General features: G+C 67.6%; 52 protein-coding genes (2 of these 52 running past the window's edge). 22 read left to right on the forward strand and 30 right to left on the reverse strand.

Features of this window, described 5'->3' with window-relative positions:
• Positions 1-414: the start of a glucose-6-phosphate isomerase gene (gene pgi / locus BM393_RS14160; RefSeq protein ID WP_091727160.1), read on the reverse strand. The gene continues 1,215 nt to the left of window position 1, outside the view; 414 of the gene's 1,629 nt are visible here — the first part of the coding sequence; it begins with the start codon at positions 412-414; its stop codon lies off the left edge, out of view.
• The gene (gene tal / locus BM393_RS14165) at positions 411-1,361 is read right to left on the reverse strand and encodes a transaldolase (protein WP_091727162.1); all 951 of its coding nucleotides are present in this window, start codon (positions 1,359-1,361) and stop codon (positions 411-413) included. The genes pgi and tal overlap by 4 nt, the downstream gene beginning before the upstream one ends.
• A gap of 228 nt (positions 1,362-1,589) precedes the next feature.
• Between tal and zwf the strand changes: the two genes are divergently transcribed.
• Positions 1,590-3,035, forward strand: a complete 1,446-nt coding sequence (gene zwf / locus BM393_RS14170) for a glucose-6-phosphate dehydrogenase (RefSeq protein WP_091727164.1) — start codon at positions 1,590-1,592, stop codon at positions 3,033-3,035.
• Between the two features lie 10 nt (positions 3,036-3,045).
• Positions 3,046-3,906: a MurR/RpiR family transcriptional regulator gene (locus tag BM393_RS14175; protein WP_067065809.1), complete on the forward strand. Its 861-nt coding sequence runs from the start codon at positions 3,046-3,048 to the stop codon at positions 3,904-3,906.
• Positions 3,907-4,008: 102 nt separating this feature from the next.
• On the opposite strand, the gene BM393_RS14180 is transcribed toward BM393_RS14175, so the two are convergent.
• The 6 genes from BM393_RS14180 to BM393_RS14205 all read right to left on the reverse strand — a co-directional run bounded on the left by BM393_RS14180 (position 4,009) and on the right by BM393_RS14205 (position 8,303).
• Positions 4,009-4,323, reverse strand: coding sequence for an STAS domain-containing protein (locus BM393_RS14180; RefSeq protein WP_091727166.1), 315 nt, complete (start codon positions 4,321-4,323; stop codon positions 4,009-4,011).
• Between the two features lie 4 nt (positions 4,324-4,327).
• Positions 4,328-4,972, reverse strand: coding sequence for a phospholipid-binding protein MlaC (locus tag BM393_RS14185; protein WP_091727170.1), 645 nt, complete (start codon positions 4,970-4,972; stop codon positions 4,328-4,330).
• 104 nt (positions 4,973-5,076) lie between these two features.
• Positions 5,077-6,138 (reverse strand): VacJ family lipoprotein, encoded by a 1,062-nt coding sequence (locus BM393_RS14190; protein ID WP_091727174.1) that lies wholly within the window; start codon positions 6,136-6,138, stop codon positions 5,077-5,079.
• Entirely contained in the window at positions 6,135-6,623 is a 489-nt protein-coding gene (gene mlaD, locus BM393_RS14195; RefSeq protein WP_091727179.1) for an outer membrane lipid asymmetry maintenance protein MlaD, read from the reverse strand. Before mlaD ends, BM393_RS14190 begins: the two co-directional genes overlap by 4 nt.
• Before the next feature lie 61 nt (positions 6,624-6,684).
• Positions 6,685-7,464 (reverse strand): lipid asymmetry maintenance ABC transporter permease subunit MlaE, encoded by a 780-nt coding sequence (gene mlaE, locus BM393_RS14200; protein ID WP_091727184.1) that lies wholly within the window; start codon positions 7,462-7,464, stop codon positions 6,685-6,687.
• A complete protein-coding gene (locus BM393_RS14205) occupies positions 7,461-8,303 on the reverse strand; it encodes an ABC transporter ATP-binding protein (RefSeq protein ID WP_091727188.1) in 843 nt (280 codons plus the stop codon). The genes mlaE and BM393_RS14205 overlap by 4 nt, the downstream gene beginning before the upstream one ends.
• A gap of 379 nt (positions 8,304-8,682) precedes the next feature.
• Here BM393_RS14205 and BM393_RS26180 point away from each other — a divergent pair, with 379 nt between their 5' ends.
• Genes BM393_RS26180 through BM393_RS14235 form a run of 6 tightly spaced genes read left to right on the forward strand, consistent with a single transcriptional unit; the run spans position 8,683 to position 15,909 of the window.
• Complete coding sequence (locus BM393_RS26180) at positions 8,683-9,141, forward strand: type IV pilin protein (protein WP_091727192.1); 459 nt, start codon at positions 8,683-8,685, stop codon at positions 9,139-9,141.
• Positions 9,135-9,770, forward strand: coding sequence for a GspH/FimT family pseudopilin (locus tag BM393_RS14215; RefSeq protein ID WP_091727195.1), 636 nt, complete (start codon positions 9,135-9,137; stop codon positions 9,768-9,770). Before BM393_RS26180 ends, BM393_RS14215 begins: the two co-directional genes overlap by 7 nt.
• Positions 9,767-10,174: a prepilin-type N-terminal cleavage/methylation domain-containing protein gene (locus BM393_RS14220; protein WP_091727198.1), complete on the forward strand. Its 408-nt coding sequence runs from the start codon at positions 9,767-9,769 to the stop codon at positions 10,172-10,174. The genes BM393_RS14215 and BM393_RS14220 overlap by 4 nt, the downstream gene beginning before the upstream one ends.
• A gap of 41 nt (positions 10,175-10,215) precedes the next feature.
• Complete coding sequence (locus BM393_RS14225; protein ID WP_183482522.1) at positions 10,216-11,388, forward strand: PilW family protein; 1,173 nt, start codon at positions 10,216-10,218, stop codon at positions 11,386-11,388.
• Between the two features lie 44 nt (positions 11,389-11,432).
• Positions 11,433-12,038: a hypothetical protein gene (locus BM393_RS14230; protein ID WP_091727204.1), complete on the forward strand. Its 606-nt coding sequence runs from the start codon at positions 11,433-11,435 to the stop codon at positions 12,036-12,038.
• 13 nt (positions 12,039-12,051) lie between these two features.
• On the forward strand, positions 12,052-15,909 hold the full coding sequence (locus BM393_RS14235) for a pilus assembly protein (RefSeq protein WP_091727208.1): 3,858 nt from the start codon (positions 12,052-12,054) through the stop codon (positions 15,907-15,909).
• A 137-nt stretch (positions 15,910-16,046) separates the two neighbouring features.
• On the opposite strand, the gene BM393_RS14240 is transcribed toward BM393_RS14235, so the two are convergent.
• The 12 genes from BM393_RS14240 to BM393_RS14295 all read right to left on the reverse strand — a co-directional run bounded on the left by BM393_RS14240 (position 16,047) and on the right by BM393_RS14295 (position 33,829).
• Entirely contained in the window at positions 16,047-17,522 is a 1,476-nt protein-coding gene (locus BM393_RS14240; protein ID WP_091727211.1) for a glutamate synthase subunit beta, read from the reverse strand.
• A 50-nt stretch (positions 17,523-17,572) separates the two neighbouring features.
• Positions 17,573-22,393, reverse strand: a complete 4,821-nt coding sequence (locus BM393_RS14245) for a glutamate synthase-related protein (RefSeq protein ID WP_091727213.1) — start codon at positions 22,391-22,393, stop codon at positions 17,573-17,575.
• Between the two features lie 147 nt (positions 22,394-22,540).
• Positions 22,541-23,242, reverse strand: coding sequence for a transposase (locus tag BM393_RS14250; RefSeq protein WP_091727217.1), 702 nt, complete (start codon positions 23,240-23,242; stop codon positions 22,541-22,543).
• 87 nt (positions 23,243-23,329) lie between these two features.
• Positions 23,330-24,463 carry a deoxyguanosinetriphosphate triphosphohydrolase gene (locus BM393_RS14255; protein WP_091731527.1) on the reverse strand — a complete coding sequence of 378 codons (1,134 nt, stop codon included), beginning with the start codon at positions 24,461-24,463 and terminating at the stop codon, positions 23,330-23,332.
• 21 nt (positions 24,464-24,484) lie between these two features.
• Positions 24,485-25,630, reverse strand: coding sequence for a 3-dehydroquinate synthase (gene aroB, locus BM393_RS14260; RefSeq protein WP_091727220.1), 1,146 nt, complete (start codon positions 25,628-25,630; stop codon positions 24,485-24,487).
• Positions 25,611-26,216, reverse strand: coding sequence for a shikimate kinase (locus tag BM393_RS14265; RefSeq protein WP_091731530.1), 606 nt, complete (start codon positions 26,214-26,216; stop codon positions 25,611-25,613). The genes aroB and BM393_RS14265 overlap by 20 nt, the downstream gene beginning before the upstream one ends.
• Positions 26,213-28,492: a hypothetical protein gene (locus BM393_RS14270; protein WP_091727223.1), complete on the reverse strand. Its 2,280-nt coding sequence runs from the start codon at positions 28,490-28,492 to the stop codon at positions 26,213-26,215. The genes BM393_RS14265 and BM393_RS14270 overlap by 4 nt, the downstream gene beginning before the upstream one ends.
• 167 nt (positions 28,493-28,659) lie before the next feature.
• A complete protein-coding gene (pilQ, locus tag BM393_RS14275; RefSeq protein ID WP_091727228.1) occupies positions 28,660-30,852 on the reverse strand; it encodes a type IV pilus secretin PilQ in 2,193 nt (730 codons plus the stop codon).
• A 26-nt stretch (positions 30,853-30,878) separates the two neighbouring features.
• Positions 30,879-31,430: a pilus assembly protein PilP gene (locus BM393_RS14280; protein ID WP_091727231.1), complete on the reverse strand. Its 552-nt coding sequence runs from the start codon at positions 31,428-31,430 to the stop codon at positions 30,879-30,881.
• Entirely contained in the window at positions 31,430-32,137 is a 708-nt protein-coding gene (locus tag BM393_RS14285; RefSeq protein WP_091727236.1) for a type 4a pilus biogenesis protein PilO, read from the reverse strand. The genes BM393_RS14280 and BM393_RS14285 overlap by 1 nt, the downstream gene beginning before the upstream one ends.
• Positions 32,138-32,144: 7 nt before the next feature.
• Entirely contained in the window at positions 32,145-32,753 is a 609-nt protein-coding gene (locus tag BM393_RS14290) for a PilN domain-containing protein (protein WP_091727241.1), read from the reverse strand.
• Entirely contained in the window at positions 32,750-33,829 is a 1,080-nt protein-coding gene (locus BM393_RS14295; protein WP_091731533.1) for a pilus assembly protein PilM, read from the reverse strand. Before BM393_RS14295 ends, BM393_RS14290 begins: the two co-directional genes overlap by 4 nt.
• A 441-nt stretch (positions 33,830-34,270) precedes the next feature.
• On the opposite strand from BM393_RS14295, the gene BM393_RS14300 reads away from it, so the two are divergent.
• Complete coding sequence (locus tag BM393_RS14300; protein ID WP_091727244.1) at positions 34,271-36,712, forward strand: penicillin-binding protein 1A; 2,442 nt, start codon at positions 34,271-34,273, stop codon at positions 36,710-36,712.
• Between the two features lie 100 nt (positions 36,713-36,812).
• On the opposite strand, the gene cyaY is transcribed toward BM393_RS14300, so the two are convergent.
• Positions 36,813-37,160: an iron donor protein CyaY gene (gene cyaY / locus BM393_RS14305; protein ID WP_404932647.1), complete on the reverse strand. Its 348-nt coding sequence runs from the start codon at positions 37,158-37,160 to the stop codon at positions 36,813-36,815.
• Between the two features lie 36 nt (positions 37,161-37,196).
• On the opposite strand from cyaY, the gene BM393_RS25965 reads away from it, so the two are divergent.
• Positions 37,197-37,415, forward strand: a complete 219-nt coding sequence (locus BM393_RS25965) for an LPS translocon maturation chaperone LptM (RefSeq protein WP_141225336.1) — start codon at positions 37,197-37,199, stop codon at positions 37,413-37,415.
• A gap of 248 nt (positions 37,416-37,663) precedes the next feature.
• On the opposite strand, the gene BM393_RS14310 is transcribed toward BM393_RS25965, so the two are convergent.
• From BM393_RS14310 to BM393_RS14340, 7 genes are all read right to left on the reverse strand, one after another.
• Complete coding sequence (locus BM393_RS14310; protein ID WP_091731543.1) at positions 37,664-38,686, reverse strand: dipeptide ABC transporter ATP-binding protein; 1,023 nt, start codon at positions 38,684-38,686, stop codon at positions 37,664-37,666.
• A 26-nt stretch (positions 38,687-38,712) separates the two neighbouring features.
• The gene (locus BM393_RS14315; protein WP_091731539.1) at positions 38,713-39,708 is read right to left on the reverse strand and encodes an ABC transporter ATP-binding protein; all 996 of its coding nucleotides are present in this window, start codon (positions 39,706-39,708) and stop codon (positions 38,713-38,715) included.
• Positions 39,709-39,727: 19 nt separating this feature from the next.
• Positions 39,728-40,690 carry an ABC transporter permease gene (locus tag BM393_RS14320; RefSeq protein WP_091727247.1) on the reverse strand — a complete coding sequence of 321 codons (963 nt, stop codon included), beginning with the start codon at positions 40,688-40,690 and terminating at the stop codon, positions 39,728-39,730.
• Between the two features lie 58 nt (positions 40,691-40,748).
• Positions 40,749-41,981 (reverse strand): M20 aminoacylase family protein, encoded by a 1,233-nt coding sequence (locus BM393_RS14325; RefSeq protein ID WP_091727250.1) that lies wholly within the window; start codon positions 41,979-41,981, stop codon positions 40,749-40,751.
• A 1-nt stretch (position 41,982) separates the two neighbouring features.
• Entirely contained in the window at positions 41,983-42,960 is a 978-nt protein-coding gene (locus BM393_RS14330; protein ID WP_091727255.1) for an ABC transporter permease, read from the reverse strand.
• 246 nt (positions 42,961-43,206) lie between these two features.
• A complete protein-coding gene (locus tag BM393_RS14335) occupies positions 43,207-44,268 on the reverse strand; it encodes a porin (protein WP_091727259.1) in 1,062 nt (353 codons plus the stop codon).
• Between the two features lie 298 nt (positions 44,269-44,566).
• Positions 44,567-45,628, reverse strand: coding sequence for a porin (locus tag BM393_RS14340; protein ID WP_091727262.1), 1,062 nt, complete (start codon positions 45,626-45,628; stop codon positions 44,567-44,569).
• A gap of 314 nt (positions 45,629-45,942) precedes the next feature.
• On the opposite strand from BM393_RS14340, the gene coq7 reads away from it, so the two are divergent.
• Positions 45,943-46,560, forward strand: coding sequence for a 2-polyprenyl-3-methyl-6-methoxy-1,4-benzoquinone monooxygenase (gene coq7, locus BM393_RS14345; RefSeq protein ID WP_091727266.1), 618 nt, complete (start codon positions 45,943-45,945; stop codon positions 46,558-46,560).
• Between the two features lie 62 nt (positions 46,561-46,622).
• On the opposite strand, the gene BM393_RS14350 is transcribed toward coq7, so the two are convergent.
• The gene (locus BM393_RS14350; RefSeq protein WP_091727272.1) at positions 46,623-47,045 is read right to left on the reverse strand and encodes an OsmC family protein; all 423 of its coding nucleotides are present in this window, start codon (positions 47,043-47,045) and stop codon (positions 46,623-46,625) included.
• Positions 47,046-47,502: 457 nt separating this feature from the next.
• On the opposite strand from BM393_RS14350, the gene ilvA reads away from it, so the two are divergent.
• Entirely contained in the window at positions 47,503-49,089 is a 1,587-nt protein-coding gene (gene ilvA / locus BM393_RS14355; RefSeq protein ID WP_091727275.1) for a threonine ammonia-lyase, biosynthetic, read from the forward strand.
• A 158-nt stretch (positions 49,090-49,247) separates the two neighbouring features.
• Positions 49,248-50,366, forward strand: coding sequence for a nicotinate-nucleotide--dimethylbenzimidazole phosphoribosyltransferase (locus BM393_RS14360; RefSeq protein ID WP_091727278.1), 1,119 nt, complete (start codon positions 49,248-49,250; stop codon positions 50,364-50,366).
• Between the two features lie 25 nt (positions 50,367-50,391).
• On the opposite strand, the gene BM393_RS14365 is transcribed toward BM393_RS14360, so the two are convergent.
• Positions 50,392-51,009 carry a hypothetical protein gene (locus tag BM393_RS14365; protein WP_091727281.1) on the reverse strand — a complete coding sequence of 206 codons (618 nt, stop codon included), beginning with the start codon at positions 51,007-51,009 and terminating at the stop codon, positions 50,392-50,394.
• A gap of 61 nt (positions 51,010-51,070) precedes the next feature.
• Between BM393_RS14365 and gspG the strand changes: the two genes are divergently transcribed.
• The 9 genes from gspG to gspD all read left to right on the forward strand — a co-directional run.
• On the forward strand, positions 51,071-51,502 hold the full coding sequence (gene gspG, locus BM393_RS14370) for a type II secretion system major pseudopilin GspG (RefSeq protein WP_091727285.1): 432 nt from the start codon (positions 51,071-51,073) through the stop codon (positions 51,500-51,502).
• A gap of 64 nt (positions 51,503-51,566) precedes the next feature.
• Positions 51,567-52,049: a type II secretion system protein gene (locus tag BM393_RS14375; protein WP_091727289.1), complete on the forward strand. Its 483-nt coding sequence runs from the start codon at positions 51,567-51,569 to the stop codon at positions 52,047-52,049.
• A complete protein-coding gene (gspI, locus tag BM393_RS14380) occupies positions 52,046-52,453 on the forward strand; it encodes a type II secretion system minor pseudopilin GspI (RefSeq protein WP_091727292.1) in 408 nt (135 codons plus the stop codon). Before BM393_RS14375 ends, gspI begins: the two co-directional genes overlap by 4 nt.
• Positions 52,453-53,130, forward strand: coding sequence for a prepilin-type N-terminal cleavage/methylation domain-containing protein (locus BM393_RS14385; RefSeq protein ID WP_091727295.1), 678 nt, complete (start codon positions 52,453-52,455; stop codon positions 53,128-53,130). The genes gspI and BM393_RS14385 overlap by 1 nt, the downstream gene beginning before the upstream one ends.
• Complete coding sequence (gene gspK / locus BM393_RS14390; protein ID WP_091727298.1) at positions 53,127-54,131, forward strand: type II secretion system minor pseudopilin GspK; 1,005 nt, start codon at positions 53,127-53,129, stop codon at positions 54,129-54,131. Before BM393_RS14385 ends, gspK begins: the two co-directional genes overlap by 4 nt.
• Positions 54,132-54,295: 164 nt before the next feature.
• Positions 54,296-55,519, forward strand: a complete 1,224-nt coding sequence (gene gspL / locus BM393_RS14395; protein WP_091727302.1) for a type II secretion system protein GspL — start codon at positions 54,296-54,298, stop codon at positions 55,517-55,519.
• Positions 55,516-56,013: a type II secretion system protein GspM gene (gspM, locus tag BM393_RS14400; protein WP_091727306.1), complete on the forward strand. Its 498-nt coding sequence runs from the start codon at positions 55,516-55,518 to the stop codon at positions 56,011-56,013. The genes gspL and gspM overlap by 4 nt, the downstream gene beginning before the upstream one ends.
• Before the next feature lie 3 nt (positions 56,014-56,016).
• A complete protein-coding gene (gene gspN, locus BM393_RS14405; protein WP_091727310.1) occupies positions 56,017-56,877 on the forward strand; it encodes a type II secretion system protein N in 861 nt (286 codons plus the stop codon).
• 2 nt (positions 56,878-56,879) lie between these two features.
• Positions 56,880-56,919, forward strand: the 5' end (the start) of a protein-coding gene (gene gspD, locus BM393_RS14410; RefSeq protein WP_254783450.1) for a type II secretion system secretin GspD. 2,231 nt of this gene lie beyond the right edge of the window; only the first 40 of its 2,271 coding nucleotides appear in the window; it begins with the start codon at positions 56,880-56,882; its stop codon lies off the right edge, out of view.

Below are 56,919 nucleotides of genomic sequence, written 5' to 3' on the forward strand. Positions count from 1 at the left end.
GGTGATGCCGCTGCTGGCCTGGTCACGCACCCGATCGGCGAAGGCGAGCATGCGATCGAGCGAGGCCTGCACCTCGTCCGAGAACGGCCCCTGGCCGGCCGGCGCGCGCAGCGCCGTGTGCAGCACCGCGCGACCCTCGGTCGCATTGATGGGGTCGCCGTTGAAGAGCGCCTCGCGCTGCGACTCGAGCTTCACGTCCCGGGCCAGCTGCAGCAGCAGTTCCAGCGTGCGGGCGTCGATGCGGTTCTTCGACAGGTCCGCGAACACCTCCGGCGCCTGCAGCGACCAGGCCACAAAGCGGCCAGGGTCGGCCGCGAAGGCCTGGCGCACGTCGAACGCGCGGCCGGATTGCTGGAAATGGCTTTGCAGGGCTGCCCAGGTCGGGCTGCGGTCGCAACGCGGGGACTCGGTCATCGCAGGCTTTCGATCATCTGGTCCAGCTTGCCGGCGTCGGCGGCAAACAGGCGGATGCCTTCGGCCAGCTTCTCGGTGGCCATGGCGTCCTGGTTGAGGGCGAAGCGGAACGCCGCTTCGTTGAAGGAGACCTTGGGCAAATCCAGCGCCTTGGCCGCGTCCGCGTCCAGCGCGTGCGTCAGCGGGGCCTCGCTGGCCTGCAGCTGGGCCAGCAGGTCGGGGCTGATGGTCAGCAGGTCGCAGCCGGCCAGCGCCTGGATCTGGCCGACGTTGCGGAAGCTCGCGCCCATGACCTCGGTCTTGATGCCCTGCTTCTTGAAGTAGTTGTAGATCGCCGTCACCGACTTCACGCCGGGATCGTTCGCGCCGGCGTTGGCCGCTTCGTCCCAGTTCGCGCCGGCGGACTTCTTGTACCAGTCGTAGATCCGGCCGACGAAGGGCGAGATCAGCTGGATGCCGTTCTCGCCGCAGGCCACCGCCTGGCAGAAGGAGAACAGCAGCGTCAGGTTGGTGCGGATGCCTTCGAGCTCGAGCTCGCGCGCGGCCTGGATGCCTTCCCAGGTCGAGGCGATCTTGATCAGCACGCGCTCGCGGCCGATGCCGGCGTCCTCGTACATCTGGATCAGGCGGCGCGCGCGGGCCAGCGTCGCGACGGTGTCGAAGCTCAGGCGCGCGTCCACCTCGGTCGACACACGGCCCGGCACGACCTTCAGGATCTCCAGGCCGAAGGCGACCAGCACCTTGTCGACCACCAGGTCCAGCGCGTCGGTCTTGTTGGCGGCGACGGTGTCCTCGAGCAGGTGGGCATAGTCGGGCGACTGCACCGCCTTGAGGATCAGCGACGGATTGGTCGTCGCGTCACGCGGAGTGAACTGGGCCAGTTGCTTGAAGTTGCCGGTATCGGCGACGACGGTGGTGAAAGCCTTGAGTTGTTCGAGCTGGTTCATGTGCGTGGACGCCTGGGAGGGTCGGGAACGGGACGGAGCGCGTCGGGGTATGCGCTTTGCCCCTCGACGCAGACGGGGAAACCCCCTATTAGAACTGCTTGTGGTCCGCTGCCCGGAGGCTCCGCGCACGTTGACCGGCCCAAGAAACTGGGGCATCATAATTCCGGTAACTCCGTTACATCAAGACATCGCCAACAACTCTTACGCCCGGATGCGGGCGCCGCGCTCATGTCCTTCGATCTCGTCTTTTTTGGTGGCACCGGTGACCTGACCTGGCGCAAGCTGATGCCCGCGCTCTTCCAGGCGTTCCGGCACGGCAAGCTGCCCGAGGGCGGCCGCATCCTGGCCGTCGCGCGCGACGACCAGTCCGACGAGCGCTACCGCGAGTGGCTCAAGGAGCGCTTCCAGGAAGTCGAGGCCGGCAAGCGGCCCAACGACGAGGAGTTCGCCCGCTTCTCCGAGCTGGTGCATTACCGCCGCATGGACCTCTCGCAGCCGGACCATTACGCGCGCCTCAAGGAGTGGCTGGGCGAGCGCAATGCCGACACCGTGGTCTTCTACCTGGCCACCAGCCCGCACCTGTTCACCCAGATCTGCCAGCAACTCGGCGCCGCCGGCCTGAACGGCGACAAGGTGCGCGTCGTGCTGGAAAAGCCGCTGGGCCACGACCTGGCGAGCGCGCAAGAGATCAACCGCGTGGTGCGCTCGGTGTTCGCCGAGACGCAGGCCTTCCGCATCGATCACTACCTGGGCAAGCCCTCGGTGCAGAACCTGATGGCGCTGCGCTTCGGCAACGCGCTGTTCGAGCCGCTGTGGCGCCGCGAGAGCATCGCCAACATCCAGATCACGCTGGCCGAAGGCCTGGGCGTCGGCACCCGCGGGCCGTTCTACGACGGCACCGGCGCGCTGCGCGACATGATCCAGAACCACGCGCTGCAGCTGCTGACGATGATCGCGATGGAGGCGCCCTCCTCCAACGACGCCGACGCCATCCGCGACGAGAAGCTCAAGGTGCTGCGCGCGCTCAAGCCCTTCACCGCCGAGAGCGTCGCACGCGACGTGGTACGCGGCCAGTACCGCGCCGGCAATGTCGATGGCAGGCAGGTGCCGGGCTACCTCGACGAGGGCAAGATCCCCGCCGACAGCCACACCGAGACCTTCGTCGCGCTCAAGACCGAGATCCAGAACTGGCGCTGGGCCGGCGTGCCCTTCTACCTGCGCACCGGTAAGCGCCTGGCGGCGCGCGACGCGCAGATCGTCATCAACTTCCGTCCGGTGCCGCATCCGATCTTCCCGGGCGGCAGCTGCCCCAACCGGCTGATCATCAAGCTGCAGCCCGAGGACGGCCTGGAGCTGCAGCTGATGGCCAACAAGGGCGGCTCCAGCAACGAGGCGCTGAGCCCGGTCTCGCTGGACCTGGACTTCGACAAGGCCTTCGCCCACACCCGCGTGGGCGCCTACGAGCGGCTGCTGCTGGACGCGATCGCGGGGCGCCTGAACCTGTTCGTGCGCAGCGACGAGCAGGAGCAGGCCTGGCGCTGGGTCGAGCCCATCCTCAACTTCTGGAAGCAGGACAGCACCGGCCCGCGCACCTACGTCGCCGGCAGCTGGGGCCCGCCGGCCTCGAGCGCGCTGGTGGCGCGCGACGGCCATTCATGGATCGAGGAATGCTGACGCGATGAGCATGCTCGAACGCATCAAGGCCGCGCTGCCGGCACTGCCGCCGGCGGAGCAGCGGGTCGCCAAGCTGCTGCTGGCGGATCCGCGCTCGTTCGCGAACCTGCCGGTCAGCGAGCTCGCCGACCGCTCGCACGTGAGCAAGCCCACCGTCGTGCGCTTCTGCCGCAGCGTGGGCTACGACGGGCTGGCCGACTTCAAGCTGAAGCTGGCCGGCAGCGTCAACGAGGGCGTGCCCTTCGTGCACCGCGCCGTCGACGAGGACGACAAGCCCGGTGACCTGATCGTCAAGGTGGTGGACAACGCGGTGGCGGCGCTGCTCCATTACCGCAACGACGCGGCGAGCCATGCCTTCGAGCGCGCCATCACGGCGCTGTCGGAGGCGGCGCGCCAGCACCGCCGCATCGAGTTCTATGGCGTCGGCAACTCCGGCATCGTGGCGCAGGACGCGCAGCACAAGTTCTTCCGCCTGGGGGTGAACACCTTCGCGTGCAGTGACGGCCACGTCCAGCTGATGAGCGCGACCATGCTGGACAGCGGCGACTGCGCGGTGATCATCTCCAACTCGGGCCGCAGCCGCGACCTGATGGACGCCGCCGAGATCGCCCGCAAGAAGGGCGCGACGACCATCATCATCACCGCCAGTGGCTCCCCGCTGGCGCAGATGGGACAGCTGCCCGGTCAGGTGCTGCTGGCCGTCGACCACCCCGAGGACTACGACCGCTACAGCCCGATGGTGTCGCGGCTGCTGCACCTGATCGTGGTGGACGTGCTGACCACCGGCGTCGCGCTGCGCCTGGGCGAGAACCTGCGGCCGATGCTGCAGGAGATCAAGCGCAACCTGCGGACCAAGCGCTACGCGCAGTAGGCGGCCGGTCCGCACCCGGCGCCCGGCGCCCGGCGCCGAAAGCGGCCACCCAGAAAGCCGACGGGCCGCTGATCGCGGCCCGTCGTCATTGGTGCTGGCTCGTCATGCCATCTCGGCGGGCGCCGCGACGTCAGGCCAGAACAGATGCTCCAGCGCGTACACCCGGGCCAGTTCACGCAACTCGCGCGGCGCCTGCTGCAGCGTCAGCTGCCAGCCGTCCTGGCCGCACAGGCGCAGCGCGCTGAGCAGCAGGCTGAGCGCGGCGGAGTCGAAGTCGTTCAGGCCGCTCGCGTCCAGCGTGATGCCGCGACCGGCCGCATTGCCGACCTGCGCCAGTTCGGCGCGCAGCGCGCCCTCGAGCCGCGCCCATTCCTCGGGCGCGTTGTCCAGGCGCAGCCGCGACGGCAGCTTGAGCATCGCCTCAGCCCTTCTTGGCGGCGGAGGCGGCCGGCGCGGGGCGGGCGTTGCGCTCGGCCAGCGACTTGATCAGGCCGTCGATGCCCTTGGCATTGATCTCCTGCGCGAAGCTGTTGCGGTACTGGTCGGCCAACCAGATGCCCAGCACGTTCACGTCATAGATCTTCCAGCCGCCGTCGGTCTTCTCGACGCGGTAGTCGAGCTGGATGGGATCGCCCTTGCCCCGGATCTCGGTGCGCACGACCACCTCGGTGTCCTCCGGCGCGGCGCGCATCGGCTTCATCGCGATGGTCTGGTCCTTCACCTGGGTCAGCGCGCCGGCATAGGTGCGCACCAGCAGGGTCTTGAACTCGTCCTGCAGGCGCTGCTTCTGCTCGGGCGTAGCCTGGCGCCAGAAGCGGCCCACGGCCGAGGAGGTGATGCGCTGGAAATCCACGTGCGGCATCACCTTGGTGTTGACCAGCTCCATGACCTTGTTGACGTCGCCAGCCTGGATCGCCTTGTCGCTCTTGACGGCGTCCAGCGTCTCGATGGACAGCTGGCGGATCAGTTGATCCGGCGTCGAGTTGTCCGCGGCGAACGAGGCCAGCGGGCTCAGCGCGGCGATCGACACGATCGCGTTCAGCAGCAGTCGTTTGGTGGCATTCATGCTTGTCCTTTCTCTCTCTTCATGACACGGACCGGCCCACAACGTGGCAGGTCCGGTGCCGGTTCACCGGCCACCCCCGCGGGCGTTACCGGTTGTTGCCAGGATCAGCGGTCGCCCTGCGGGTTGACCGGCTTCTCGTCCGGGGTGATGACTTCGTAGTCGTCGTCATCGTCTTCCTGCTGTTCCTTGTGGGACTTGATGTTGCGACGCTGCAGGTAGGCGTCGCGGACGAAGGTGTACTTGTCCAGCGCGATGCCATCCAGCATGTCGGTCACCCGCAGCAGGTTGGCACGGGTGTTGATCACCTGCAGCGCGGTGATCGCGAACTTGTATTCGCCGTCATCGAAGAGATAGGCCGGCGAATAGTAGGCGTTGACCGGCAGCGCCACCGAGTCCCGCAGCGAGGACGGGCCCAGCAGCGGCCACACGATGTAGGGCCCGGTCTTGACGCCCCAGTAGCCGAGCGTGCGACCGAGGTCCTCGGAGGTCTTCTCCAGGCCCGCCGGCGTGGCGATGTCGATCAGGCCGGCGATGCCGAACACCGAGTTCACCGCGACACGCATCGTCTGCGACGCGCCGTTCTTGAAGCGCCCCTGCAGGAACAGGTTGACCGCCGACCAGGCGTCCGAGAAGTTGCCGAAGAAGTTGTCGACCGCCTGGCGCGCGGGTTGCGGCACGAGATCCGAATAGGCCGTGGCGACCGGGCGCAGCACGTGCTCGTCCAGCTTCTCGTTGAAGTTGAAGACCTTGCGGTTCCAGCTTTCCCAGGGATCCAGGCGGTTGCGCACGCGCGGACCCGGCGCCGGCGCATCCGCCGCGGCTGCGGCCGCACCGGCCTGCCCCGCCGCAGCCGGCTCGGCGGCCGAACCCGACGGGGCCGAGGCGGCTTGATCCTGGCCTTGCGCCGATGCTTCGTCCGCGGCGCTCACCGCCGCCTTGTCCGCGGCATCGACGTCGGCGGCGGCTTGTCTCAGTTCGGCCGGCACGGGGGCCGACAGGGCCAGCGGCGTCGCCAGCGTCACGTCCAGTGGCGGCGCGATCGCCGGGTCGGCCTGGAACTGGGCCATCGCGGGCGCCGCGGCGCCCAGGAGCGCCGCGCTCAGCAGCGCGGCCGCGAGGTCGGTCCGTCGCGCTCCGAGCGCGGGACCGGTCGTGGTGGTGGTCATTGTTTCTCTCCCGAGGCCGGCGCCGCGGAGGCATCGGCCGCCTTGTTATAGAGGAACTGGCCGATCAGGTTCTCCAGCACCACCGCCGACTGCGTCTGCGTGATGATGTCGCCCGCGGCGAGGTTCTTTTCTTCCGCACCCGGCTCCAGTCCGATGTACTGCTCGCCCAGCAGGCCGGAGGTGAGGATCTTGGCCGAGCTGTCCTTGGGGAACGCGACGCCCTGGTTCATGTTCAGGATCACGCGGGCCTGGAAGCTCTTGTCGTCGAAGGCGATGCTGCCCACGCGGCCGACCACGACGCCGGCGCTCTTGACCGCCGCGCCCGGCTTGAGGCCGCCGATGTTGTCGAACTTGGCGGTGACGGTGTAGGTGTCCTGGAAGTTGAGCGTCAGCAGGTTGCCCGCCTTCAGGGCCAGGAACAGCAGGGCCGCGCCGCCCAGCAGCACGAAGAACCCGACCAGCGCGTCATAACGAGAGGATTGCATCAGGCAACTCCAGAAGAACTCTTGATTTCAGTTGTCGGTTCGATGGTCCGCGCGCCGCGCGTCAGATCGAGAACATCATGGCGGTCAGGATGAAGTCCAGGCCCAGCACAGCCAGCGAGGACAACACCACGGTGCGCGTCGTCGCCTGCGACACGCCTTCGGGGGTGGGTTTGCAGGCATATCCCTGCAGCAGCGCGACGAAACTGACGGTCACGCCAAACACGACGCTCTTCACGAAGCCGTTGCCGACGTCCTTGAACACGTCGACGCCGCCTTGCATCTGCGACCAGAACGAACCGGCATCGATGCCGATCAGCGGCACGGCGACCAGCCAGCCGCCGATGATGCCGACGGCCGAGAACACCGCCGCCAGCAAGGGCATCGCGATGAAGCCGGCCCAGAAGCGCGGCGCCAGCACGCGCTGCACCGGGTCGACCGCCATCATCTCCATGGCGCTGAGCTGCTCACCGGCCTTCATCAGGCCGATCTCGGCGGTCAGCGAGGTGCCGGCCCGGCCGGCGAACAGCAGGGCCGCCACCACCGGTCCCAGTTCGCGCACCAGGCTGAGGGCGACCAGCAGGCCGACGGCCTCGGCCGAGCCGTAACGCTGCAGGGTGTAGTAGCCCTGCAGCGCCAGCACGAAACCGACGAACAGCCCGGACACGCCGATGATGGACAGCGAGCGGTTGCCGAGGAAATAGATCTGCTCGCGCACCAGCGCGAAGCGGCGCAGGCACGCGCCCAGGTGCAGCAGCAGGGCGCCGAGCAGCCGCGCCGACCGGCCCCAGTCGCCGAGCTTCAGGCGCAGGCCGCGCCCGATGGAGGTCGCGAGGCCGATCATGCGGAGATCTCCTGGGGCAGCCCGAAGTCTTCGCGCACCGGCTTGGCGGGCTGATGGAAGCGCACCGGACCGTCGGACTCGGCATTGACGAACTGGTGCACCAGCGGATCCTGGCTGTGACGCAGCTCCTCCGGCGTGCCCTGGGCGACGACGCCGCCGTTGGCGACCATCACCACGTGGTCGGCGATGCCGAAGGTTTCATGGATGTCGTGCGAGACGATGACGCTGGTCAGGCCGAGCGCGTCGTTCAGGTCGCGGATCAGGCGGGCGGTGACGCCCAGCGAGATCGGATCCAGGCCCGCGAAGGGCTCGTCGTAGAGCACCAGGTCGGGATCCAGCGCGATGGCACGCGCCAGCGCGACCCGGCGCGCCATGCCGCCGGAGACCTCGTTGGGCATCAGGTCACGGGCGCCGCGCAGGCCGACCGCGTTGAGCTTCATCAGGACCAGGTCGCGGATCATCGGCTCGGGCAGGCGGGCGTGCTCGCGCAACGGGAAGGCGACGTTCTCGAACACGCTGAGGTCGGTGAACAGAGCGCCGAACTGGAACAGCATGCCCATGCGCCGGCGCTGGGCGTAGAGCTGGGTCTGGTCCATCGGCGCCAGGTCCTGCCCGTCGAACAGCACTTGCCCGGACTGCGGGCGCAGTTGTCGGGTCAACAGCCGCAGCAGCGTCGTCTTGCCGCCGCCGGAGGATCCGATCAGCGCCATCACCTTGCCGCGCGGCAGGGTGACGTTGACGTCCTTCAGGATGACCCGGTCGCCATAACCGACAGTCACGCCCTTCACCTCGATCAGCGGGCGGGCGTCAGGGGAGGAAGAGGGATCGGTGAATGCCATTTCTTGGAATAGATCCGGGACGATGCCGGGCGGCAGGCGTCCGGGAGCCGGGATCATAGGGTAAAGCCCGAATTGATGCCGGAGGACACCTGGGGCGGGGTGGCGATATGCGACAGCCCGATGAAGGGGGATTGACGCCGGGATCGAGGGCTTCGCGACGCGTAACCGCTGGTCACAATGGGCCCGCGTGCGTGGCTTGCCGGTGGGCGGGGCCGGTGCGCGAGACGCCCGGCGACGCTTGCACAAGGCGTCGACGGGCGCCAAACCGTGACGGACGTCACAGTCCAAGGCCGCCGCGAGACGGGCGGAATCCGAGGCACGACGAGCGGCCTCGCCTTCCAGGGGCGGCTGCCGATAATTTCAGCAAACAGGAGCGCTTATGTTCGGGAACTTTTCGTCGCCGGCTCGCCGGTCCACGTCGCGTGGCTTCACGCTGATCGAGTTGATGATCGTGGTGGCGATCGTGGGCATCCTGGCGGCGATCGCGCTGCCGAGCTACCGGTCGTACTACATGCGCGGCGCCCTCGCCGACGCGGCCACCGGCCTGACGATGATGCGGGCCGACATGGAAGCCTACTACCAGAACTTCCGCACCTATGCGGCCAGCGGTTCGGCCACGCCGCCGTGCTCGACGCCTCGCAAGAACGGCAAGTTCACGATCGGCTGCGACGCGCCAGGCGCCAGCTCCTACACGCTGAAGGCCACCAGCACCGAAACGCTGCTGAAGGATTTCGTCTTCACCGTCGACCAGGCGGACAAGCGCCAGACCACCGGCGCGCCCACGGGCTGGAACACCTGCACCAGCCGGTGGGTGATGGTGAAGGGTGAAGCATGCTGAGGACGAAGGGCCGCGCGTCACGCGGGTTCTCGTTGATCGAGCTGATGATCGTCCTGGCGATCATCGGCCTGACGACGGCCCTGGCCGCGCCGACGATGAGATCCTGGGCCACCAACGCCCAGATCCGGACCGCTGGCAGCGGGTTGTCCACCAGCCTGCGCAACGCGCAGGCCCAGGCCATCAACTCCTACCAGCCGGTGGTCTTCTACCGCACCGACGATTCCAGCTGCGCGCTCAACTCGACCGCGTCCGCCACGGGCCGATTCTGGGTGGTCCAGCTGATCGCGAACCCGTTGATCACCCAACCCGCGCCCACGCAGCCGCTCCAGTGCGGTTCGGTGACGGATGCGACCTCCAACATCACCATCACCGGACCGACGGCAGTCTGCTTCGGCCCCAACGGGCGGCCCGTGATGCTCAACGCCCCGGTGGCCGGCGCCTCCTGCAACGTCAATGCCGATGGCAACTCGATCTACTGGATCGACTCCAGTTCGACAGCCGCCAATCAGAAGAAGCTGTCCGTCTGGGTGACCCTGGGCGGGACGGTGCGTCTGTGCGACCGCGAGCGTCTGCTGTCGGACTCCGAACCCGACGGCTGTGAAGCCGTCAACAAGGCGGCCACCGAATGAACACCTTCTCACCAAGTCGCGCGCGGCGCCCTTCCCGGGCGCGCGCCCGAGGCATGACGCTGATCGAATTGATGGTCGCGATGCTGGTCATGACGATCGGCATCGTGGGCCTGGTCGCGCTGATGGCCCGTGCCTCGCAGGCCAGTTCCGGCGCCGATGAAAACCAGCGTGCGGCCACCCTGGCCTCGGAAATGGCCAACGACATGTGGCTCTACAACACGAGCCTGCCGCCCACCATCGCTGCATGGCAGGCGCGCGTCTCGGCCTCCGGCCTCGTCGGCGCGAAGGGCGATGTTGCCGATGCGCCGGTCGGGACGCTCGCGAACACCAAGCGCATCACGATCACGTGGAAGACGCCTGCCGGCGATGCGCGTACGTACTACACCGACGTGCGATTGAACTGACCATGACGATGCATCGCCGTCCCCTCCTCCGCCGTGGCGCCATGCGCGCGGCCTTCGGCTTCACCCTGGTCGAGCTGCTGATCTCGATGACGATCGGCCTGGTGCTCATGGCCGCGCTCGGCATCATGATGAACGCCTTCGACAAGTCGAAGCGCCAGAGCGCCACCACTTCCGACCTGGCCCAGAACAGCGGCTACCTGTCCTACGACCTGGACCGCCAGCTGCGCAGCATCGGTTCCGGCCTGTTCCAGAACCAGGCCCTGAGCTTCGGCTGCCCGCTCGATGTCGCGCGCAATGGCGCGCCGATCCTGCCGCGCCAGTCGGCTTTCCCCGCCCCGTTCCAGAACGTTCCGGGGGCCGTGGCGGCGATGCCCATCGTTGTCTATGCGGGACTCGGATTCGACGCGAAGTTCGGCAACGGTCCGTCCGACGTCATCCAGATCATGACCACCTCCGCGGGCATGAGCGAAGCGCCCCAGGAAGTGGTCACCGGCACCGTGCAGGTGAACGCCTTCAACATGAACAACACGCTGGGCCTTCGCGGCGGCGACCTGCTGATGCTCACCGAGCTCTCGCGCCGCTGCCTGATCACCCAGGTGGCGCCGAACTTCGTCGGCTCCGCCGCCCCGGGCGTGCCGCTCGACGGCCCCTACTACGCGGCCGCGGTCGGGACCAACAACCTGGTCAGCTACGGCGTGTCCAGTCCCTTGAGCGTGACCAACCTCGGCAACATCAATGGCAACCAGCCCCATTTCCAGCTGATCGGCATCAATGACAAGCGGCAACTGGTCGCCTACGACATGCTGCAGATGAACAACATCCCCAATGCCGACCTCCCGGTGCCGCTGGCCGACAACGTGATCGACTTCCGCGTGCGCTTCGGGGTGGCGCCCGCGGGCAACGGCGTGATCACGAGCTGGGTCAATCCGTCCGCCGCTCCCTACAACGCCGCCGGACTGACCGCGACCCCGGCACTGGGCGCCGACATCGTGGCCGTGAGCATCTCGATGCTGGTGCGCGGGGACCGGATCGAGCGCGACAAGGAATACGTCTCGCCCGGAACCTTCACCATGTTCTCCGCCTTGCCGGCGGCGATGCAGACGACGATCAAGCTCCCCGAGGCCGAGCAGCTTCGCCATTACCGCCTCATCGAACTGACGGTGCCGGTGCGCAACGCCATCCTGACGGCTCCCGCGCGTCCGGTGCCGCCTTGAGCGGACCGTCCCCGTCCGCCGCCGTCCCCATCCCGAGGCCTCCCATGCGTTCCACCGCCCCGACCCTCCCCAAGCGCCAGCGCGGCGTGATCATGGTGATCGCGCTGATCACCCTCGCCGTGCTTCTGATCGGCGCCGCCGCCGCGATGAAATCGATGAACGTGACGCTGGCCAGCGTCGGTTACTTCGGCTTCAAGCGCGAGATGACCAACCAGAGCGAACGCGCCATCCGCCTCGCCAGCACGGCCCTGTCCCCTGGCGGCGCCCTGGCGCTGACCTCGGCGCGCTGGACCAGCAACGCGGCACAGAACTACAGCGCGACGATGCTCCCGAGCGACGCTTCCGGCATTCCGCTGGCGCTGCTGGACACGACCACCGGCGGCGGGCTGTCCGGCCTGGGCAGCTCGGCCAACGAGATCAAGCTGGCCAGCGACAACGTCACCGTCCATTACCTGATCGACCGGCTGTGCTTGAACACCGGCGCCTTCGATCCGGCCAACTGCCAGATGCTGGGCCGGGCCAACAACTTCGGGGCCAAGCCCGGCAATCCGAAGCCGCAGCCCCAACCGACCTATCGCATCACCGTGCGCGTCACCGGCCCGCACAACGCGTACTCGTTCTATCAGAGTACGTTCACCACCTTGAACTGATCAGAGGCCCTCGATGTTCCCCTCTCGTCTTTCCTTGCGCCTGAGCGGCGCCGCGGCCTTGTTGGCCGCGATGTCGATCGCCAATGCGCAGACCGTGCTGGCCGACAAACCGGTGTTCGCCTCCGTCGCGGTGCCGGGCAACCTGGCCCTGGCACTGTCGGTGGAATATCCGACCGCCGTGAGCAACGCCCACACCGACGCGACCTACAACCCGGCGTCGACCTACCTCGGGTACTTCGACCCCAACAAGTGTTACGACTACAGGAAGTCCACGACCGCGATCCCGGTGGACCACTTCGCGCCGACGGCCAAGGCCGCGAGCCACGTCTGCAGCAAGAAGTGGAGCGGCAACTTCCTGAACTACGCCACCATGCAGACCATCGACCCGTTCCGGTGGGCGCTGACCGGTGGGTCGCGGGTGGTCGACACGACGACGGCCACCGTCCTGCAGAAGGCCTATGCCAGCGGCCAGGGCAACACCGGCAACTTCCCCGACCGCTCCATCACCTCGCAGACCATCGTCGCCGGCGCCACGCCACTGGTGGATCAGAACGGCAACGCCTGGAACGGCCTGAAGATGCGTATCCAGGGCCTTGGCGTGAGCATGCGCATCTCCAACAGCGGAGACAACAACAGCGGCAACCCCACGGCCTTCGATCCCACGTCGTCCTCGTGGAACGGCGGCGTCTCGTATCTGGTCGACATCCGCGTCCGCGTCTGCGACAACACGCTGAGCTCGGCGAACAACAGCTACCTGGAACAGAACTGCAAGCCTTACGCCAACAACACGATCTACAAGCCGGAGGGTCTGATTCAGGACTACGCCAGCCAGATCCGGTTCAGCGCGTTCGGCTATCTCAATGACGCCACCCTGGGCCGCGATGGCGGCGTTCTGCGCTCGCGCCAGAAGTACGTCGGTCCGACCAAACCGGTGCCGGGCGGCGATCCCGTCGCGAACGCGCAGCGCGAATGGGATCCGAACACCGGCATCATGGTGGACAACCCCAACGTCGACGCGAGCGCGAACATCAACGACGTGGCGGACATGGCCGCCTACTACGGGGTCAACGTCAGTTACAGCGGGGTGATGAACTACCTGAACAAGTTCGGCGCCTCGGGTTCGTACAAGACCTACGACCCGGTCAGCGAACTCTATTACGCCGCGTTGCGCTACTACCGCAATCTCGGCAACGTCGCCAGCTACTCCGCTCCCAGCAGCAAGACCACGCGGGCCGCGCAGGCCGACGGTTTCCCGGTGATCTCCAACTGGGGCGACCCGATGGAGTATTCCTGCCAGAAGAACTTCATCCTGGGCATCGGCGACGTCAACACCCACGCGGACCGCAACCTGCCGGGCGCGACCGGCTCCTCAGAGCCGACCAAGCCGACCGAAGTGACCGACGACAAGGCCTTCGATGCCGTCGAATGGACCAACCGCGTGGGCAAGCTCAGCGGCGTCAATGCCTCGCTGGGCAATGTCCAGGGCTATAACGGCTGCTGCAACAACAACGGCGCGCTGATCGCGGGCATGGCGTACTGGGCCAACTCGACCGACATCCGCCCGGACGCGGAATCGGACAAGAACTCGGCCGGCATGCAGACCGTGCAGACGTACTGGCTGGACGTGCTCGAGTTCGGCGCCTACAAGTCCAACAACCAGTACTACCTGGCCACGCGCTACGGTGGCGCCAACCTGCCGACGGACTTCAACCCGCTGACCCGCACGACGGACCTGACGCAAGGCTGGTGGCACACCGGCGACAGCAGCGACACCGTCGGCGGTCAACTGCGCCCCGACACCTACTTCACGGCCGCCAAGGCGGACCAGATGGTGAGCGGCCTGTCCAACGCATTCGCGAGCATCGCCTCGCGGATGAAGGCGTACTCGACCGCCTTCAGCACCGCCTCGCAGCAGATCACGGCCGCCGGCGTGGCCAGCTACGCCACTCAGTACGACGCCAAGCAGTGGACCGGCGAGGTCATTGCCAGCACGCTCAGCGCCGCCAACGGCAGCACCGCCACCACGCAGGTCGAGGCCTGGCGCTTCTCCACCAAGCTGGCGGCTCAACTCGCCGGCACGGGCTGGAAGGACGACCGTCGAGTGGTGACCTACAACACCGACACCAAGAGGGCGGTGCGCTTCCAGAAGACCTCCAGCGTGGGCTCCGCTCAGCAGGCCGGCCTGGTCACCAGCTACAACACCACCGACACCACCGACGAGTATGTGAACTACCTGCGCGGGGACCAGTCGAACGAGGGCACCGGCAAGTACCGCACCCGCTCGTCGCTGGTAGGCGACATCGTCAACTCCAAGGTCACCGTGGTCGCTCAACCGTCGATGAACCTGTCGGAAGGTGCCAACCCTGGCTACGCGGCGTACAAGGCGGCTGTCGCCACCAAGAAGCGTCCGAACTACCTGGTGGTGGGCACGAACGCGGGCATGGTGCACGTGATCGATGGCTCGCTGACCGGAAGCACCGCCGGCCGCGAGATCTTCGCCTACATTCCGGGCGCGCTGTTCGCCGGCCCCAGCAACCCGGCCACACCGGGCACCGACGGCCTGGCCATCCTGGGCAATCCCAACTTCAACCACCGCTTCTTCGTCGACGCCCGTCCGACGGCGATGGATGTGGACTTCGGCTATGTCGATGGCCAGCGCGGTGCCGCCGATTGGCACACGATCGTCGTCGGCGGCCTGGGCAAGGGCGGGCGCAGCGTCTACGCGCTGGACCTGACCGACCTGTCGGACGTCACCAGCGAAGACGATGCGGTGCGCAAGGTGCTGTGGGAGTTCACCGCGCCGGACATGGGCATGCTGTTCGGCGAACCCGTGATCACCAAGACGGCCACGCACGGCTGGGTGGTGCTGGTTCCGACCGGCCACAACAATGCTTCCGGCAAGGCCCGCATCTACGTGCTCAACCCGAAGACCGGCGCGATCATCACGACGATCAGCGCGGACGCGCTGTCCGACGACGCCTCTGCCGGCGATCCAGCCGGTCTGAACCAGCTGACGCCGTTCTATCCCGACCTGTCGACGCTGGTGGTCGAGTCGGTCTACGGCGGCGACCTGCGCGGCAATGTCTGGCGTGCGGACCTGCGCTCCGGCAGCAATGGCTATCCCAACCTGGTGAAGGTGGCTCGCGCGGTCGGTCCGAACAACACGCCGCAGCCGATCACCACGGCGGTCGTGCCCATCGGCGATACCAACACCTACCGTCGGTTCCTGGCCTTCGGCACCGGCAAGATGCTCAATGCCAACGACATCAACAGCACGCAGCTGCAGCGTCTGTACGGCGTCGTCGACGGCACGGTCGCCAAGTTCAGCAATTCGGGCGACGCGCCGACCAACAACGTGTTCCCGATCACCTCGGCCAACCTGGTGCAGCTCACGGACCTGACGCAGAAGGCGAGCATCGACTACAAGGTGAAATCGGGCTGGTACTTCGATCTGCCTTCGGGCTACCGCGTGCTGAATGACCCGACCTACTACCTGAGCTTCGCCGCCTTCTCCGCGACGCTGCCGTCGACGGCCGATGCCTGCAACCCCGGTGGTGTCAGCCGTGTCTACCTGATCGATCTTTCCAGCGGTCAGACGCAGTTCGCCAACAACGCGGCCTACCTGGATCCGGGCTTCGCCGTCACGGACATGCTGTTCGTGAAGACGGACGAGGGCGTGGACCTGGTCCTCAGCGGGTCGACTCCCTCGTCGCCCAAGACGACCTGCGATGCGAAGGATCCGACGTGCAACGTCTGCCCCCCGGGCGATCCGCTGTGCCGAAGCAAGCCCAACCAGGGCTCGGCGGTCGGCGCCAAGATCCTGAACTGGCGCGAAATCCCGCTGCGCAACAGCACGAACGGCGCGCTCTGATCGCCCGCTCCACAACCGAAGCCCGGCGGCACCCGCCGGGCTTTTTTTCGTCTTGCCAGCCGCTCGCTACGGCTCCGTGGGCATGAAAAAACCCGCTGTCTCACGACAGCGGGTTTTCGCTTTCTGGATCCGGCTGATCAACGCGGCAACGCGCTGTCCCCCATCAGGAACTCATCGACCGAGCGTGCCGCCTGCCGGCCTTCGCGGATGGCCCAGACCACCAGCGACTGGCCGCGGCGCATGTCGCCGGCCACGAACACCTTCGCCGCGTTCGTCTTGTAGCCGCCGTTGAAATCGGTGGTCGCCTTGGCGTTGCCGCGGGCATCCTTGGTGACGCCAAAGGCATCGATGATCGACGCGACCGGGCTGACGAAACCCATCGCCAGCAGCACCAGGTCCGCCTTCAGGACCTGCTCGCTGCCCGGAACCTCGACCATCTTGCCGTTGGACCACTCCACGCGCACCGTCTTCACGCCGGTGACCTTGCCCTTCTCACCGAGGAATTCCTTGGTCGCGATCGCGAATTCGCGCTCGCAGCCTTCCTCGTGGCTGGACGAGGTGCGCAGCTTGATCGGCCAGTAGGGCCAGGTCAGCGGCCGGTCCTCGACCTCCGGCGGCTGCGGCATCAGCTCGAACTGGGTGACGCTCTTGGCGCCGTGACGGTTGCTGGTGCCGACGCAGTCGCTGCCGGTGTCGCCACCGCCGATCACGATGACGTGCTTGCCGTCGGCGCGCAGCTGGTTCTTCAGCTTGTCGCCAGCGTTGACCTTGTTCTGCTGCGGCAGGAACTCCATCGCGAAATGCACGCCGGCCAGGTCGCGGCCCGGCACCGGCAAGTCGCGCGATTGCTCGGCGCCACCGGCGAGCAACACGGCATCGAACTTCTCGGTCAGTTCATCGGCGGTGACCACATCCTTGGCCCAGTTGGTGACCTTGGATCCCTCGGGCAGGTGGGCCACCATGACTCCGGTGCGGAACACCACGCCCTCCGCTTCCATCTGCTGGACGCGACGGTCGATGTGGCTCTTCTCCATCTTGAAGTCGGGGATGCCGTAGCGCAGCAGGCCGCCGACACGATCGTTCTTCTCGAACACGGTGACGCTGTGGCCCGCGCGCGCCAACTGCTGCGCCGCGGCCAAGCCGGCCGGGCCGGAACCCACGACCGCCACCGTCTTGCCGGTCTTGACCTTCGCAGGTCTGGGCGGTACCCAGCCCTCGGCCCAGGCGCGGTCGATGATCGCGTGCTCGATCGACTTGATGCCCACCGCGTCGTCATTGACGTTGAGCGTGCAGGCGGCCTCGCAGGGGGCGGGGCAGATGCGGCCGGTGAACTCGGGGAAGTTGTTGGTCGAGTGCAGCACCGCGATGGCGCTCTTCCAGTCAGCATCGCCTCCCCGGTACACCAGGTCGTTGAAGTCCGGAATGATGTTGTTGACCGGGCAGCCGCTGTTGCAGAACGGCGTTCCGCAGTCCATGCATCTGGCGCCCTGCTGCTTCGCCTGCTCGACGTTCAGGCCGATGACGAATTCCTTGTAGTTCTTGAGACGCGCCTCGACGGGCTCATAGCCCTCTTCCAGACGTTCGTACTCCATGAAGCCGGTGACTTTTCCCATGGCGGCTCGCTCCTGAATTCCTGAATCTCTTGCGACTTCGATGCGACGGATCAGACCTTGGCCTTGGCGGCGGGCGCCTTGGCGTGGGCGATCGTGGCGGCGGCTTCCTTGGCGGCACCCAGCTCGCCCAGCGCGCGGCGGTACTCCGTCGGGAACACCTTCACGAACTTGGCGCGCGACTCGGCCCAGTGGTCCAGGATGTCGCGGGCGCGCTGGCTGCCGGTCCAGCGGTGGTGATCCTCGATCAGCTTCTTGAGGATCGCCTCGTCGGTGCGGGCCTCGCCATCGCCGAGCTTGTGCCAGATCGCCCTGTCCATCGTGGCTTCCTGCTCGTGCGCGGGCAGCAGCTTGTCCAGCGAGACCATCGCCGTGTTGCAGCGCTTGGCGAACTGGCCATCCTCGTCGTAGACGTACGCGACGCCACCGCTCATGCCGGCGGCGAAGTTGCGACCGGTCTTGCCGAGAACGGCGACGGTGCCGCCGGTCATGTACTCGCAGCCGTGGTCGCCCGTGCCCTCGACGACCGCGGTTGCGCCGGACAGCCGCACCGCGAAGCGCTCGCCCGCGACGCCGCGGAAGAAGGCCTCGCCCTTGGTCGCGCCGTACAGCACGGTGTTGCCGACGATGATGTTCTTCGTCGCGTCACCCCGGAAGTCGATCGACGGGCGCACCACCACGCGGCCGCCGGACAGGCCCTTGCCGGTGTAGTCGTTGGCGTCGCCGATCAGGTAGAAGGTGATGCCCGGCGCCAGGAAGGCACCGAAGCTCTGGCCACCCGTGCCTTCCATCTGGATGAAGATGGTCTGGTCCTCCAGCCCTTCCGGACGACGGCGGATCAGTTCGCCCGACAGCATCGCGCCCACCGTCCGGCGAACGTTGGTCACTTCCTGCATGAAGCGCACCTTCTCGCCTTTCTCGAAGGCGGGCAGGCACTTCTCGATCAGCTTGACGTCCAGCGCGCGGTCCAGGCCGTGGTCCTGGTGATCGTTGTGCAGGCGGGCCACGTCGGCCGGCAGTTCCGGGCGATAGAAGACGCGGGTGAAGTCCAGGCCCTTGGCCTTCCAGTGGCTGATGCCCTTCTTCGTGTCGAGCAGGTCGGCGCGGCCGATCAGCTCATCGAACTTGCGGATGCCCAGCTGCGCCATGATTTGGCGCGCTTCCTCGGCCACGAAGAAGAAGTAGTTGACGACATGCTCGGGCTTGCCGCTGAACTTCTTGCGCAGCACCGGATCCTGCGTCGCGACGCCGACCGGGCAGGTATTCAGGTGGCACTTGCGCATCATGATGCAGCCCTCGACCACCAGCGGCGCGGTCGCGAAGCCGAACTCGTCGGCGCCCAGCAGCGCGCCGATGACGACGTCGCGGCCGGTCTTCATCTGGCCGTCGGCCTGCACGCGGACGCGGCCGCGCAGGCGGTTCAGCACCAGCGTCTGCTGCGCTTCGGCCAGGCCCAGTTCCCACGGCGTGCCGGCATGCTTGATCGACGACCACGGCGACGCGCCGGTGCCGCCGTCATGGCCGGCGATCACGATGTGGTCGGCCTTGGCCTTGGCCACGCCCGCCGCGATCGTGCCCACGCCGACTTCCGAGACCAGCTTGACCGAGACGTCGGCGCGCTGGTTGACGTTCTTCAGGTCGTGGATCAGCTGCGCCAGGTCCTCGATCGAATAGATGTCGTGGTGCGGCGGCGGCGAGATCAGGCCCACGCCCGGCACCGAATGGCGCAGGAAGCCGATGTAGTCGGTGACCTTGCCGCCGGGCAGTTGACCGCCCTCGCCGGGCTTGGCGCCCTGGGCCATCTTGATCTGAATCTGGTCGGCGCTGACCAGGTACTCGGTCGTGACGCCGAAGCGGCCCGACGCGACCTGCTTGATGCGCGAGCGCATCGAGTCGCCGTCCTGCAGTTCGTAATCGACCTCGACGACCTTGCTGCCGACGACGTCCGACATCTTCGTGCCGGCCGTGATCTTGATGCCCTTGAGCTCATTGCGATACCGCGCCGGGTCTTCGCCGCCCTCGCCGGTGTTGCTCTTGCCGCCGATGCGGTTCATCGCGACGGCCAGCGTCGCGTGCGCCTCGGTCGAGATCGAGCCCAGCGACATCGCACCGGTGGCGAAGCGCTTGACGATCTCGGCGGCCGGCTCGACCTCCTCCAGCGGGATCGCCTGGGTCGGGTCGAACTTGAACTCGAACAGGCCGCGCAGCGTCATGTGGCGGCGGCTCTGGTCGTTGATCAGCTGGGCGTATTCCTTGTACGTGTCGAACTTGCCCGATCGCGTGCTGTGCTGCAGCTTGGCGATCGCGTCGGGGGTCCACATGTGCTCCTCGCCGCGGGTGCGCCACGCGTATTCGCCGCCGGCGTCCAGCATGTGCTCCAGCACCGGGTCGTCGCCGAACGCGGCGCGATGCAGCCGCAGCGCTTCCTCGGCGACTTCGAACACGCCGATGCCGCCGACCTGCGTCGGCGTGCCGCGGAAGTACTTCGCGACGAAGTCGGACTTCAGGCCGATGGCCTCGAAGATCTGCGCGCCGCAATAGGACATGTAGGTCGAGATGCCCATCTTGGACATGATCTTCGACAGCCCCTTGCCCACCGCCTTGATGTAGTTGTAGATCGCCTTGTCGGCCGACAGCGCCGCCGGCAGCTCCGCGCTCATCGCCTGCAGCGTCTCCAGGGCGAGGTAGGGATGGACCGCTTCGGCGCCGAAGCCCGCGAGCACCGCGAAATGGTGGACCTCGCGTGCCGTGCCGGTCTCGACGACCAGGCCGCAGGTGGTGCGCAGGCCTTCGCGGACCAGGTGGTGATGCACCGCCGACAGCGCCAGCAGCGCCGGGATGGCGACCCGGTTCGCGCTCAGGTGACGGTCCGTGATGATGAGGATGTTGTGGCCGCCCTTGATGGCGTCCACGGTTTCAGCGCACAGCGAGGCCAGCTGCGCCTCCACGCCCTCGCGGCCCCAGTCCAGCGGGTAGGTGATGTCGAGCTCGTAAGGCTTGAACTTGCCGTTGGTGTGGTGCTCGATCGCACGCAGACGAGCCATCGATGCGAAGTCCAGCACCGGCTGCGTCACCTCCAGGCGCATCGGCGGGTTCACCGCGTTGATGTCCAGCAGGTTGGGCTTGGGACCGATGAAGCTGTTCAGCGACATCACGATCGCTTCGCGGATCGGGTCGATCGGCGGGTTGGTGACCTGCGCGAACAGCTGCTTGAAGTAGTTGTAGAGCGGCTTGTTCTTGTCGGACAGCACGGCCAGCGGGCTGTCGTTGCCCATCGAGCCGATGCCTTCCTCGCCGTTCGCGGCCATCGGCGCGAGCAGGAACTTCACGTCTTCCTGGGTGAAGCCGAAGGCCTGCTGGCGGTCCAGCAGCGAAGCGGGGAACACCGGCGCGGCCGCTTCCGGCGCGGGGATCTCGTCGAGCTTGACCCGCACGTTCTCGATCCACTGGCGGTAGGGACGCGCGTTCGCGTACTGCGTCTTCAGTTCCTCGTCGTCGATGATGCGGCCCTGCTCCAGATCGATCAGGAACATCTTGCCGGGCTGCAGGCGCCACTTCTGGACCACCCGCGATTCCGGGATGGGGAGCACGCCGGATTCGGAGGCCAGCACGACGAGGTCGTCATCGGTGACCCAGTAGCGGGCCGGACGCAGGCCGTTGCGGTCCAGCGCGGCGCAGACCTGGCGACCGTCGGTGAAGACCATGGCGGCGGGGCCGTCCCACGGCTCCATCATCGCGGCGTGGTACTCGTAGAACGCGCGACGGCGTTCGTCCATCCACTCGTGCTGCTCCCAGGCCTCGGGAATCATCATCATCGCGGCGTGCGCGAGCGGGTAACCCGACATCGTCAGCAGCTCGATGGCGTTGTCGAAGGTGGCCGTGTCGGACTGGTGTTCGAAGCTGATCGGGTACAGCTTCTTCAGGTCGTCACCCAGCACCGGCGACTTCATGACGCCTTCGCGGGCGCGCATCCAGTTGAAGTTGCCCTTGACGGTGTTGATCTCGCCGTTGTGGGCCACCATCCGGTACGGGTGGGCCAGCGGCCACTCGGGGAAGGTGTTGGTCGAGAAGCGCTGGTGCACCAGCGCGATCGCGGAAACCACGCGCGGGTCGGCCAGGTCGCGGTAGTACTTGCCCACCTGGTCGGCCAGCAGCAGACCCTTGTAGATGACGGTGCGGCAGCTCATCGACGGCACGTAGTACTCGCGGCTGTGCGTCAGATGGAGCGCCTGGATCGCGCTGGAGGCCGTCTTGCGGATCACGTACAGCTTCCGCTCGAGCGCGTCGGGGACGATGATGTCCGGGCCACGGCCGATGAAGATCTGGCGAATGATCGGTTCCTTCTCGCGCACGGTCGGCGACATCGGCATGTCGCGGTCCACCGGCACATCCCGCCAGCCCAGCAGCACCTGGCCCTCTGCCTTGATCGCACGGGCAAGTTCCTGCTCGCAAGCGAGGCGCGAGGCGTGCTCCTTGGGCAGGAAGATCATGCCGACGCCGTACTCGCCCGGCGGGGGCAGCGTGACGCCCTGCTGGGCCATCTCGGCGCGATAGAACTCGTCGGGGATCTGGATCAGGATGCCGGCGCCATCACCCATCAGCTTGTCCGCACCGACGGCACCGCGATGGTCCAGGTTCTCCAGGATCTTCAGGCCCTGCTGGACGATGTGGTGGGCCTTCTGACCCTTGATGTGGGCCACGAAGCCCAGGCCGCAGGCGTCCTTCTCGTTGGCGCCGTTGTACAGGCCATGGGCGGCCAGCTCGCGGATCTCGGTCGCGGACGGGCCGGCTGTCGGCAACGTGGCGGAAACCGCGTCGGCGGTCGTGGCGGGGGACGACGATTGCGCTGCGCGCGGATCTTGAGCTGCCGACATCGGTGGCCTCCTGAACTCTCGAAAACGAAACCCGCGCAGGTTAAGGCGCGTGCCGGCATGGCACAAGCACAACTAAATGGGGTCAGTCTCGAATTAAAGGATGCGTTGCGGGCGCGAGCCTATTAAATGGGGACAGATAGGCAATGATCATGTTGCCTCGTCCGGCTTCACCTTGCGAGGCCGACCGCGGGGGCGCGGACTCATCGGGCGCTCGCTCAATTCGCCCAGCAGTTGCAGGAAGCGTGCCGATCCGAGCGGCCACCCTTTCAGCGCGGAGTCGATCAGCTTCTGGCGCTCGGTTTCGGTTTCGCCCTCCTCCAACCACCGACGCCAAGCCAGTTCGCGCTCGAATGGGGTATTGCCCAGGGCCCAGAAGCCGGGCGGGTCGCTGATCAGAGGGTCGCGCCGGTGGCCGAGATGGTGCGCAGCGGAGGACCACGGGTAGTCGCCGGGATCGCCCAGCCCCGCGCGCCCCGGGTTCAGTTCAATGCTGCGCATGACTGTGAGCAGGTGGGTGTCCGCCTCCAGCGGCGCCGCGCGGAAACGGCCTTCCCACAAGGTGCCCACACGGCGGTGGCGGAGGTTGAAGGCGCTCACGTAACGTCGCCCGAGCGCCTGCATCATGCGGCTCAGGCCGTCCGTCGTGGAGGGCGTGGCCAACAGGTGCAGGTGATTCGGCATCACGACGTAGGCGTGGATTGCCACCTTGTGCGTCGCGGCGCTGTCCTGGAGCGCCGCGAGCAAGGCCTTGCGGTCTTCGTCGTCGACGACGATCGGCTGCAGGTTGTGGCCGCGATGGATCAGGTGATGCAGATGGCCGGCGAGCGCCAGCCGAGGGAGTCTTGCCATGGTGGGAACGGAAGTCTGTCCCCAATTATGGCGCCGGCTGTCGATCGAGCATTCGCAGCCGCCCGAGGCGGCATTCGCCGACGTGGATCAGGCCGCGATGAGGCGCTTGCCGGTGAGCCGCTCATGCTCCCTGAGCGCGAACCGGTCGGTCATGCCGGCGATGTAGTCGGCGCAGGCGCGCGCGTGGTCCTCGCCATCCGCGAAATCCGCCGGCAGCCGGCCGGGCTCGGTGAGGTAGATCTGGAACAGCTCTCGCAGCACCTGCTCCGCGCGGTCGCGCTGCGCCTGGACCGCCGGATGGCGATAGAGGTTCTTGAAGAGGAAGCGCTTGAGCTCGGTGCTGGCCTGACGCATGTCGGGGCTGAAGCGCACCAGCGGGCCCTTGGTGCGGGCGTCCTCGGCGTCGGCCGGCGCGGCGGCCTCGATGGCGCTGCGCGTGGCGTCGATGACGTCGTAGACCTGCTGGGACAGCATCCGGCGGATGGTCTCGGCGAGCAGTCGCTTGCCGGTCAGGTCCGGATAAGCCGACAGCGTCTCCCGCAGATAGCGATGTACCAGCGCCACCTCTTCGAGCTGCTCCAGGGTCACCAGCCCCGAGCGCACGCCGTCGTCGACATCGTGCGCGTTGTAGGCGACTTCGTCGGCCAGGTTGCAGAGTTGCGCCTCCAGGCTCGGCTGGCCGCCATGGAGGAAGCGCGCGGCGACACCGCCAGGTTCACGCTGCTCGATCCGTTCCGCGTCGCGGCGGCTGCAATGCTTGAGGATGCCCTCGCGGCTCTCGAAGCTGAGGTTCAGCCCGTCGAAAGCGGGATACCGCTGCTCCAGCTTGTCGACCACGCGCAGCGACTGCAGGTTGTGCTCGAAGCCGCCATGCGCCTTCATGCAGTCGTTCAGCACGTCCTGGCCCGCGTGACCGAAGGGCGTGTGGCCCAGGTCGTGCGCCAGGGCGATGGTCTCGATGAGGTCCTCGTCCAGGCCCAGGCTGCGCCCGATCGAACGCCCCAGCTGCGCCACCTCGAGCGAATGGGTCAGCCGGGTGCGGAACAGGTCGCCTTCATGGTTGAGGAAGACCTGCGTCTTGTAGACCAGCCGACGGAAGGCGGTGCTGTGGACGATGCGGTCGCGATCGCGCTGGAATTCGCTGCGGGTGGGCGCCGGCGCCTCGGGATGACGGCGACCGCGGCTGCGCGCGGGATCGGAGGCATAGGGCGCGCGCAGCATCGTCATCGTGGGTTGAGCTTCTCAGCGTTGTCCGGGCTCGGTGTGGGCCTCGATCACCTCGGCCACCAGCGCATCAGGTGCGCCCCGCAGGCCGGCGTTACCCAGGGACTCGATGACGACGAAACGGATCTCGCCGCCCTCGTTCTTCTTGTCGACGCGCATCAGCTCGAGCCAGCGCTCGATCGGCATCCGCGGCGCCTTCACCGGCAGCCGGGCGCGCTCGAGCAGGCGCGTCATCCGGTCGACGAATGCTGGCGGCATCAAGCCCAGTCGTGCCGACAACTCGGACGCCAGCACCATGCCGCAGCCCACCCCTTCGCCGTGGAGCCACTCGCCGTAGCCGAGGCCGGTCTCGATCGCGTGGCCGAAGGTGTGGCCGAAGTTCAGGATCGCGCGCAGGCCGCTCTCGCGCTCATCCTGGCCGACGACCCAGGCCTTGATCTCGCAGCTGCGCCTGACCGCGTGAGCCAGCGCTGACTTGTCGCGTGCGAGCAGGTCGTCGAGGTGGCGCTCGATCCAGTCGAGGAAGGTCGCATCGGCGATCGGTCCGTACTTGATGACCTCCGCCAGCCCGGCGGACAACTCGCGATCGGGCAGGGTATCCAGCGTGTCGAGATCGGCCACGACGCGCACCGGCTGGTAGAACGCACCGACCATGTTCTTGCCGCGCGGGTGGTTGATCGCGGTCTTGCCGCCCACCGACGAATCGACCTGCGCCAGCAAGGTGGTCGGCACCTGCACGAAGGGCACGCCGCGCATGTAGATGGCAGCCGCGAAGCCGGTCAGGTCGCCGATCACGCCGCCGCCCAGCGCGTACAGCACCGTCTTGCGATCGGCCGCGCCGGCGAGCAGGTGATCGATGACCCGGTCCAGCGAGGCCCAGTTCTTGTGCTGCTCCCCATCCGGCAGGATGACCGACTCGACCTGCTTGTAATGCGGCGCCAGCTGGCGCTTCAGGCGTTCGAGGTAGAGCGGCGCGACGGTGTCATTGGTGACGATCAGCGCGACGGCCGCGCGCGGCAGGCCGGACCAGGTCGACGCGTCGTCGAAGAGTCCGGGGCCGATCTGGATGTCGTAGCGGCGATCGCCGAGATCGATGGCGACCGTGGTCGCGCCGGCGGCCGACGCCGCCGCGGAAGACGTGGAATCAGGAAGCGGAGCGGTCATTCCCGGAAGTGTACGGGGCCTCGCTCGCCCCCACGGTCGCCGCCACCCGGGCCGGATCGATCAGACCCGCGAGTTCCAGCTGCATCAGGATCATGTTGGCCAGCCCATGCACCGAGGGGCGGCTCGACTCGAGCACGAAGTGCGCGCAGCGGCGGTAGAGGGGATCGCGCTGGCCATAGAGGTCGCGCAGCTTCGCCAGCGGATTGGACACTTGCAGCAGCGGCCGCTGGGTGTCGTGCTTCAGCCGCCGGAAGAGTTCTTCAGGCGACGAGCGAAGGTACACGACTGTCGAATGCGCCTTGAGCCGTTCGCGATTGATCTCGCGCAGCACCGCGCCGCCGCCGGTGGCCAGGATCATTTCGCGGTCCGTTCCCGCGCCCTCGAGCAAGCGCGCGATCACACGCGATTCGAGGTCCCGAAACGACGCTTCGCCCTGACGGGCGAAGTAGTCCTTGATCGACTCGCCGCCGAGATCCTTTTCGATCTCGGCGTCGGAGTCGACGAAAGGCATGTCGAGCTGTCTGGCCAGCAGTCGGCCGACGGTGGATTTGCCACCGCCGGGCATGCCGACCAGGCTCAACGTCAGTTGCACGCTGCTGGAGTTCCGGGGACAGCGGCCTTGGCCACGTTCTGTGCAAACGTCACCCCAGTACCGCTGGGCGAGGTAACCGTGATGTACACAGTGCCGGACGCAGTGGTGTCCGCGAACTTGACATCGATCGATGCGCCCGTGGGATAGGACGTGCTCGGCGTGGTGGCACCGGCCTGGACCGTGACCGTCAGACCATCGCTGCCGGTCGCCGTGACCTTGCTGCCTGCCGGCATCGGGTTGAAGGCCACCGGATTGTTGTCGCTGACAAAGAAGAACAGCGACAGGCTCGACGCGCCGCCCGAATAGACGACGCCCGTACCCACCGGAGCCACCTGACGGAGGTTGGGGCGAGCCGCTTCGTCCTGGGAATAGCCCAGCCAGGTCGAGCGTTGCACGACGTTATTCGCGTCGCGGTAGTAGCCGTACAGACCACTGCCCTTGGGCTCCTCTCCAAAAGCGCCGAAGTCGATCAGCTCACGCTTGTCCGGGCAGGTACCGCGCAGGTTGTCCGGCGCCTTCAGACCCCAGACGATGCCAGCCGTCGAAGACGAGAAGACCGTCTCCACCGCACGACGGACATAAGCCTTGCCCTGGCCCGCATCGCAGGTGTTCGGCACATACGGCGTGTAGGCGGAGAAGCTGAACAGCGAGGTAGCCGGCTGCGTCAGCACGTTGTTCGGATCATTCGTGCAGACGTTGGTCCCGGTGCTGTCGTTCTGCTTGATGAACTGATCGGTGTTGCTGTAGTGGTTGTTGTACAGGCGGTCCAGGAACACCGAGCCGAGGTTCTGGAACTGCTCGCCGGCATCGTAGACGTTGTTACCGTTCTGGTCGATGAAGGACTCTTCACCCAGCGCATACGCCAGCACCGTGACGCGGCCGTCCGCCGGGCGCGGTTCCGACGAAACAAAGTTCGACGTGGCGCGGGAGATTCCGCTGGCATCCTTGGCCGTGAACACCGTGTTCACCACCTGGCCAGCTTCCGACACGAAGTTGATTGCCGTTCCGTCCGGCACCGGGTTGCCCAGGCGGTCGGACGCGATGATCGAATAGGTGTTCGCCGTGCCGTCACGGCTGCCGCCTTCGATGTTGATCGTCCCCTGAGCCAGCGAGAAGTTCAGCTGCGAAGGCAGGCCGACCGCGATGGACAGCGCGCTGGACACGGTGGAGATCGACGTGCCCTTGAGCGTCGCGGACACCCGCACCGGCGTCGGCACCGTGCCGGAATTGACCCGGACCACCACATCGCCGTTGTTGTCGGTGTTCTTGGTGACCGTCGTCTGCGTTGCACCATCCAGCGTCAGCCCGCCGGACCAGATGTTGGCGGTCAGGTCGATCGGCTGGTTCGGCACGCCGTTGCCGCTGGCGTCCACCAGTCGGAACGACACATTCGCAAACTCGGTATAGCCCGATCCCTTCAGGTAGATCGTCTGCGTCGCGTTGCTGGTGGACTGGATGCTTTGGGCCGAGGGCTTGCCCAGATTCAGCGACAAGGACTGCGTGGCCGCACTGCCGGCGATGGTCGCTTGATAGGTATCGGTGTTCTGGAAGCTGCCGCAGCTGTTGTCGCGGAAGCGGAAGGTCGCCACGCCGGTGCTCGTCGTCACGCTGCTGGCAGGCGTCAAGGTGCCGCGGCCGGCGATGACGCACGCCGACGTCAACGACACATTCACCGGCGTACCGATCGCGGACGAGGACAGCGCCACGGTCAGCGTGGTTTCACCGTTGGGCGGGAGCGCAGGCAAAGCCAGGTCCGACGTCAGCGAGGTGATCGTGACGTTGGTAGCCGTCAGCTGGAAGCCGGCGGTCGCCGTCACATTGGCGGCATTGACGCTCGCCGTCGCGGTGATCGTGTCGGCGCCGGTGTTGGTGGCGCTGGCCGGAGACAGGGTCACCGTCGCGTCGCCGCTGTCATTGGTCAGTGCCGAGGCCGGCTCGAACTTGCCCAGATTGCCGGCGGTGGTGAACGTCACGACCGTGCCCGGAATCGGAGCGCCAGTGGCGGTCCGCAGCGAAGCGGTCACCGTGGCCGGCGCGTTCGCGGTCACCGTCGACGAGGACAAGGCCAAGGTCATCGTCGGCGTGGTGACCGGCGTGGTGCCACCGCCGCCCGTGCCGCCGCCGCCCACCACCGGGGTACCGGCATCACCGCCGCCACCACCACCGCCGCAAGCGGCCAGCACGGCCACCATCGTGGCCGTCAGCATCAGGCGGGCGGCGCCGCGCGTCATCCCGTTGCCGGCGCCGGCCACTTGTTCGATTCGCTTCATGTCTTGCTACTCCTGCGTCCGCAGCATTTGTTCTGGCTGCGGCATCCTCTCTGATATGCGCTCGCGCCGCCGGCCCTTTCCGGCTCTTGTGGCGGCATTTCTCACGCGAACGCCCTTTGGTTCATGACGGCCGTTGCAGCGAAGCGGCGCCCGAGGCGCCGCCGCGATCAGCGCGTGGCCGTGACGCGATCGCTCACCACCTTCGGCGTGATGAAGATCAGCAGTTCCGTCTTCGTCGAGCTGCGCGACTTGTTCTTGAACAGGTTGCCCAGCAGCGGGATATCGCCCAGGTACGGGACCTTGTTCTCGGTCTCGAGGTCTTCCTGCGTGTAGATGCCGCCGATCACCACCGTGCCGCCGTTCTCGACCAGCACCAGCGTCTGCACATGCTTGTTGTTGATCGCGTAGCCTTGCGGCGTCAGCGTACCGCGGCTGTCCTTGTTCACGTCGACGGTCAGGATCACGTTCCCTTCCGGCGTGATCTGCGGCGTGACTTCCAGCTTCAGCACAGCCTTCTTGAAACTGATCGAAGTCGCGCCACTGGACGTTGACTGCTGGTACGGGATTTCCTCGCCCTGCTCGATCAGCGCCTTGGTCTGGTCCGCCGTCACGACGCGCGGGCTCGACACCACCTTGCCGCGGCCATCGGCCTCCAGCGCGGAGATTTCCAGGTTCAGGAAGCGGTTTGCCGTGGCGCTGAACAGCGACAGCGCGAAGTTGGCCGCCGTCGCACCACCGAAGGCGTCACCGGAGACGTTCGCCGGCAGGTTGACAAACTGCGAGTCGTTGTAGTTGTAGCTCGCCTGCTGGTTGGTCTGCGAACCGACCGCGGAGTAGTTGCCGCCAATCGTCACGTAGTTGCTGCCACCGACGTTGTATCCCGGGATGCCGCCCTGGCGGCCCCGCAGGTCGGAGGCGCCCAGCTTCACACCCAGCGCGCGGCCGAACTTGTCGTCGGCCTCGACGATGCGGGCCTCGATCAGCACCTGACGCACCGGCACGTCGATCTTGGCGATCAGCGCCTGGATCTCTTCCAGCTTGGACGGGATGTCGCTGACGAACAGCTGGTTCGTGCGGGTCTCCCAGATCACGCTGCCGCGCGGCGACAGGATGCGCGACGTGTTCGTGCTGCTACCGCCCTGGTTGTTCTGCCCGGTCAGGCCCTTGGCCACTTCCTCGGCCTTGGTGTAGTTCATCTGGAAGGACTGCGTACGCAGCGGTTCCAGCTGGGCCACGGCCTGCTTGGCCTCGAGCTCGGCCTTCTCCTTGTTGGCCAGCTCTTCCTTCGGGGCGATCCACAGCACGTTGCCTGACTTGCGCAGTCCCAGGCCCTTGGCCTGCAGGATGATGTCCAGCGCCTGGTCCCAAGGCACGTCCTTGAGTCGCAGGGTCACGTTGCCGGTGACGGTGTCGCTGGTCACCACGTTGAAGTTGGTGAAGTCGGCGATGACCTGCAGCAGCGCGCGCACATCGATGTTCTGGAAGTTCAGGCTCAGCTTGTCGCCGCTGTAGCCCGGACCTTGCGTCAGCTTGTTCGGGTCGACCTTCTGCGGCCGCACTTCCAGCACGAACTGGTTGTCGCTCTGGTAGGCGCTGTGCTCCCACACGCCCTTGGGCGTGACGACCAGTCGCACGCGGTCACCCTGCTGGGTTGCCGTCACCGTCTGCACCGGCGTGCCGAAGTCGGTCACATCCAGCTTGCGGCGCAGGCGTTCCGGCAGCGCGCTGCGCAGGAACTCGACCACCAGGTTCTGGCCTTGCTGCTGGATGTCCACGCCGACCTGGCTGCTCGGCAGGTTCACGACGACGCGGCCCGCGCCATCATTGCCGCGACGGAAGTCGATGTCCTGCAGGGCCTGCGTGGTCGAGTTCTGGCTCGGCGCGAAATGCACCGGCTCGGTGGTCGCCGTGGCGGGGCCCGCGGCGGCGGCCGTCGCGGCCGACGGCGCTGCGTCCAGGAAGATCAGCAGCGAGTTGTCCTGCAGCTGCGCGCGGTAGGTGCTCGCCTGACGCAGGTTCAGCACGACGCGGCTGCGATCGCCGGCTTGCGCCACATTGGCGGAACGCATGTTGCCGGAGTTGATCTCGACCGCATTGCGGCCCATGCCGTTGGAAACGCCCGGCAGGTCCAGCGCGATGCGCGGCGGCGCTTGCACGGCGAAGCCACGCGGCAGTTCGGTCAGGGGTTTCGCGAGCTCGATGCGCACGATGTCGGCGCCGCCCTGCTGGGTCGAACTGATCGACCGGATCATGTTCTGGGCCCAGGCCTGCACCGGCATCAGCACCGCCAGGCTCATCGCGCAGGCCAGTGCTTGCCAGCGCTTGGCGCGCCCGGCTCGTTCCCTCGTCTGGACGCTCATCGAAGCGTTCTCCACAACAGTGTTCTTCATCGTCCCTGCTCCTGAAGCTGGAGAGTACTGGTGCGTTCAATCCATTCGCCCGCAGCGTCCTGGACGACTTCTCGCAACGTGATTTCGGTCTCGCTGATCTTGGTGATGCGGCCGAAGTTCTGGCCCAGGTAGTCACCGACCCGGGCTTGATACAACAGGTTGTCGACCCGCAGCAGCGCGTAGGGACGACCCTCGCGCGAGACGCTGCCGACCATGGCCATGCTGTCCAGCGGGAAGGCTTCCAGTGGCTCGCGACGGCGCTTCATCTCGGCCGCCAGCAGCGAGCTGGGCTGCGCCGCCTCGCGCCGAAGCGCCACCGTCAGCTTCTGGGTGCTGAAGGGGTCGACCACCGCGAGCGCCTCATAGCGCTGCGGCTGGAAGGTCTTGGGCGGCGTCAACGGCTTGACGGTCGGGCGCGTCTGCTGGCGCTGCTCGTCCATCCACTGCTGCAGTTCGTCGGTTCCAGCGGAGCAGCCCGCCAGGGCGGCACCGACCAGGACGAGACCCAGCAGGCCTCGCGTGCGGTCGGCAGAGCGAACGAGGCGCATCATTTCTTCTTCTCCGCGGCCGCCGCAGCCTTCTTCTGCTCCGCGACCTCGTTGGGGTCGAGGTAGCGATAGGTCCGCGCGGTGGCTTCCATCGTCAGGGTCGCGTTGGCGTCGGTGCGCGGCGGCGCGTTCTGTCCGCCGGTCGCTCCGGGCGCGAGGATCGACATGTCGTGCAGCGTCACGATCCGGGACAGGTTGGACACGTCCGCGGTGAACGAACCGATGTCGTGATAGCGGCCCGTCACCTTGATCGCGATCGGCTGCTCGGCGTAGTAGTCGCGCATGACGATGCCGCCCGGACGGAACAGCTCGAACTGGAGCCCGCGGCCCAGACCGGCCTGGTTGATGTCCGACAGCAGCGCATCCATCTCGGCCTTGCCGGGCAGCTGCTTCTCGAGCTGCAGGACGTACTCCTCGACCTGGCTCTTCTGCTTGCGCAGCTCCGGCAGGTTCACGGCCTGCGTCAGCTTGCTGTTGAAGTCTTCCTTGAGCTGCGGTTCCTTCTCGCGCTCGGCGTCTAGCGCCGACTGCTCGTCCGACAGCACAGCGAACCAGCCCAGCACGACGGTGAGCAGCGCCACCACGATGAACGACACGTAACGCGGCGCCGGCGGCCACTGGCCGGGCTCCTGCATGTTCAGGTTCTGGAACTGGCTGGAGAAGTCCGCGAACCAGGCGTTGAGGTCCAGGTTTTTCAACGTTGCCATGGGGTCCTCACGACTTCTGCGGCGCAGCGCTGGCGCCGCTGGCCGCGCCCGCGGCGGCTTCGGGATTCGCGCTCTTGATGCCGACCTTGATCGAGAAATCGTAGAGGCGGCGTGGATCGCGGGGGTTGACCGGCGCGGCCTTGATCTCGACGAGATCCGGCGCTTCGACCCACTCGGCACGGCTGAGATTACGCAGCATCTCGGACACGCGCTCGTTGGACGCGGCCACGCCGGCGATCACGACGACCTTGTTGGTCTGACGCACCGACTGCAGGAACACCCCTTCCGGCGTGAACTGGGCCAGCTCGTTGAGCAGGTGAACCGGCGTGTTGCGATCGCTCTGCAGGTTCTCGACCGCGCGCTGGCGGGCGCGCAGCGCTTCGATCTCGGCGCGCAGCGTCGCGATGTCCTTGATCTGCGTGTCGAGCTTGGTGATCTCGGTCTTCAGATAGTCATTGCGCTCCGCCTGGGCGGCGGTCAGCTGCTGCAGCAGCAGGTAGATGAAGCCGGCGATCAGCAGACCGACGACGAAGGACATTCCCAGCCCGACGAAGAACGCGGCCTTGCGGCGCTTGCGCTTCTCCTCGCGGTGCGGGAGCAGGTTGATCAGAATCACTGAAAGAACCTCCGCATGGCGAGGCCGCAGGCCGTCAGGTACGCAGGGGCTTCACGGCGCAGCTTGGACTCGCGCACCGCGGACCCGAGCACCATGTTCTCGAACGGGTTCACCACCATGCAGGCAAAGCCGGTCAGTTCGGTCACCCGTTCCTTCAGGCCCGGCAGCGTGGCGGTGCCGCCGGCCAGCATCACGTAGTGGACCTTGTGGTGCGGGGTGCTGGTGAAGAAGTACTGCAGCGCCCGGCCGATCTCCTGGGACAGGGAATCGACGAACGGCGTCAGCACCTGGGGCTCATAGTCATCAGGCATTTCACCGCTGAGCTTCTTCTGCTCGGCCTCCTCGAACGAGAAGCCGTACTGGCGCGAGATCAGCTGCGTCAGCTGCGAACCGCCGAAGGCCTGGTCACGGTCGTAGAGCATTTCGTCGTCGCGCAGCACCTTCAGCGAGGTGGTGTCGGCGCCGATCTCGAACAGCGCGACGAGCGCGTCCTTGCCCTCGTTGGGCAGCGTCTCGACCAGCCGACCCACCGCCATGCGGGAAGCATGCGACTCGATGTCCAGCACGACGGGCTTGAGGCCGGCGGCCTCCGCGAGCGCCTGCCGATCCTGCACGCGGTCCTTGCGGGACGCGGCGATCAGCACCTCGACGTCGCCCACCGATGTGGGGCTGGGGCCGATGACGCAGAAGTCCAGCGACACCTCGTCCAGCGAGAACGGGATGTACTGGTTGGCTTCGGCCTCGACCTGCAGCTCGAGTTCTTCCTCGCGGAGCCCCGCGGGAAGCATGATCTTCTTGGTGATCACCGAGCTCTGCGGCATCGCCAGCGCGGCCTGCCGCGTGCGGCTGCCGCTTCGGGTGACCACCCGCCGAACCGCGTCCGCGACCTCGTCGAATTTCTCGATCTGGCCGTCGGTAATCCAGCCCTTTTCAAATGGCTCGGTCGCGAAACGTTCCAAAACGTATTCGCCACTCGAGTTTTGACTCAATTCCACAAGCTTGACACTGGACGATGAGATGTCCAGGCCAATCATGGGTGGATGCGCACGTCCGCGCAGTAGATCCAACAGCCCCATGATGCGTTCCCCCAACGCGCCGCTCATGCGCCGGTTTGTTAATAAGTTACTTGAATGCTATCAGCAAAGCCTTTGTCAGCCCAAGGCAAAGCAGTCACAGCAAGTAACGCAGCGTTGCGTAACATACACGCCACCGAGGGGTGGTAAAGCGTCGAAAAATGCTCTTTCGACACCCCATTCCGTACGGTTTCGCGGCAGATTTCCGCTTTGCCCAATTCCCCTTTCGACCACCTTGTGAGGGATGTCTCGCGGGGAGGAAAAGGCAGCCGCGCAGTGTCCGCGAAAGTCCCGACAACTCCTGTAACAGTCAAGGGTGGTGGTCCGGGACGCGTCGGGCCGGCTCCGAGGCCGTTCCTATAATCGCCGCTCGCGGCCCGCATCGTCACCCGTAGAGGCCCTGATAGGGCGCGGCCAGGCACGCAAGATTGCACACTCCGGCCCATGCCCTCGAAGCATTCCTCCGACAACGAACCCTCCTTCGACGCCCCCTCCGATGCCGGCAAGGGCGCCGCTTCCAAGCCAGACAAGGGCGGCTCCCCCCGCAAGAAGGCCAAGGGGGGAGACAAAGCCCGGCGTCCCTGGTTCGTTCGAGCGCTGGGATGGCTGGTCGGGCTGATCCTGGCCGGCGCGGGCGCGGTGGTGTTGCTGGTGGGCATGGCCCTGGCGATTGCCTATCCGCAACTGCCCGACATCAGCGGGCTGACGGACTACCGCCCCAAGCTCCCGCTGCGCGTGCTCTCCAGCGAGGGTCAGTTGCTGGCCGAGTACGGCGAGGAGCGCCGCAGCTACTCCGACATCCGCGAGATCCCCAAGGTGATGCAGGACGCGATCCTGGCCATCGAGGACGCGCGCTTCTACCAGCACGGTGGCGTGGATTACCTGGGCGTGATCCGTGCCGGCCTGGCCAACGTCAGCGAGTCCAAGAGCCAGGGGGCGTCCACCATCACGATGCAGGTGGCCCGCAACTTCTATCTCTCCACCGAGAAGACCTTCACCCGCAAGATCTACGAGATCCTGCTGGCGCTGAAGATCGAGAGCGCGCTGCCCAAGGAGAAGATCCTCGAGATCTACATGAACCAGATCTTCCTGGGACACCGGGCCTACGGGTTCGCGGCGGCCAGCGAGGTCTATTTCGGCAAGCCGCTCAAGGATCTGTCCATCGCCGAGGCCGCGATGCTGGCCGGGTTGCCGAAAGCACCATCTGCTTACAACCCGATCAACAATCCGCGCCGGGCAGTGTTGCGCCAGCAATACATCATCGATCGGATGCTGGAAATGGGCTTCATCACGCCCGAGCAGCACGCCCAGGCGAAGGCTGAAAAGCTGCGCATCCGCCCGCCGCAGGAAGCGGCCAGCCACGCCGAGTACGTGGCCGAGCTGGCGCGCCAACTGATCTTCAGCCAATACGGCGACGAGGCCTACACCCGCGGCCTGAACGTCTACCTGACGCTGCATGCCGACGAACAGGAGCGCGCCTACCGGGCGCTGCGCCGCGGGATCATGGATTACGAGCGGCGGCAGGTGTATCGCGGTCCCGAGGCTTACGTGGACCTGCCGGCCGACCCCAAGGAGTTGGACACCCGGATTGCCGAGGCGCTTTCCGACCACCCCGCCAATGACGAGTTGCTGGCGGCCGTGGTGCTGGAAGCCAGCCCCAAGCAGGTCGTGGCGGCGCTGCAGAGCGGTGAGTCGGTGACGATCACCGGCGATGGCCTCAAGCCGGCGACCTCCGGCCTGTCCGAGAAGGGCAATCCCAAGACGCGCATCCGACGCGGCGCAGTGATCCGTGTGATCAAGCTGGTCAAGAACAACAAGGACGAGTGGACGATCACCCAGTTGCCGGAAGTCGAGGGCGCGATGGTGGCACTCAGTCCGAAGGACGGCAGCGTGCGCGCGCTGGTGGGTGGCTTCGACTACAACAAGAACAAGTTCAACCACGTCACGCAGGCGTGGCGACAACCGGGCTCGAGCTTCAAGCCGTTCATCTACTCGGCGGCGCTGGAGAAGGGCTTCAACGGCGCCACCATCGTCAATGACGGTCCGCTGTTCTTCGACGCCACGACCACGGGCAGCCAGCCTTGGGAACCGAAGAACTACGACGGCCAGTTCGATGGCCCGATGCCGCTGCGGCGAGCGTTGGCGAAGTCCAAGAACATGGTGTCGATCCGGGTGCTGCAGTCGGTGGGCGTCAAGTACGCGCAGGACTGGATCACGCGCTTCGGTTTCGATGCGGACAAGCACCCGGCCTACCTCACGATGGCACTGGGCGCCGGCTCGGTGACGCCGATGCAGATGGCGCAGGCGTATTCAGTGTTCGCCAACGGCGGCTACCGGATCGCGCCGCAACTGGTGCAGCGCATCACCGACCACGCCGGACGCGTGCTGTATCAGCAGCAAGCGAAGCCCTTCGAGGATTCGCAGCGCGCAATCGAGCCGCGCAACGCCTTCCTGATGGACAGCCTGCTGCAGGAGGTGGCGCGCAGCGGGACGGCGGCACGCACGCAGGCCACGCTCAAGCGGCCCGACATCTACGGCAAGACCGGCACCACCAATGATTCGATGGACGCCTGGTTCGCGGGCTTCCAGCCGGACCTGGTCTCGGTCGTCTGGATCGGCTACGACCAGCCTCGCAAGCTGGGCGACCGCGAGACCGGCGGCGGACTCGCGCTGCCGGTGTGGATCGAGTTCATGCAGTACGCGTTGCGCAACACCCCGGTGCAGGAGATCCAGCCACCCGAAGGGGTGGTCAACGTCAATGGCGAGTGGTTCTACGACGAGTTCACCAACAACAACGGGGTGAAGGCGCTTGGCAACGAGGAGCACGTGCCGACGTCCGGCACCGAGGAAGAGAAGAAGAGCATCCTCGACCTCTTCAAGCGCTGAGCGGCCTGGCCGCCCCCAAATGCGAAGGCGCCCCGCGGGGCGCCTTTTTCATGCTGTGCTCATGCCGGGCCTTGCGGCGCAGGCATCCCGAGGTGGGCAATCAGACGCCGATGAACTTCAGCGCCTTGGCGCCGTGGTGGGAGGCTTCCTCGGACAGCCGGGCGAAGAATTCCTGGCCGTCCTTGGTATCGCGCCAGTGGCCGTCGACGAATTTGAAGTGGTAGCCGCCGCGACGCGACGCGAGCCAGAGCTCGTGCAGCGGTGGCTGCGTGTTCACGACGATCTTGCTGCGATCCGGGAACTGCAGTTCCAGAAGTCCGCCGGTCCGATGCTGGTCGACGTCGATGACGTCGTCGTCGAGCCAGGCGTCGATCGTGGATTCGATGCTGGCCAGCACGGCGTCGGTGCGTGCGTCGTATTCGGCGTCGGTCAGCGGGGTGGCGGTCATGTGCAGCGGGAGGCGGACTCGCTAGACTGCGAGCCCATGAAGAACGTGAAGACGCGAAGTGTAGGCGCAGCCTGCCGGCCCGCTCGTCGTGGCGCCCCCAAGGCCCTGACGACCTTGATGTTGTGCGCCGCCCTGGCCCTCACGGCCTGCGGCCAGAAACGCCCGCTGCAACTCCCCCAGCACGCCAAGCATCCGCCCGCGGCCGCCGCCGCTCCCGCGCAGCCTGCCGCCTCCGCCGCCAGCGCCCCGAACTGACGCCATTTCACCCCGCCCCGCCCACACCCTCTCGAAGTCCTCGCCGTCCTCACCGAAGTCCTCGTTCTCACTTCGTGGGCAGGGCCGGGGCCGGCGACGAAGTCGTGCCGTCCAGACTGACTGGGCGCGTTCTGTCTGACCAAAGCGAGCCGCAGGCGAGCGGCGGGAGTTGAGCGCCTGAGGCACGACGGGAGTCGCCGGCCCCGGCCCTGCCCACGCCGCTCACCAGCCGAAGTAGGCCCCGGTCATCAGATCCTCCCCTCCTCCACCGCATGGCAAGCGACCCGAACGCCGTTGAGTGCCAGCAGCTTCGGCCGCTCCGCACTGCAGCGCGAATTCGCATGCGGGCACCGCGGATGGAAGCTGCACCCGCTGGGGGGATTGAGCGGATTCGGCACTTCTCCCTGAACGGGTGTCCGCGCCCGTCCTGACATGTGGATGTCGGGAATCGCGTCCAGCAGCATGCGGGTATACGGATGGCGCGGCGTGGCGAACAGTGCGCGCTTGTCTGCCTGTTCGACCAGCCGGCCGAGGTACATCACGCCGACCTGGTCTGCGACATGCCGCACCACGGCGAGGTTGTGGGAGATGAAGAGGTAGGTCAGTCCCTGCTTGCGCTGCAGGTCTTTCATGATGTTGAGGACTTGCGCCTGGACTGAGACGTCGAGCGCCGAGGTGGGCTCGTCGCAGACGAGGAACTCTGGTTCCGTGGCCAGTGCCCGGGCGATCGAGATGCGTTGCCGCTGCCCGCCGGAGAACTGATGCGGGAACTTTTCCGCGTCGGCTGGCGAGAGACCCACGGACTGCAGCAACTCGCCGACGCGGCGCTTGAGTCCATCGGCATCGCGCACCAGGCCGTGCTCGCGCAGCGGCTCCGCGACGATGTCCTGCACTTTCCAGCGCGGGTTCAGGCTTGCATAGGGGTCCTGGAAGATCATCTGCATCCGGCGTCGCAAGGCCAGTGCCTTCGGGCCTTTCAGCGTGGTCGCGATGTCCTCGCCGTCGAAGCGCACTTCGCCCTGGGTCGGGGTGTACAGGCCGACCAGCAGGCGGGCGACGGTACTCTTGCCGCACCCGGACTCGCCGACCAATGCGAGCGTGCGGCCCTTTTCGATCGTGAAGCTGACGCCGTCCACCGCATGCACGAACTGCCGCGGCTTGCGCTCGACCACGCGGTTCAGCCACGGGGCCGACACGTCGAAGGTCTTGGCCAGTTCGCGCACCTCGACAAGCGCGGTACCGGGCGTCGTCGCCGCCGCATTGGCGTCCATCAGGTGGGACGTCTCCGTCATCACGGTCATGCAACACCTCCCTGCACCGTGGCCAGGTCAGCCGCGTGCAGCCAGCAGGCCGCGTCGGTGGCGGCGGCCTTCATCAGTTCAGGGCGCTGCTGATGGCAACGATCGAAGGCTTTCGGGCAGCGCGGATGGAAGGCGCAGCCGGTTGGGATCGCATTGAGGCGAGGCATCGAGCCGTCGATCTGCACCAGCCGCTCGCGGTCCTCGTCCATCGCCGGGATCGAGCCCATCAGGCCCGAGGTGTAGGGATGGCCGGGGCGATGGATCACCTCCTGCACCGGACCGATCTCGGCCACGCGCCCGGCGTACATCACCGCCACGCGATCGCAGGTCTCGGCGATGACGCCCATGTCGTGGGTGACCAGCATCACCGCCGCGCCCTGCTCGCGGCATACCCGCTTGAGCAAGGCGATGATCTGCGCCTGAATGGAGACGTCCAGCGCGGTCGTCGGCTCGTCCGCCACGATCAGCTTCGGATCCGCCGCCAGCGCCAGGGCGATCACCACGCGCTGCCGCATACCGCCGGAGAACTGGTGCGGGTACTGGTCCACCCGAGCCTCGGGCGCCGGAATGCCGGTCGCGGCCAGCAACTCGATCGCGCGGGCGCGTGCCTGTTTGGCCGTCAGCCCCAGGTGGGTCGTGATGGTCTCCACCAACTGGCGACCCACCGTGTACAGCGGGTTCAGCGAAGTGAGCGGGTCCTGGAAGATCGCGCCGATCTGTCGCCCGCGGATGCGCCGCATCTGGTCGGCGGGCAGGTTGTCGATGCGCTTGCCCTCGAGGAGGATCTCGCCGCCGGCGATGCGCCCGGGCGGTTCGAGCAAACCGATGATCGCGGAGCCGGTCAGCGACTTCCCGGCGCCGGACTCGCCGACGACGCCGAGCACCTCGCCCGGCGCGATGTCGAAGGACACGTCGTCCAGCGCCAGCAGCGTGCCGCGGCGGGTCGGAAATTCCACGCGCAGGTGGCGGACTTGCAGGAGAGCTGCGGTCATGGGGCCGTCCATCGAAGCATCAGCGCAGGCGGGGATTGAGCGCGTCGCGCAGCCAATCGCCGAGCAGGTTCACCGACAGCGCGATCAGCACCAGCATCGCGCTCGGCCAGATGGTGATCCACCATTCGCCGGAGAACAGGAAGTCGTTGCCGATGCGGATCAACGTGCCCAGCGACGGACTGGTCGGCGGCACGCCGACGCCGAGGAAGGACAGCGTCGCCTCGGTCAGGATCGCGGACGCCACCTGCAGCGTCGCCAGCACCAGCACCGGCCCGGTGACGTTGGGTAGCACATGGCGCCACATGATCGCCAGCGGCTTGACGCCGATCACGCGCGCAGCCTGGACGTATTCCTTGTTGCGCTCGACCAGCGTCGAGCCCCGCACCGTGCGCGCGTACTGCACCCAGCCGGTCAGCGCGATCGCCAGGATCAGCACGGCGAAGGCCAGCGTGTCGTGCGCGTCTTTGAAGACCACGCGGCCGATGCCGTCGATCAGCAGCGCGATCAGGATGGACGGGAAGGACAGCATCACGTCGCAGATGCGCATGATGAAGGCATCGACCTTGCCGCCGACGAAGCCGGCCAGCAGTCCCAGCCCGACGCCGATGATCATCGACAGGATCACCGACGCCACGCCCACCAGCAGCGAGATGCGGGCGCCGTACATGATCGCGGAGAGCAGGTCGCGGCCCTGGTCGTCGGTGCCCAGCAGGTACTTGCTGGAACCGCCCTCGATCCAGGCCGGCGGCAGGCGCGAGTCCATCAGCTCCAGCGCGGAGAGATCGAAGGGATCGTGCGGCGCGATCCAGGTCGCGAAGAGCGCGCAGACCACGCAGCACAGGGCCACGAAGGCGGCGACCATCGCCGTCGGCGAGTGGGTGAAGGAGTGCCAGACGTCGCCGTCCAAGAAGCGGCTGAGCGCGTTGGGCGGCCGGGCAGCCGGCGCGCCGGAGGCCGGCGAAGGGGGAAGTGAGGCGGTCATTCGGGAATGCGGGCAGCGGGCTGTCGGATCGATGGCGAGCGGAACGCGCGGCGTCCGCTCAATGCGGCGGGAGAGGCAGGCCCTGCTCCACCAGCGCCGCGAACAGCGCGGAGCCCAGCGGCAGGATCTCGTCGTTGAAGTCGTAGCGCGGCTGGTGCAGGCCGCAAGGACCGCCCTGCCCCAGTCGCAGGTAGGCGCCGGGCCGGGCCTGCAGCATGAAGGCGAAGTCCTCGGAGCCCATGCTCGGCACCAGCTTGTCGTCGACGTTCTCGGCACCGACCAGCGACTGGGCCACGCGCACGGCGAAGTCGGCTTCGGGCGCGCTGTTGATGGTGGCGGGATACAGGCGTTGGTAGTCGACCTTCGCGCTCGCGCCGAAACCCAGCGCCACCGATTCGACCAGCCGCGTCATGCGCTCCTCGAGCAGTTGCTGCACCTCGGGCTTGAAGCTGCGGACCGTGCCGGTGATCTGGGCCATCTCGGGGATCACGCTGAAGGCGCTCGATTCGCCGGCCTGCATCGAGCACAGGCTGACCACCGCCTGCTCGATCGGCGCGATGTTGCGCGACACGAGGCTTTGCACCGCCGTGATCACGTGGCCGGCGATCAGCACCGGATCGACGCTCAGGTGCGGATGCGCACCATGGCCGCCGCGGCCTTGGATGGTGATGGTCACCCGATCCGCCGCGGCCATCATCGCGCCGCGGTTCAGGCCGATCTTGCCCGGAGGCAGATGCGGCCAGTTGTGCATCGCGTAGATGGCCTCGACCGGGAAGCGCTCGAACAGGCCGTCGGCGATCATCTCGCGCGCGCCGCCGTAGCCTTCCTCGCCGGGCTGGAACACCAGCACCGCGGTGCCCGCGAAGCGCCGGGTCTGCGCCAGGTAGCGCGCCGTGCCGACCAGCATCGCGCAGTGGCCATCGTGCCCGCAGGCATGCATCAGGCCGGGTGTCGACGAGCGCCAGGCGAAGTCGTTCTGCTCGCGCAGCGGCAGCGCGTCCATGTCGGCGCGCAGGCCGAAGAGGCGCGGCTTCGCATCGGGCGCCGCGCCGGGCACCGGCTGGCCATGGATGGTCGCGACGATGCCGGTGCGGCCCAGGCCCTGGTGGATCTCGTCGACGCCACAGGCCTTGAGCGCCTGCACGATGCGGGCCGCCGTGCGGTGCTCCTCGAATCCGAGTTCCGGCATCGTGTGCAGTTCGCGGCGCAGGGCCACGAGCTCGCCGCGCGCCTCGAACAGCCGCTGGTAGGTGCCCGCCGCGGTGGCGGTCAGGTGCTCCGGAGCGTTCATGTCAATGCGCGCCGCCGCTCACGCGCAAGCGCGGATCGACGGCGAAGTACAGCAGATCGACGACAAGGTTGATCACGACGAAGATCAGCGAGATCAGGCACAGATAGGCCGCCATCACCGGGATGTCGGCAAACTGCACCGCCTGGATGAACAGCAGGCCCATGCCGGGCCATTGAAACACGGTCTCGGTAATGATCGCAAAGGCAATCAGCGATCCCAGCTGCAGCCCGGTGATCGTGATCACCGGCACCAGCGTGTTCTTCAGCGCATGACCGAAGTAGATGGTGCGGTCGCTCAGGCCGCGGGCCCGCGCGAATTTGATGTAGTCAGCGCGCAGCACTTCCAGCATCTCGGCGCGCACGATCCGCATGATGAGCGTCAGCTGGAACACCGCCAGCGTGATGCCCGGCAGCAACAGGTGGCGCAGGCCATCGGTCGTCAGCAGCCCGGTGCTCCAGGCGCCGAACATGACGACCTCGCCCCGGCCGTAGCTTGGCAACCAGGCCAGTTGCACCGCGAAGATCAGGATCAGCAGGATGCCGATGAGGAAGGTCGGCAGGGCCACGCCCAGCAGCGACAGCGTCATCAGCACCTGCGAGCCGAAGCTGCCGCGCCGCAGCGCGGCGTAGACGCCCAGCGGGATGCCGAACACCAGCGCGATCACCGCGGCCGTGGCGGACAACTCGAGCGTCGCGGGGAACCGCTCGGCAATCAGCGCCGAGACCTTGCGGCCCTGCTTCAGGCTCACGCCGAACTCGCCCTGCACCGCATTGCCGGCGAAATGCGCGAACTGCACGGCGAAGGATTGATCGAGGCCCAGGTCCTTGCGCAGTTGCTCGCGCTGCTCCGGCGTGGCGTCCTGTCCGAGCAGGTTGTTGACCGGATCGCCGACGTACTGGAACAGCATGAAGGCGATGAAGGCCACCGTCAGCATGACGACAACGGCCTGCGCCAGGCGGCGAAGAATGAAAACCAGCATGGACGATGGCCTCCGGCGACGGCTTGGGCGAGTCGGCTCGTGGCCTGCCCTGGCACGACCTGACCCCGGAGGCAAGACGCTTCAGAAGTCAACGATCATCGAGGAGCGTCCAGCGCCCGGCAAGTGGGTTACTCCTTAACGCAGCATGAACGCGACGTCGTCTCACCGTCGCGCGCCAACGAAAAAACCGCCCGAAGGCGGTTTTCCAAGTGGCCAGCGAGCGCGGGTTGCGCCCGCATGCCGGGATCAGAAGCGATGGCGCATGCCGACGATGGCGCCGCCGCGCTTTTCAGCGCCGTTGGCGAAGCGGACCGCACCGTCATGCTTGGTGTAGTCCAGCTCGACATAGGCGTCGGTGCGCTTGGAGAAGGCGTAGTCCGCCACGAAGGCCAGGTAGTGGCCCTTGCTCTTCGTGTTGGCGAGCGCCGCGCTGTAGTGCGTTTGCGTCGCGTACCAATAGTGGCCGCCCAGGTTCAGCTGCGGAGTCAGCTGATAGGTCGCGCCGACGGAGATCATGTCGCGCTTGCGCACATCGTTCGCCGCCGCATTCAGCACGTTGCCCAGCAGGCCCGAGGTATAGGCCGCGCCGAGCAGGCCACCCCGATCGAACTTGTTGGTCGCCCAGGACAGGTTGACGTACCAGGGACCGGCCGTGTAGCCGCCGCCCGCGGTGTAGCCCTTGACCTTCTTGCCGAGGGTGTCTTCGACCTGCAGGTACGCGCCGCCAAAGGCGATCGGGCCCTGCGAGTAGCGCAGCATGCCGCCGTAGGACTTGTTCTGCGAGTTACCTTCACCGGCCGAGACCTGGATTTCGCCGCGCACCGGGCCGGTCTCGAACAGGTACTTCACCATGTTGTCCTGACGGGCGCCCATGGACAGGCCGATCTCGGGCTTGTAGGCCTCGATGTAGGGCGAGTACTTGAACGAGGCGTAGGTCGACGTGTAGATGTCGAACAGGATGTTGTATTGACGACCCAGCGTGAGGCGGCCGAAATCGCTCGACTGGATGCCCACCCACGACTGGCGCCAGAAGTCGGCTGCGGCGACGGTGCCCGTGTCGGAGTTCAGACGGTGTTCCAGGTTGGCGATCGCCTTCAGGCCGCCACCCATGTCCTCGGTGACGTTCACCCCGAGCCGGCTCTGCGACATGCCGCCGGGGATCACCTGCTTCTCGGAAGATCCCACGTTCGCATTGCTGGTCCAGCGCAGACCGACGTCCACGATGCCGTAGAGCGTGACGCTCGACTGGGCCCAGGCGGCGCTGGTGCTGGCTGCCAGGATGCTCAGCGCCAAGGCGGCTTTCTTCATGTGATGTCTCCTTTGATTTGGTTTGGTCGCCGTGATCGATTCTCAGCGAAGCCTTCAAACGGAGACGCGCTGTGTTGCACATCGCCCACGCGAGCAAACCCTGTCAAGTTTGTGACGATCAGACAGAGGGAAAACCCGCGATCACTATTCACAAAATCAACAACGGTGCGTTGCGGCGACAGAGCTTGATCACCGGACGCAAGGCCTGGCCCCGCGCCCGGGTACAGGAGGGACGGCACAGACGAAAAAAAGCCGCCCCGAGAGGCGGCTTTCGTTGCGCAGCGCGCTGATCCGGGGATCAGAAGCTGTGCTTGATACCGACGTCCAGGCCGCCCGACTTGCCACCGCGAGCAGCAGCAACGGCGTTGTTGCCGACGCGGAAGTTCGCGTTGCCGTCGTTCTTGATGTACGAGGCGGTCGAGTACAGAGCCGTGCGCTTCGACAGATTGTGCTGGTAGCCAATCGTGAAGGCCTTCGAGTCACCAGCGCCGTTGATCGGCGTCGCGTTGGTCGCGGACGGGGCCGTGATCAGCGCGTCGGCGGCGCTGTTCGTCGAAGCCTTGCTGAACTGGGCGGTCACCGAGCCGGCGGCCGTCACCGGCACCACGGCGCCGATCGTGTAGATGTTCTGCTTGAACGACGACAGCTTCAGTTGGCTGTACAGGCCGCTGACCTTCACAACCTTGAAGTCGTACGAGGCACCCAGCGACAGCTGCTTGAACTTGGTGTTCAGCGTGTCGGTGGTCTGGTAGCCGCCGGCGACGTTCAGGTCACCCGCCTTGTAGCCCAGACGGCCGCCGTACATCTTCTTGCCTTGGGCGCCTTCACCGGCAGCCACGTCGAACGAGCCGTACACGCCGCCCAGATCGCTCGGCAGGAAGTACTGGACCAGGTTGTCGGCACGGTTGTTCGTGTCGTACAGGCTGGTGCTCAGGCCGAAGGTCGAGTACAGGCGGGTCACGTCGCCCAGACCGGTCGTGGTGTAGACGTCGAAGTCGTCGACGACCAGGCGGGTCGAGGTCTTGCCGCGGCCCAGACGGACTTCACCGAAGTCGCCCATCAGGCTCACCGAGGCGCGACGGCCCCAGAAGCGCGAGCTGTCGGCGGTACCGCTGTCGGCGGACAGGGCGCCTTCCAGCCAGAAGCCAGCCTTCAGGCCACCGCCCAGGTCCTCGACGCCACGGACGCCGATACGGCTGGAGCTGCTGCCGTCGTTCGACAGTTGCTTCGTGTCCTGGCCATTGGCCTTGGTGTAACGGGCGGCCAGGTCAATCACGCCGAACAGGGTGACGGACGATTGAGCGGCAGCGGCACCGGCGAAACCAGCCAGCACAGCCAGCGCGACGAGAGATTTCTTCATTAGAGACTCCTAGATCTTCAATGAGGTCGCGGTCGGTAGATCGTCCGCAAACCAAGCTCCTGCAATGAAGCTGTGGTGTATTGCAACAGGTCCGATCCCGCCTGACCAGCAGCCACCCCGTAAAAGTCCTGATTTCGTTGGTCCGAAGCAACGCGTATGAGGTTAAAAAAATGTGTCATCACGCATTCGCACAAAGGATCAGACAGCGCCAGGGAATCGCTTGACGCTGCCCTTCTAAACTGAAGGCTCATTTGCCACGGTATGCGCTCACGATGCAATTTCAGACCCGACGCCCGGCGCGCAGTTTCACCCGCATGGACGCGTGGATATCCACGCTGGACCAAAGCCTGAAGACGCTGGCGGGCGTCGCGCCGACGTCGCGCCCGGCGCCGCAGGCGACCGCCCCGGACGAGGCGCTCGACGAAGGTCAGCGTCGGTTGTCGGCTTCGCTGATGCGGGTCAACCATGTTGGCGAGGTCTGCGCCCAGGCGCTCTATCGCGCCCAGGCGCTGAGCACCCGCGACGAGCAACTTCGCGAGCATCTCCAGCACGCCGCCCAGGAAGAGATCGACCATCTCGCCTGGTGCGCGGACCGACTGCGCGCGCTCAATGATCGACCCAGCCTGCTGAATCCGCTCTGGTACGGCGGCGCTTTCGCGATCGGGACGGTCGCGGGGCTGGTCGGAGACAAGGTCAGCCTGGGCTTCGTCATCGAGACCGAACGGCAGGTGGAAGCCCACCTCGCCAGCCATCTGGAACGCCTGCCCGATGGCGACCGCAGTTCCCGGGCGATCGTTGCGCGGATGAAGGAAGAGGAGGCGCGCCACGCCGAAGAGGCGCGCGACCGCGGCGGCATCGACCTGCCGCGCCCGGTGCGGGGCCTGATGCGCATGGCCGCCAAGGTGATGACGCGGACCGCCCACCACCTTTGACGCGCCTCTCTAGATAGTAGAGAGGGCGGGAGGAAGGGCGCTCAAGGCACCCCTCCAGCGGCTCACGCCTCGACGATCTCCACCGATGTCGTGATTTCCGCCGTCTTCGCCAGCATGATGCTGGCGGAGCAGTATTTCTCGTGGGACAGCTGGACGGCGCGTTCGACCGCCCCTTCGGGCAGCCCCTTGCCGGTGACGACGAAGTGCATGTGGATCTTGGTGAACACCTTGGGATCCGACTCGGCGCGATCGGCGCTCAGCTTGACCTGGCATCCCCGCACGTCGTGGCGGCCGCGCTTCAGGATCAGCACGACGTCATAGGCGGTGCAGCCTCCCGTCCCGGCCAGCACCGTTTCCATCGGCCTCGGCGCCAGATTGCGGCCACCGCCGTCCGGAGAGCCGTCCATGTTGATCATGTGGCCGCTGCCGGTTTCCGCGATGAAGCTCATGCCATCGGCGCCCATCCAGTTGATCGTGCATTCCATTCGTCGTTCCTTGGTTCGATGGGCCAGGTCGGGCGCCTTCGGCACCCTGACCCCATTTTTTCGATCCCCGCCGTGTTGCAGCGATCGACTCTGGCGGTGATTTTGCGCATTTAGAGGCCCGACTCCATGGTCGAAGCCCTCGAAAAATATTGCAGCGCAACATGCATCGCCCTAGAATTCTAGGCATGCGACAGCGCTACCCCACCCGTGGGGTCAGCCCCGCACCGATTGTCTCCTCCACCGCCTCCATGGTGGATTCAGCCCGAGGCCACAAGCCTCGGGCTTTTTTTCGCCCCTCGTCGGCCCCGCCCAGCCGCAAGGCTTGCTCCTCCAATCGCGAAAGCGCGCCCGCGCCGCGCCGCTGGCGAGCCACCGCGCCCCGGACAAACCCTCGCTATCATCGTCCGCCCGATGGTCGGCGCGTCCCGCGCGGTCAAGGGGAACTGGAGGGAATTCCATGGCCGGCACCCGCCGCGCATCGCGCAAGACCGTCTCGAAGCGCCCAGCGGCGCAGCACCCGGCGTTACTCCCCGCGGATCAGAGTTATCTGCAACGGATTCTTAACGCGAAGGTGTATGAGGTCGCGCAGGAAACCTCCCTCGACGCCGCCCGCAATCTCTCCAAGCGCATCGGCAACAAGGTCTGGCTGAAACGTGAGGATCAGCAGCCAGTATTCAGCTTCAAACTGCGGGGCGCCTATAACAAGATGGCAAATCTCGCGCCTGGGCAATTGGCCCGGGGGGTGATTTGCGCGTCCGCCGGGAATCACGCGCAGGGCGTGGCCCTGTCCGCGAAGAAACTCGGCTGCCGGGCCGTGATCGTGATGCCGGTGACCACGCCCAAGGTCAAGATCGACGCCGTCCAGGCCCTGGGCGGCGAGGTAGTGCTGGCCGGCGAATCCTTCACCGACGCCTACGGCCACGCGCTCGAACTGGAGCGCGAGCAAGGCCTGAGCTTCGTCCATCCCTTCGACGACCCCGACGTCATCGCCGGCCAGGGCACCATCGCGATGGAGCTGCTGCGCCAGCACCCGGGGCCCATCGACGCCATCTTCGTGGCCATCGGCGGTGGCGGCCTGATCGCCGGCGTGTCGGCCTACATCAAGGCAGTGCGGCCGGAGATCAAGATCATCGGCGTCCAGACCAAGGATTCCGACGCGATGGTGCGTTCGGTGCGCGCCGGCAAGCGCGTCGCGCTCAGCGACGTCGGGCTGTTTTCCGACGGCACCGCGGTGAAGCTGGTGGGCGAGGAAACCTTCCGCATCTGCCGCGAGCTGGTCGACGACTACGTCCTGGTCGACACCGACGCCGTCTGCGCCGCGATCAAGGACGTCTTCGTCGACACGCGCAGCATCCTCGAGCCGGCCGGTGGTCTGGGCGTCGCCGCGATCAAGCAGTACGCGGCGCAACACGGGACCAAGGGCGAAACCTACATCGCCATCACCTGCGGCGCGAACATGAACTTCGACCGGCTGCGCTTCGTGGCCGAGCGCGCCGAGGTCGGCGAGGAGCGCGAGGCGCTGTTCGCCGTCACCATCCCCGAGGAGCGCGGCAGCTTCCGCCGGTTCTGCGAACTGGTCGGTGGCCGCAGCGTCACCGAGTTCAACTACCGCATCTCGGACCGGAACGAGGCGCACGTGTTCGTTGGCGTCTCCATCGCCAAGCGCGAGGAAGCCGACAAGCTGGCCCGCAGCTTCGAGAAGCACCGCTTCCCGACGGTCGACCTCACCGACGACGAACTGGCGAAACAACATGTGCGCCACATGGTCGGCGGTCGGACCGAGCTGGCCGAGAACGAGCGCCTGTTCCGCTTCATCTTCCCGGAGCGGCCCGGCGCGCTGATGCGTTTCCTGTCCAGCATGAGCCCGGACTGGAACATCAGCCTCTTCCATTACCGCAACCAGGGTGCCGACTACGGCCGCATCCTCGTCGGCCTGCAGGTGCCCAAGGGCGACGGCAAGGCGTTCAAGACCTTCCTCGACCAGCTGAACTATCCGTACACCGAGGAAACCGACAACCCGGTCTACCGCCTCTTCCTGCGCTGATCGGCTCGCGCGTGAAGCGGCCGTGATCGACCGGGCGCTCGGCTCGCGGCGGTGATGGCTCAACGCCACCCGCTGCCCCACGGACAGGGGGCAGGCGCGGCGCGGCTGGGCAATTGCCGATGGCCGCCCCGCGACGCGGCACGAGAATGGCGGTCCCCATGTCGATTCATCAGTCCCTCATCTCGCCGACGGCCAATCCGGAACTGGAGCGCGCCCTGCGCCAGCGCCTCGAGCGCCGCTGCGCGCTGGCCGGCCGCCTGGGCGAACTCGAACCGCTCGCGGTGCGGCTGGGCCTGATCCAGGCCACGCAGACGCCCAAGTTCCGTGATCCAACGCTGGTGCTCTTCGCCGCCGACCACGGCCTGGCCGTCGACGGCATCGCACTGCCCAACGGCCGCAGCACGCGCGAGCAGGCGCTGCTGGCGCTGCAGCATCGGTTGCCCGCCACCGTCTTCGCGCGCAACCAGGGCATGCATGTCACGGTCGTCGACTGCGGCATCGCCGAACCGCTGAGCCCGCAGCAGCGGCTGCTCGCACGCAAGATCGCGCACGGCACCCGCAATTCGCGCGCCGGCCCGGCGATGACGCTGGACCAGGCCCATGCGGGCGTGCGCGTCGGCATGGAGATCTCCGACAACCTGGCCGGCAACGTGATCGCGTGCGCGGGCCTGGGGCAGGGATCGCTGGAGGCCTCGGCACTGGTGCTGTCCCGCCTGATGGACATGCCCGTGCAGGACTTCGTCATCACCGGCCCGGACATGCCGCACGAGGAGCTGTCCCACCTGATGCTGGTGCTGCAGGGCGCGCAGACGCGTCACCGCGACGTGCAGGAGCCGATGGCGGTGCTGGCGGCGTTCGGCGGTTTCGAACTGGCGGTCATGGTCGGCGCGATGCTGGTCGCGGCCTCCAAGCGCCAACTGATCCTGGTCGACGGCATTCCGGCGTGCGCGGCGCTGAAGGTGGCCTCGATGATCGCCCCGCCGGTGACCGACTACGCCGTCTTCTGCCGCAGCACCACCCATCGCGGCCTGGACGAGGCGCTGCAGCTCTTCCACGCCGCGGCGCTGCTCGAACTGGGCATGGAATGCGGCGATGGCACCGGTGCGACGCTGGCCTGGCCGCTGGTGCGCTGCGCGGCGGCGCTGCTGACGGAAGTGCAGGACCTGCCCGAAGGCTCGATCCACAGCCGGCCGTCCGACCTGCGCGAGACCGGTTCGAGCGCGCCGGGCGCCCTGCCCTCGGGCGCCGGTCGATCGACCCTGGGCAGCAAGTACTGACCCCGGCAGCCGCCGGTGTCCCGTCCTACTTGGTCGGGTTGGCGCTTCCGTCGCCCGGTACCGGCTGAGGCAAGGCCCCGCCGATGGCCGTCGGCGGCACGATGCCTTCGGGCCCCGGTCCGCCGGTCTGCGGCTGCCCCGGGTGGGCGCCGAACTGCGGCGGCGGCATCGCGCCCGGCGGCAGTTGACCCGGCAGCATCTGGCCAGGCACGGCTTCGGCGCCGCCGGCGCCCGGCGCGAGGCTCAATCTCACCGAGACCGCGTCCCCCGCGCCGAGCCCGACATCCCGCCGGTTGATCTCGATCAGCTTGAGGTCGCCGTCGACGACCTGCCCGACGCGCACCGGCTTGGGCAGCCCACCGGCGACAGCGATCAACGCGACGCCCTCGCCCGGATGGCGGGCATTCATCGAGGGCGCCACGACGCCCAGCAGCTGGTAGCGCGAGGAAGCGGCTTCGACCGGCGCTTCCGCGGCCTTGGCGGCGGCGAACAGGCGGGTCCAGTCGGCCGGCGCGCCGTCGGCGATCGCGGGGCGCGTCATCGCCGGCGCCTGGGGGCCCTTGGCCATGAGCATCAACGCCCAATACGCGAGGCTGGCCGCCAGCAGCGCCCAGACGACGAAGCTTAACCATCGTGCATGCATCCGACGATTATGATGCAGCGCGATGAGCCGCCGAGGGCGGCTCCGCGAGGATTGCCACACCATGCGCCGACCCCTGTCTCCGCGCCGCGCGCGCGGCTTCACGCTGATCGAACTGATCGTCGCCATCACCATCGTCGCCGTCATGGGCGCGGTGGTCGTTCCCGCGGTGATGAACCACGTCTCCGAAGCCCGCCGCACCGCGGCCCGGTCCGACGTGAACACGCTGATGCAGGCGCTCAAGCTCTACAAGATGGACAACGGCCGCTACCCGAGCGGCGAGCAGGGCCTGGGTGCCCTGGTGGCCAAGCCGACCAACGGCCCGGCCGCGCCCAACTGGAAGGTCTACATCGAGAAGCTGCCCAAGGACCCCTGGGGCAATGCGTACCAGTATGACAACCCCGGCCTGAAGGGCGAGGTCGACGTCTACAGCCTGGGCGCGGACGGCAAGCCCGGCGGCGAAGGCAACGACGCCGACGTCGGCTCCTGGGAGTGAGCGCACGGCCCGCCGCGCGTTCCACCTCCCCACCGTCCCGCTCCTTCATCGACCGCTCCGAGCCGTGCGCGCGCGTCCGTCCGGCCGTCCGTCCCAGCGCGGCTTCACGCTGATCGAGCTGATCGTGGCGATCACCATCGTGGCGATCGCCAGCGCGACCGTCGCGGTCGCCGTGCGGGACCGCGCCGACGTGCAACTCGAGCGCGAGGCGCTGCAGCTGGCCTCGGTGCTCGAGACCGCCCGGGCCGAGGCCCGCGCCGCGTCGCTGGACGTGCGCTGGGTGCCGGACGCGGGCAACGATGGCGGCCGCTACCACCTCACCGGCCTGCCCGCCCCGCTGGTCAGGCGACTGGGCCTGGAGCGCCCCTGGCTGGGCGACACGCCCATCGTCGAGATCCAGGGCGCCGCCGCCAACGGCCGCACGCTGCGCCTGGGACCGGAGCCGCTCATCGGCGCGCAGCGCGTCACGCTGATCCGCGGCGATCACCGGATCACGCTCGCCACCGACGGCCTGCGTCCCTTCGCGATCACCAAGGGAGGCGCATGAGCGGCGCCCTCCGCCCCGGCCTGCCCCCGCCGCCCCTCGGGCGCGCCTCGCGTGCCGCCGGCTTCACCCTCATCGAGGTCCTGGTGGCGCTGACCATCGTCGCGCTGTGCCTGGCGGCCGGCCTGCGGGCCGCGGGCGCGATGACCTCGAATTCGGACCGGCTCGCCATCAACTCGCTGGCGCAGTGGTGCGCCGAGAACGAGCTGACCGAGATGCGCCTGACCAAGACCTTCCCCGGCGTCGGCGACAACAGCGCCAGCTGCACGCAGATGGGTCGGGACTTCAACGTCAGGCTGGCGGTCCGCTCGACGCCCAATCCCAATTTCCGGCGCGTCGAGGCGCAGGTCTTCGACGACCGCGACCGCCCGCTGCTGACCCTGACCACCATCGTGGGGCGCAACTGATGCGACGCCCGGGCGGTTCCTCCCTCCGGCGCGCGGCGCGCGGGTTCACCCTGATCGAGGTCGTGGTCGCGCTGGTCGTGATGGCGGTGATGTCGGTGATGGCCTGGCGCGCGGTGAGCGCGCTGACCACCAGCCGCGAGCACAACGAAGCCGCGATGGAGCGCGCCGAGACGCTGCAGACGCTGATGCGGCAGTGGGAACTGGACCTGCGCGAGGTGCAGGACAGCGGCGTGGTGCCCTCGGCGCTGGCCTTCGACGGCGCGACGCTGCGCATGACGCGCCGCCGCGAGACCGGCCTGCAGCTGGTGGCGTGGCAGTTGCGGGACGGCCGGCTGTCGCGCTGGGAATCGGCGCCGGTGGTGAACCGGGACGACCTGCAGGACGCCTGGTTCCGCAGCCAGCAGCTCAGCGCCGAGGAACTGCGCGCGATGCCGGGCCTGGACGGCGTGCTCGGCTGGCAGATGTTCTTCTTCCGCGGCAACGCCTGGTCCAACGCGCAATCCAGCGGCGAGCTGGTGCCGCAGGACCCGGCCGCCTCGTCGCCGACCGGGCCCAATGCGCCAAAGCAGCGCGTGGCCGTGCCGCAGGGCGTGCGCATGCGGCTGCAGTTCGGCGAGGGCAGCGGCTATCGCGGCGAACTGGTCCGCGAGGTCGCGGTGGAAAGCAACGGCTCATGAGCAGGCCTCGTTCGCCATCGCGTCCGGCACAACCGCCTCGCGGCGCCGCGCTGCTGACCGCGCTGCTGATCGTGGTGCTGGTGACCACGCTGTCGGCCGCGATGCTGTGGCGGCAGGCGCGCAGCATCCAGATCGAGGCCGCCGACCGCGGCCGCGCCCAGGCGGACTGGGTGCTGCAGGGCGCGCTGGACTGGGCGCGGCTGATCCTGCGCGAGGACAAGCGCAACAACATGAACGCGCGCGACGGCAAGCCGGCCTCGGACGACCTCACCGAGGTCTGGTCGGTGCCGCTGGCCGAGGCGCGCCTGTCCAGCTTCCTGTCGCAGGACGAGAACAACTCGGCCGACGCCGGGCCGGACGCCTTCCTGTCCGGCCACATCGAGGACGCGCAATCGCGCTTCAACCTGCGCAACCTGGTCGACAACAAGCCCGAGGAAGTGCGCGCCGCGGCCCAGCTCTTCCAGGCCGCCGGGCTGAGCACCAACCTGGTCGAGCAGTTGCGGCTCAGCATGAACTACGCGGCCGTGCCCGCCAGCGCGCCGTCCGGCGAGGTGCCGCTGCTGCCCACGCGGCTGGCGCAGCTGCGCTGGCTCGGCCTGAACGAGGAGCAGATCCGGCGCCTGAGCACGCTGGTGGTGATCCTGCCCAAGCGCACCCCGGTCAACGTGAACACCGCGCCGCGTGAGGTGCTCGCCGCGGTGCTGTTCACCGACACCGGCTCGGCGGACCGCATCGTGCGCCAGCGCCAGGTCAAGCCCTTCCGGAGCTTCGAGGACCTCAAGCCCTTCGTGCCGCAGGAGCCGGCGCTCAGCGCCGAGCGCACCGCCTTCACCAGCGACTTCTTCTTCGTCGAGGGCCAGCTGCGCATGGACGACCGCGTGCTGGCGCAGCGCTCGCTGGTCGAGCGCCGCAACCTCGAGATGGTCGTGCTCGACCGCGAACGCCTGCAACGGCTGTCCACGCTGCCCGGCACCGCCGCCGGCTACGGGGCCACGCCTTGAACCCGTCGACACGCGACGCGGCCGCAGGGCCTCCGGCGTCGACGCCGACACGACTGGACACACGAGGGACGGGATGCACGGACATGTAAAGGCTCAACTACGGGCTTCTTCGGGGGCCGGCGGCGCCGAAGCGTCATGCAAGCCCTCCTAGAATCCGCGATCTCATGAGTACCCTGCTCATCCTGCTGCCGGCCCACCCGCCCCAGGGCGGCCCCGCGCAAGACTACGAATACTGGTTCAGCCACGACGCGCAAGCGCCCGCCCACGCCCGGGGGCACGGCGAGCGCGCGCCGCTGTCCGCCTTGCCGCGCGCCGACCGCGTGATGGCGCTGATCGGCGACGACCAGCTCAGCTGGCTGCCGGCGCAGCTGCCCAAGGTCAAGGGCGCGAAGCTGCGCGGCGCCGTCGTCGGCGTGATGGAGGACCAGCTGCTCGAGGATCCCGAGCGGCTGCACTTCGCGCTGCTGGACAGCCCCGACGCCGACGGCCGCACCCACTGGGTCGCCGTGACCGCCCGCGAGCCGCTGCGCGCGCACCTGCAGGCGATCGAGGCGGCCGGGCTGCTGGTCGAGTCGCTGCTGCCGCTGTCCTGGCCGCAGCCGGTCTCGGGCAGCGCCGATGGCGGCTACGTCCACGCTGGTGCCGACGGGCGCGCGCGGCTGCGGGTCTCGCGCGCCGACGGCGTGGCGACCTTCCCGCTGGACAGCGGCGGCCTGCGCAACTGGCTGGGCGAGGACTGGTGGCAGCAGGCCCCGGTCAGCGCCAGCCCCGCCGCCGCGGCCGAGGCCGAGCAGTGGCTGGGCCGTCCGGTGCGGGTGCTGAGCGACACCGACCGCGCCTGGGCTGCGCGCCAGGCGCCGGTCAACCTGCTGCAGTTCGACCTCACGCCGCGCCAGCGCGGCTGGCAGCGCCTGTACCAGGCCTGGCAGACGCTGCAGACGCCGGCCTGGCGGCCCTTCCGCTGGGGCGTCGTCGGCCTGGTCGCGGTGCAGGTCATCGGCCTGAACGCGATGGCCTGGCAACAGGGCCGCGCCATCGACGCGCGCAAGGCCGAGCAGGAGGCGCTGCTGCGACAGAGCTTCCCGCAGGTGCGCGTGGTCCGCGACGCCCGCGCGCAGATGGTGCGCGAGACCGAGGCGCTGCGCGGCGGCGCCGGGCAGGTCGGCCCGGGTGACCTGGAAGACCTCCTCGCCGCCGTGGCCCGCGCCACGCCGCCGGGCGAGCCGCCGCTGCCGGGCCTGCGCTTCGAACCCGGCCGGCTGCAGTTGACCGGCCTGGGCGCGCCGCAGCGCGCGCAGCTGCGCGAGCGGCTCGGCCGCGATCCCGCGCTGCGGGTCGCCGAGGACGGCGATGCGCTCCAACTCAGCCTGCGACCCGAGAACCGATGAACAGCTTCACGACGATGCGCCGCGACCTCGAGGCCCGCTGGCAGGCGGCCGCGCCGCGCGAGCGCCTGATCGCGCGCCTGGCCGCGGCCTTCATCGGCCTGCTGCTGCTGTGGCTGGTCGCGCTCGCGCCGGCCTGGGGCACGCTGCGCAAGGCGCCCGGCGAGCTGGACCGGCTCGACCGCGAGCTGCAGCAGATGCGCGCGATGGCGATGCAGACGCAGGCGCTGAAGCAGGCGGTGCCAGTCTCGGCCGAGCAGTCGGTGGCGGCCCTGCGCGCCGCGACCGCGCGGCTGGGCCCGGCCGCCGAATTGACGATCACCGGCACCCAGGCGCAGCTGCGCCTGCGCGGCGTGCCCGGCGGCGCGCTGGCGATGTGGATCGGCGAGGCGCGCCAGGGCGCGCGCGCCAGACCGCAGGAGGCCGAGCTGCAATCCGGACCGCAGGGCTACAGCGGCCGCCTGACGCTGCTGCTGCCCGCCGCGGCGGGGAACTGAGCGATGGCCCGACGATCGAGCGCCCGGCTCACGACGTCGACGGCCAACGCCGCCTCGACCACCGGTTTCGTCCGCGCCTTCCGCTGGGCCGAGTTCGGCGCGGTGCTGGGCCTGGTGACGGCGGTCGTCGCCTGGGCGCCGGCGGCCTGGCTGGCCTCGGCCGTGTCCTCGGCGACCCACAAGCGCCTGGTGCTGGCCGACGCCCGCGGCACGCTGTGGAACGGCAGCGCCCGGCTGATCCTGAGCCCCGGTCCCGGCAGCCGCGACGCCAGCGAGCTGCCGCAGCGCCTGGGCTGGACGATGCGGCCGGGCTGGATCGACGGCGGACCGGGCCTGCGCCTGACGCTGGACCAGTCCTGCTGCATCAAGCCGGCCGCGCCGCTGACGGCGAGCTTCGGCCTGGACCGCCTCACCGTGCGGCTGCCCGACGCGACGCCGGAGCAGCCGTGGATCCGCTGGCCGGCCGGCTGGCTGTCGGGCCTGGGCACGCCCTGGAACACGCTGGCGCCGGACGGCGTCATCGCCATCAGCGCGCAGGGCTTCGTCTTCGAGGGGCGCGGGGCCGCGGTCAACGTGAGCGGCGTGGCGCAGGTCGAGCTGCGCGACTTCTCCTCGCGCCTGGCGCAGGTGGCGCCGCTGGGCAGCTACCGGATGGGGCTGGTGGGCGGCGGGCAGACGCCGCAGCTGATCCTCACGACGATCCAGGGCCCGCTGCAACTGAGCGGCCAGGGCAGCCTGGGCGCGAAGCGGGCGCAGTTCCGGGGCGAGGCGACGGCCGCCCCGGGCAGCGAGGCCGCCTTGGCCAATTTGTTGAACATCATCGGGCGCCGCGAGGGCGCGCGCTCGATCATCTCGGTGGGATGAGCATGAACAAGCACATGATGCGACCGACGGCGCTGGGCATGG

Source organism: Mitsuaria sp. PDC51, from assembly GCF_900113225.1.
Lineage (GTDB): Bacteria > Pseudomonadota > Gammaproteobacteria > Burkholderiales > Burkholderiaceae_C > Roseateles.

Bases quoted from the DNA above. Each gene is read 5' to 3' on its own strand.
- tal (WP_091727162.1), bottom strand. From the start codon at position 1,361: ATGAACCAGCTCGAACAACTCAAGGCTTTCACCACCGTCGTCGCCGAT.
- zwf (WP_091727164.1), top strand. From the start codon at position 1,590: ATGTCCTTCGATCTCGTCTTTTTTGGTGGCACCGGTGACCTGACCTGG.
- BM393_RS14175 (WP_067065809.1), top strand. From the start codon at position 3,046: ATGCTCGAACGCATCAAGGCCGCGCTGCCGGCACTGCCGCCGGCGGAG.
- BM393_RS14180 (WP_091727166.1), bottom strand. From the start codon at position 4,323: ATGCTCAAGCTGCCGTCGCGGCTGCGCCTGGACAACGCGCCCGAGGAA.
- BM393_RS14185 (WP_091727170.1), bottom strand. From the start codon at position 4,972: ATGAATGCCACCAAACGACTGCTGCTGAACGCGATCGTGTCGATCGCC.
- BM393_RS14190 (WP_091727174.1), bottom strand. From the start codon at position 6,138: ATGACCACCACCACGACCGGTCCCGCGCTCGGAGCGCGACGGACCGAC.
- mlaD (WP_091727179.1), bottom strand. From the start codon at position 6,623: ATGCAATCCTCTCGTTATGACGCGCTGGTCGGGTTCTTCGTGCTGCTG.
- mlaE (WP_091727184.1), bottom strand. From the start codon at position 7,464: ATGATCGGCCTCGCGACCTCCATCGGGCGCGGCCTGCGCCTGAAGCTC.
- BM393_RS14205 (WP_091727188.1), bottom strand. From the start codon at position 8,303: ATGGCATTCACCGATCCCTCTTCCTCCCCTGACGCCCGCCCGCTGATC.
- BM393_RS26180 (WP_091727192.1), top strand. From the start codon at position 8,683: ATGTTCGGGAACTTTTCGTCGCCGGCTCGCCGGTCCACGTCGCGTGGC.
- BM393_RS14215 (WP_091727195.1), top strand. From the start codon at position 9,135: ATGCTGAGGACGAAGGGCCGCGCGTCACGCGGGTTCTCGTTGATCGAG.
- BM393_RS14220 (WP_091727198.1), top strand. From the start codon at position 9,767: ATGAACACCTTCTCACCAAGTCGCGCGCGGCGCCCTTCCCGGGCGCGC.
- BM393_RS14225 (WP_183482522.1), top strand. From the start codon at position 10,216: ATGCGCGCGGCCTTCGGCTTCACCCTGGTCGAGCTGCTGATCTCGATG.
- BM393_RS14230 (WP_091727204.1), top strand. From the start codon at position 11,433: ATGCGTTCCACCGCCCCGACCCTCCCCAAGCGCCAGCGCGGCGTGATC.
- BM393_RS14235 (WP_091727208.1), top strand. From the start codon at position 12,052: ATGTTCCCCTCTCGTCTTTCCTTGCGCCTGAGCGGCGCCGCGGCCTTG.
- BM393_RS14240 (WP_091727211.1), bottom strand. From the start codon at position 17,522: ATGGGAAAAGTCACCGGCTTCATGGAGTACGAACGTCTGGAAGAGGGC.
- BM393_RS14245 (WP_091727213.1), bottom strand. From the start codon at position 22,393: ATGTCGGCAGCTCAAGATCCGCGCGCAGCGCAATCGTCGTCCCCCGCC.
- BM393_RS14250 (WP_091727217.1), bottom strand. From the start codon at position 23,242: ATGGCAAGACTCCCTCGGCTGGCGCTCGCCGGCCATCTGCATCACCTG.
- BM393_RS14255 (WP_091731527.1), bottom strand. From the start codon at position 24,463: ATGCTGCGCGCGCCCTATGCCTCCGATCCCGCGCGCAGCCGCGGTCGC.
- aroB (WP_091727220.1), bottom strand. From the start codon at position 25,630: ATGACCGCTCCGCTTCCTGATTCCACGTCTTCCGCGGCGGCGTCGGCC.
- BM393_RS14270 (WP_091727223.1), bottom strand. From the start codon at position 28,492: ATGAAGCGAATCGAACAAGTGGCCGGCGCCGGCAACGGGATGACGCGC.
- pilQ (WP_091727228.1), bottom strand. From the start codon at position 30,852: ATGAGCGTCCAGACGAGGGAACGAGCCGGGCGCGCCAAGCGCTGGCAA.
- BM393_RS14280 (WP_091727231.1), bottom strand. From the start codon at position 31,430: ATGCGCCTCGTTCGCTCTGCCGACCGCACGCGAGGCCTGCTGGGTCTC.
- BM393_RS14285 (WP_091727236.1), bottom strand. From the start codon at position 32,137: ATGGCAACGTTGAAAAACCTGGACCTCAACGCCTGGTTCGCGGACTTC.
- BM393_RS14295 (WP_091731533.1), bottom strand. From the start codon at position 33,829: ATGGGGCTGTTGGATCTACTGCGCGGACGTGCGCATCCACCCATGATT.
- BM393_RS14300 (WP_091727244.1), top strand. From the start codon at position 34,271: ATGCCCTCGAAGCATTCCTCCGACAACGAACCCTCCTTCGACGCCCCC.
- cyaY (WP_404932647.1), bottom strand. From the start codon at position 37,160: ATGACCGCCACCCCGCTGACCGACGCCGAATACGACGCACGCACCGAC.
- BM393_RS25965 (WP_141225336.1), top strand. From the start codon at position 37,197: ATGAAGAACGTGAAGACGCGAAGTGTAGGCGCAGCCTGCCGGCCCGCT.
- BM393_RS14310 (WP_091731543.1), bottom strand. From the start codon at position 38,686: ATGGACGCCAATGCGGCGGCGACGACGCCCGGTACCGCGCTTGTCGAG.
- BM393_RS14315 (WP_091731539.1), bottom strand. From the start codon at position 39,708: ATGACCGCAGCTCTCCTGCAAGTCCGCCACCTGCGCGTGGAATTTCCG.
- BM393_RS14320 (WP_091727247.1), bottom strand. From the start codon at position 40,690: ATGACCGCCTCACTTCCCCCTTCGCCGGCCTCCGGCGCGCCGGCTGCC.
- BM393_RS14325 (WP_091727250.1), bottom strand. From the start codon at position 41,981: ATGAACGCTCCGGAGCACCTGACCGCCACCGCGGCGGGCACCTACCAG.
- BM393_RS14330 (WP_091727255.1), bottom strand. From the start codon at position 42,960: ATGCTGGTTTTCATTCTTCGCCGCCTGGCGCAGGCCGTTGTCGTCATG.
- BM393_RS14335 (WP_091727259.1), bottom strand. From the start codon at position 44,268: ATGAAGAAAGCCGCCTTGGCGCTGAGCATCCTGGCAGCCAGCACCAGC.
- BM393_RS14340 (WP_091727262.1), bottom strand. From the start codon at position 45,628: ATGAAGAAATCTCTCGTCGCGCTGGCTGTGCTGGCTGGTTTCGCCGGT.
- coq7 (WP_091727266.1), top strand. From the start codon at position 45,943: ATGGACGCGTGGATATCCACGCTGGACCAAAGCCTGAAGACGCTGGCG.
- BM393_RS14350 (WP_091727272.1), bottom strand. From the start codon at position 47,045: ATGGAATGCACGATCAACTGGATGGGCGCCGATGGCATGAGCTTCATC.
- ilvA (WP_091727275.1), top strand. From the start codon at position 47,503: ATGGCCGGCACCCGCCGCGCATCGCGCAAGACCGTCTCGAAGCGCCCA.
- BM393_RS14360 (WP_091727278.1), top strand. From the start codon at position 49,248: ATGTCGATTCATCAGTCCCTCATCTCGCCGACGGCCAATCCGGAACTG.
- BM393_RS14365 (WP_091727281.1), bottom strand. From the start codon at position 51,009: ATGCATGCACGATGGTTAAGCTTCGTCGTCTGGGCGCTGCTGGCGGCC.
- gspG (WP_091727285.1), top strand. From the start codon at position 51,071: ATGCGCCGACCCCTGTCTCCGCGCCGCGCGCGCGGCTTCACGCTGATC.
- gspI (WP_091727292.1), top strand. From the start codon at position 52,046: ATGAGCGGCGCCCTCCGCCCCGGCCTGCCCCCGCCGCCCCTCGGGCGC.
- BM393_RS14385 (WP_091727295.1), top strand. From the start codon at position 52,453: ATGCGACGCCCGGGCGGTTCCTCCCTCCGGCGCGCGGCGCGCGGGTTC.
- gspK (WP_091727298.1), top strand. From the start codon at position 53,127: ATGAGCAGGCCTCGTTCGCCATCGCGTCCGGCACAACCGCCTCGCGGC.
- gspL (WP_091727302.1), top strand. From the start codon at position 54,296: ATGAGTACCCTGCTCATCCTGCTGCCGGCCCACCCGCCCCAGGGCGGC.
- gspM (WP_091727306.1), top strand. From the start codon at position 55,516: ATGAACAGCTTCACGACGATGCGCCGCGACCTCGAGGCCCGCTGGCAG.
- gspN (WP_091727310.1), top strand. From the start codon at position 56,017: ATGGCCCGACGATCGAGCGCCCGGCTCACGACGTCGACGGCCAACGCC.